The following is a 57671-nucleotide window of genomic DNA, read 5'->3' as shown; positions in this document are numbered from 1 at the left end:
CCAACCGCTAATTTGTAATAAAACACGTAGAATTATCGGCTTAGAAGCGCTTGCTCGGCTTAACCACCCTTCTAAAGGTTTAGTTTTCCCTGACAGTTTTATTATGGAACTAGAGCACAATGCTTTAATTAAACATTTAACTTATGAACAACTCGATCAAGTATTACAACAAATAGCCAGTTGGCGAGACAAAGGTTTAGCCTTAAGCGTTTCGCTAAACATATCTGCGACCCTGTTAGTTGAAAAGAATTTACCTGATATGATTTTTGAGCTGTTAACCTGTTATAACCTGCCCGCTGACAAACTGGTATTGGAAATTACCGAATCCAGTGTTATAGAGCAACAAGCCGATATGTTAGAGGTGTTGTCACGTTTATCCATGCGTGGAATAAAACTTTCAATAGACGACTTTGGTACAGGTTATTCATCCGTTGAGCGCTTAATCGACCTCCCCTTCTGTGAAATGAAAATTGACAAACAATTTGTCCAAAATGCCGTAACGGATGAAGGGCAACGCGCGACCTTAGAATCTATGGTCAATATGGCTAAACGCTTAGGCATGACTGTTGTACTAGAGGGAGTTGAAACCCTTGAACACTGGAATATGGCTTGTCACTTGAGCGGCGATATTTTGCAAGGTTATTACATAGCCAAACCTATGCCAGCTGACAAATTAAGTGATTGGGTGGAAAAATGGCAAAAGGCAACAGCTTAATTCAACCTGTTAAAGTGCGGTTTTGTATCCGAAAGTGTTCAGCTCCAAATAAGGTTAAATAATAGTTTGGGATTTGCTCCCCATGAATTGCCCATCAACAGATGCCAAAAAGGCCGCTTGCGCGACCTTTTTAGACGTTATATTCGACACAACTGCCGAATTAACTATTAAGCATTACGATTACGGAAACGCTCAATTAATGCATTGGTTGAGCTATCACCATTTAACTCAATTGAGCTGTCTTCTAATTTAGCTAAAACGTCGTTACCCAACACTTTACCTAATTCAACACCCCATTGGTCAAATGAGTTAATGCCCCAAATAATACCTTGTACAAATACTTTGTGTTCGTACATAGCAATTAACTGACCTAAAGCTTTAGGGGTTAATTTTTCCATCAAAATAGTATTAGTTGGTTTGTTACCTTCAAACACTTTTTGTGGTGCTACTTTTTCAATTTCTTCGTCAGTTAAACCTTTACCAGCGAACTCAGCTTTAACTTGCTCAACAGTCTTACCTTGCATTAATGCTTGGGTTTGACCAAAACAGTTAGAAGCTAACATAGCGTGGTGATTGGTCATTTCGTGCTGAGAATGCAATGGCATAATAAAGTCAGCAGGAATTAACACTGTACCTTGGTGAATTAACTGGTGGAAAGCGTGTTGACCATTTGTACCTTCACCACCCCAAATTACAGGGCCAGTAGCATAGTCTAAGTAATCACCAGTTGGTGTAGCAGACTTACCGTTAGACTCCATATCTAACTGTTGTACATATGCTGGGAAACCACGTAAATAGTGATCATATGGCAATAATACATGGCTTTGTGCACCAAAGAAGTTGATGTACCAAACACCTAACACACCTAATAACGCAGGTACGTTTTCTTCTAAAGGAGCAGTTAAGAAATGTTGATCCATTTCATAAGCACCGTCTAACAACTCTTCAAAGTTGTCGAAACCTAGTGCTAATGCAATTGGTAAACCTATTGCTGACCATAATGAGTAACGGCCGCCAACCCAATCCCACATTGGGAAGATGTTGTCTGCGTCCATACCAAATTCAGTTGCAGCTTTAATGTTTGAAGAAACACACATAAAGTGTTTAGCGATATCTTCAAATTTACCGCCATTTTCTAAGAACCAAGCTTTAGCTGTTTCAGTATTTTTTAATGTTTCTTGCGTACCAAACGACTTAGAAGACATTAATACTAAAGTGGTTTCAATTGGCAATGTCGCTAAAACGTCATGGATGTGAGAACCGTCTACGTTAGCAACAAAGTGAACTTTAAGGCCATCAACACGATAAGGCTTTAACGCCTCAGTCATAATTTTAGGACCTAAGAAAGAACCACCAATACCAATAGCTAATACGTCAGTAAATTGCTTACCTGTGTAACCAGTACGCGTACCATTGTGAACTTCGTTCACGAATGCTTTCATTTTAGCTAAAGTCGCTTGTACTTCTGGCATTACATCTACACCGTCACACAATACAGGCTTGCCTGATTTGTTACGTAATGCAGTGTGTAATACAGCACGGTCTTCTGAAGTATTAATACGTGCGCCAGCAAACATGCCGTCACGTTTTTCTTCAACTTGCGCTTCACGCGCTAAGTCTAATAACAATGCTTTGGTTTCTTCAGTAATACGGTTTTTTGAGTAATCTAACTCTATGCCACAAGCTTGAGCTGAAAACTTAGCAAAACGCTCAGAATCTTGTGCAAACAAGTCGCGCATATGAAGGTTTTTAGCTTGCTCGAAATGAGCTTGCAAAGCTTGATAGCTTTTTAACTGTGTAAATAAAGCCATAATCTTGTTCTTTATAATCTTTTATGTGAATGCGTAAAACAAACAAGGCGGTGAAATACCGCCTTGTAACTTAAAAATATGCGGCTAATTAAAGCTTAGCGCGTAACATATCTTCTAGTTTGTTTTGGTCGATAGCAAAGTTACGGATACCTTCAGCTAACTTCTCAGTAGCCATTGCATCTTGATTATGCTCCCAACGGAATTGATCTTCAGTCATACGAGCTGGACGCTCTTTGATTTCACCGTTGTAAGATAATTTAACCGGTAACTCACCTTCAACTGCTTCTAACTCTTCTAATAAGTTAGGACCAATTGTTAAACGGTCACAGCCAGCTAATTCAGTAATTTCGTCGATGTTACGGAAGCTTGCGCCCATAACAACAGTTTCATAACCGTGCTCTTTGTAGTAGTTGTAAATGCTAGTTACAGAAACAACACCTGGATCTTCGCTTGGTGCATAGCTGTCTTTACCTTCAGCTTTTTTGTACCAGTCTAAGATACGGCCAACAAATGGAGAGATTAAGAAAGCGCCAGCTTCAGCACATGCACGTGCTTGAGCGAAGCTGAATAATAGAGTTAAGTTACAGTTAATGCCTTCTTGCTCTAAAACTTCAGCAGCTTGAATACCTTCCCAAGTAGAAGCTAATTTAATTAATACACGCTCGTTAGCAATGCCAGCGTCGTTGTATAATTTCATTAATTTACGAGCTTTAGCAAGTGAACCTTCTTTGTCGAAAGATAAACGTGCGTCAACTTCTGTAGAAATACGGCCAGGGACGATTTTTAAGATTTCTAAACCGATGTTTACTGCTAACTTGTCGCCAGCATCAATGATTTGTTGCTCAACATCGTTAGATTGTGCTTTAGCCCACTCAATTGCGTCAGCAATTAAAGTGTCATACTCAGGAATTTGAGCAGCTTTTAATAAAAGGCTTGGGTTAGTTGTTGCGTCTTGAGGCTTGAACTTTTTAATTGCCTCAATATCACCAGTATCAGCAACAACTGTAGTTAATTTACGTAGGTTTTCCAGCTTAGTAGTCATGTATAGCTATCCTATAATTTCAGTTGGTCTAACAAAATTTTTTAAAATTATTGCGTGCATTATACAGGAATTGGTGTATTCGTGCATTCATCATTAATGCCACACGCCATTCACAAAATGTATGACGGATATTAGCAAAGTCGTATTAATATGACTATATTTATGCTAACGTCAATTTAATTTGTTTAAGTAACAACTATAACGTCAATTAAGTTACACTTATGTTAATCTTTTTATTTGCATTTTTTGTTAGGTAGCCACTTTATGGTTATGCGCAGTAGTTTTTACGCAAAAAAGAAAGTCATGATTGTTGACGATTGTGAGCCTATTCGCTCGGCCGTCAAAGGTATGTTACAAAAAATTGGCTTTGTCCATATAACCTCGGCTGCTAACGGCAATCAAGCTCTGCAAATAGCAACTGACACTCGTTTCGACTTTATATTGGCAGATTTTAACTTAGGTGAAGGCAAAGACGGTTATCAGTTATTTGAAGAGTTAAAACACAAAAAACTCCTCGCCCCTCATACTTGTTTCTTTATGATTTCCGCCGAAAATCGCCGGCCTTATGTACATGGATTAGTTGAGCTACAGCCTGATGACTTTTTACTCAAGCCTTTTACCTATAAAGGGTTAGAGATGCGTTTTTCACGTGCGCTCGCGAAAAAAGTTGCGCTCAATAAAGTATATAAAGCAATTAACGACGATGAAACTGATTTAGCAGTCGAAGAATGTAATACCTTAATAAAAGAAGACCCTGCCAGCGCATTAGTCGCATTACGAATGAAAGGTGAGTTGTTACTGAAACAAGACAAACCGGATAAAGCGTTAAAACTATACAACAATGTATTAAAAAAGCGTGAGGCTAGCTGGGCTTTATTGGGCAAAGCCATTGCCACGTTAAAAAGCGGCGACTTGGTTGATGCTGAATCTCAACTTTTTGAGTTGCTCGATCGCGACGACACTAGATTAGAGGCGTACGATTGGTTGGGCAGACTAAATATAGTGCGTGAAGATACTGTAACAGCTTTTGAGATGTTAATGGAAGCGGGTAAAATTTCGCCACGCAACTTATTTAGGCAGCGCGCCATAGCCAACCTAGCAATTGCAAATGGCGAAACCGAAGAAGCAGTACGAGCCTATTCACGTATTTTAAAAGACAGTCGATTTTCAGTATTTGATACACCAGAAAATTATCTAAATTTCGCCCGTTGTTTGCTCGATTTAAGTAACGACTCAAACAAACTTGAAATTGCTAAACAAATAACTAAATGTACCGATCTACTCAAGGATATAGACAAGCGCTTTTATTCTGAAGCAGTCAGAGCGCAAGAGCTGGTAATAAAAGCTCGTGTACAAGTGCTTAAGGGCAATATGGAAGATGCTCGTAATAATCTTGAAGAAAGTGAAAAACACGACTCCCCCTACGACACAGTAGACGACCGCTTAGACAAAGCGAAAGCTTATTTCTCAACCGGTAATTTATCGCGCAGTGATGAAATTATGGAAACGCTACATGAGGTTGCTGGCCATGATGACCTTATTTCAACCACGCTACAGGTTTTGATTAACAAAGAAAAAGCCAGCCATGAAGAATTACGTGAACGTATTCGAGCATTAAATAACGAAGGTTTAGCTTTATATCAAAAAGCTATGTATCCGCAGTCGGTTGAATGTTTTGTTGAAGCCTACCAATATATGCCAAACAACGCGAGTTTGGCACTAAACTTAGTACAAGCAATTACTAAGGTTGGCACCTTCTTAACCCAAGGGAAAAACCCCAAAGAAATGAAGTCTATGTGCCAAAATTGCGTGAATATCATTGAGCAATCAGACTTATCTGAAAACAATATGCGACGATATCACGCTATCAAAGACGAGCTTGTAGCGCTACTTAGCGCCAAAGATATAGCTTAATCCTATTACAGCCAATAACACTATATACGGATACATAACTGTTGGTTTTAGCGAGTTACATAAATAAGCTTTAACTAACCCAAAAACACCGGGGCGCTGCTTTTGCCATTCAGTATTAAAAGCAGGTTCTGAAGTTGCATTTGTCTCAGACATTTTTTCAATCTCTAACAAACGTACTTCAAAGCGTGATTGAAAGGTTTTCCAAATACCATCTTGCAACCACAAGATAGCAACAACAGACAGCAGTAAACACAGTTGCATATTCGTGATTAAACCAACAAAGGTTAAAATCACAGCTAACAGTTTTATCGCCAGCGAGCCAAACTCATATTTATCATATGCTTGTTGTAATGTTTGCCATTCAATATAGTTTTGCGGTGTTTTATCCATTTAAATTTCCAAACTTTTTATAAAACTTAATTTCTATTTAACAATTTTTCTTAGAGCAAATAAGCAACAGGCCACAGCGATTGACGTTGTTAATTTTAGGGTAAAATTTTTTCTTAGAACAAGGCAAATTTGTGCGTCAATAGCTTGTCTATTGCAAACAAATTTAACGCAGTTATAAGGCAAAATAGCCGCTAAAATGCGATATGACGGCCGCCGTCTAGTTTCAGCTGCCTTCCCGTCATATAGTTACTTTTGAGTATAAAAATCACAGCCTCAACAATTTCTTGCGCGCCTGGCTCTATGCCTAGCACTGATTTCTTCAATGTTTTTGCTCTATATGCGTCATCATCGTCTTGATTAAACATTAAAAGCGATGGTGCAATGGTATTTACTTTAACCTTAGGTGCAAATTTTTTCGCAAACGACAAAGTTAAATTATCTAGCGCAGCTTTACTTGCACAATAAGCGATATGCTTGTCACTACCCTTCTCTACCGTGTAGTCAGTAATATGGATAATATCTGCAATTTCTTTACAAGCAGACAATTTTTCAGCAAGAGATAAATTAATCAAATAAGGTGCTTCAACATGAATTTGCATCATGTACTTTAACAGCTGGGCATCGACTCGGCCCTGTTCGGCACACCAGTCACTGGCATTGTGCACAATAGCTCGCACGCTAGCCACATTGACTTGCACCCAAGCAATAAAATCATCAACGCCTTGGGTAGATGAAAAATCAGCTTGTACGCAACTAATACCTTTTTCTTGAAGTTGCGTAACACCAACTCGTTCACTTCTATATGTCGCGACAACATTAAAATCTGAAGCTTGTAAATGCAAAGCGAGTGCTAATCCCACTCTTTGTGCTGCGCCTGTAATAATTACTGCGTTTTCTATCACTTTTTACCTCTATCATGCACTAAGCTTTCAGTGCCATATTATATACCCAAGCTACTTGAAAATGCGTGATTTCAGCAAGAGATAAAAAGCATTTAGACAAGGCATTGATTGAAGGTAATGGTTATCCCTTTTCAAAATCAATAACGCCGTATAAATGCTTTTTAACCTTGCCCTTTGGGAGCTTCACAGCGTTTCTATTACTGCGTTATGTTAATTTGAAAGGTACCTTACATTCCTTCATTAACATGCCTTGTACTAAAAACGCTGTGATAGCTCTGAAACATGCATCTTCAAATAGCTTGGGTATAATTAATCTGCTATTATTCGCGCCCCAAAATCAGCTTGTTTAAATGCCAACGGTGAGGTCTTTATGTCTGTTAATCAATTTGATCCAAAACAAACCACTACGTTAGATACCCCTAAAAAGGTTTTAGCGGATCAGTCTAATGCAAGCGTTAATCTTGCAAAAGATACCACAGGCAATAAAAAAGTGGGCTTTGTTAGCCTTGGTTGCCCAAAAAACTTAGTTGATTCTGAACGTATTTTAACCCAACTTCGCACCGAAGGTTATGAAGTGGTGCCAAGTTATCACGATGCAGGCATAGTCATTGTAAATACCTGTGGTTTTATCGACTCAGCTGTACAAGAGTCACTTGATACCATTGGTGAAGCTTTACAAGAAAATGGCAAGGTGTTGGTAACTGGCTGTTTAGGTGCAAAAGAAGACGAAATAAAAGAAGTTTACCCAAATGTATTGGGGATCACTGGCCCACACGCATACGAAAATGTAATGGAACAAGTGCATACCCATTTACCAAAACCAGGCCAAGTACCCTTTGCCGCACAAGTGCCAGATACGGGCGTTAAATTAACCCCAAAACATTATGCGTATTTAAAAATATCTGAAGGCTGTAATCACAGATGTAGCTTCTGCATTATTCCGTCGATGCGTGGTGATTTAGACTCGCGCGCTATTGGTGAAGTTTTAAGCGAAGCGCAAAGGCTTAAAGCTGCAGGCGTGAAAGAGTTGTTAGTCATTTCGCAAGATACCTCAGCCTATGGCGTAGACCGCAAAAACAAAACAGAGTTTTTCGACGGCATGCCAATTAAGAGTAATTTTAAAACCTTATGCCAACAGTTAAGCAAAATGGGCATTTGGGTACGTTTGCATTATGTGTATCCATACCCGCATGTTGATGAAATTGTGCCATTAATGGCGCAAGGTGCTTTGTTGCCTTATTTAGACATTCCATTCCAGCATGCCAGCAAACGTATTTTAAAATTAATGAAGCGCCCAGGTAATGTAGATAAAACCTTAGAGCGTATTCAAAAATGGCGTGAGCTTTGCCCTGAATTAGTTATTCGTTCTACCTTTATTGTTGGATTTCCGGGTGAAACCGAAGAAGAATTTGAAGAGTTATTAGACTTTTTACAAGCGGCTAAATTAGACAGAGTTGGTTGTTTTAAATACTCACCTGTCGAAGGTGCAACTGCGAATGATTTACCCGATCATGTACCTGAAGATGTTAAAGAAGAACGTTTCCACCGTTTTATGCAATTACAGCAACAAATCAGTGAAGAACGTTTAGCCACCCGTGTTGGCAAAACTTACCAAATTTTAATTGATGAAGTAGACGAAGAAGGCGCAATTGGCCGTTGTTTTGCCGATGCACCAGAAATTGACGGCGTGGTTTATTTAAATGACGAAACCCAACATAAACCGGGTGATCTTGTTGAAGCCAAAATTATCGCCTCTGATGAATACGATTTATGGGCGGAATCAATTTAAAAACATTGGAGCGCGAATAGCATTGTTCGCGCTTTGACTTAAGTGGCAGAGAATCGGCTACTTGCTTGGAATATTTTTCACAAAAACGCTTCAAGTCTGTCCCTAGATCGCTCACAAAAGATATCCCTCTCTTTTGAAGTTTTGCTCAAAACATTTCCAATCAATTAGCCTTGCTAATGCGCTGCTGGAGCACAAGTTCTTTTTCAGCCTCCGATAAAAAAGACTGACAAAGCATACTCCATGCTGATTTTTTGAAATGCACGCTCAAACCGCAACTTCAGGTTAAAAATATTGAAGCAATAACTTAGAGCAAAACCTCTTTTTCAGGGATGAAAAAGCGGAGCGTACATGGACGTATTCACAGCGTTTTTGCGAAAGTTATGGTTCAATGTTTTTGCATGATGCACGGAATTACCCGCGAAGCCTTTGCAGAAAATTATGCTTCAAGTGTGCTTGAACGCAACATACTCTAAGAGTACACATCAAAAATCACTCAGAAATAGCAGCTTTAAAAGCCTCAGCTAATAACGCCCCACGCCATCCCAAAGTTACATCAGGCTCAACATCACGGCTCCACTCAGTAACCTGCCAATGATAACCAATAAACTGGTTAATCAAACGCTTAGGCGCCAGTAACTCAACGCTAATTTGATGCTGCTCAGCAACATCAGCCGCAACCTTTTTAAGTTTGCCGTATATTTTTTTATAGCCCGAAATTTCCGCCACTCGTTTAATTTTTGCAGGGCACGCTTCTTCAGATACAGCTTTACCAGCTTCAATACAAGCTAACATGGCTTTGCCATGGCGTTTAATTTCCATTGGATGAATCCCCGGAATATTAAACATACTTTTAAAACTACCCGGTCTGCGCTGGCATAAAGTAACAATACTGCGCTCGTGTACTACAAAATTGAGCGCTAAGTTTTTTTCAACCGCATAATTAAAACGCCATTCAATCAACTTAGCCAAAATAGCCAATTCACGAGGAGTTAACTCCCAAGCACTTTTAACATCACGCCAAGCAAGTGTAGGATCAACCTCTTGAGTACGTTTACTAATTAAGCCTGTTACCTCTTGCTCAACATAATCAAGCATATTGATATCCACTAGCTTTTGCATTTGGATGTCAAAAATGGGCAGTAAATAGCGTACATCGTCAGCAGCATAATCAAGTTGTTGCTGGCTTAGTGGGCGTTTTAACCAGTTAGTACGGGCATGACCTTTATCTAATTCAACACCTTGATATTGAGCGACCATAGCCCCTAAACCAATAGATGCATTATCACTGATAAATGCATGGGCTATTTGAGTGTCAAAAAAAGCGGTTGGTGTTGCCTTTAATCCAACTTTTAATACCTCGATATCTTCACCGCATGAATGAATAACTTTAATCACATCAGGCGATTCAACCAATTGTTTAAGTGGCGACAAATCATCAAGTGCTAGTGGATCAATTAAATATACATTGTCTCGGTCAGCTATCTGTACTAATCCCAAAGCAGGATAAAAGGTGCGCTCTCGAACAAACTCAGTATCAAGTGCAATAACAGGTTGTTGCAGCAAGTTGCTGCAACATAGTTCTAATTCGGTTTGGCTGGTAATAAACTGCACTGGTTATGGATATCCTTGTGTTTAATTCGCTTTTAACGCTTTTTTCAATGCATCTAATAAATTGGGCGGAATTTTATTAAAAGTTAAAGTTTGTGCTTGCGCATCAAATTCAACTTTTTCACCTAATAATTCGCGATCAAACGAAATACTCATGCCACCACCTTGGCCGAAAAATTTCTGCATACCTTTAGTTGCTGAAGCATATACAGGGCATTCTTCGCTAAAATCATCCGCTTGAGCAGCTGAATCATAAAAGCCGGCAATACCAGTTTTTTCTTCAATTTCTTGCGACAGGTTTTTCACTTGCATAAATTCGCCGCTTTGCGCGGCCATTTTCATTGCTTCAACCGAAACATCACGAATCGCTTGGCTTTTTTCATTGTCAGTCGAGTTATCTTCAATAAATTTCTCAACACTTTCAACGAGCTTTTGCGTCGCATCTTTAGCATTCATTTTTTCTTCAATAGCAAATGCTTCTGCCATAAAGTCGCCAATTTTGCGCCCTACTCGACCTTTAATATAACCAATTGAGCGTGGTGAATCTGGGTTAATTGACAACTCACTTAAATCAATTTGCAAAGCCAGCGAGATATTCGCAATATCCAAATATTGTGAGCGCTGTGGGTTTATTGCTTCACTTAACTGTACCGACTCTTTCACCCCTAACATAGTGGCGAGAATATATTGAGTGGCTAAATGCTGGTAATGCGCAATCACTAAGATAGTTTCTGCGGGTAAAGTTTCAGGCGTTAACCCTTCTAACATACGCTCTGCAACATTATCAGCAATTTGTTGCATATCTTCGCCTGCTTTAATTTGCGCAAATACAGCTGAATCAGCAGCGAAACTACAATATTGTTTTTGACCTTTTTTAGTAAACGACTGATGAATTTCGCCAGCTAAAAAATCGGCATTGTCGCCGCCTACTTGCGTACAAGTATCCAATTGAAGAGAGAGTTTGTCGTCTTTTAAGCGATAACGATTAAAGTATAAAGTTGCTTTGGTAACTGCCATAAATGCTCGTTGTTTGTAATTTTTACCAGTTTACTGCGGCATAATTTTATACCAGTGGTATAATTGCGCCGTCTGCCGATTTTGGCATTGTATCATGGGTTACCCCGCAGTTAAGAGATTTTCAAATTTTATGGCGCAAACTAGCAAATTTTCAGATCAAGATTTAGACCGAGTTGTATCAGCATTAAAAATAGCTTTATCAGCACAAAAAGCTCCGGCTAACTTATCTTTAGTGGCACTCGGTACTTTAGTTAGTGAAGTAATTGATAATAATTTTCCACAAGACAAACAAAAAGCCATAGCTGAAAACTTTGCCAAAGCACTGCAGGATTCAATTAAGGACTAATTGATTAATGTTTTTAAACAATCAGAATCAACAGAGATCCCATTTATATTCTTGGGGTAACTGGTTTAGTTTAACCAATATGTTGGTTGGACTATTTTTATTTACCATCTATTGGTTTGCTGATCCTATGCCGCAGAGCATTATTGGCAAACTCTATATGTTGATGTATTCAATAGGCCACGCCGGTTTTCTATTTTTTCTTGGTTATTTGATATTTGTTTTTCCAATTACCGCGTTAAACAAACCCAATATAGCCAAACCTTGGGCATCTTTTGTCGCGGCGTTAGGCATCACCTTTTTGTTTATAGATGCACTGATTTATTCAGCTTACGGCTATCACCTTAACTTTTTATCGCTCGACTACATTCAAAACGACTTTCAACTGCTGACCCAAAGCCTACCAACTGGCTTTAAAGTAGCGATATTTTTGGTGTTTATCGCAGTTTTTGCTGTTGAGTTGGTTTTAGCCAACGCGCTATGGCGCAATTTAGATAAGTATCGCCAAATACTGCTTAAAATTAAGTTATTACCTGTAGTGGTAACTTGTTTTGTTATTGGCCATATCGCGCATATTTGGGCCGATTTAAGCTTATATAAACCGATAACTCGACAAGATAATCAACTGCCGCTATCGCATCCAATGACGGCTAAAACCATGTTAAGCCAGTCGGGTTTGTTTGATATCGACGAATACCAAACCAAAAAACAACTGACTTTCGACTTATCGAGCTACAAAGTAGATATCCCTAACTTTCAATTTAGCTGTTTTAGTCCAACAACTAATTTCACAGTAACATTGTTAGAAAGTGAAAAGTTAACGGTTGAAGAGATCAGTCAATATATTCAACAATTAGATACAGGTTTTGCCGCCAGCCAACATTGGTCACCTCTGACTAGCCAAGATAGTTTGTTTGAAATTATTAGTGGTATGCCAGCCATTTACCAAGACCAGTTTAACCAAATGCCCAATGTATTGGATTCAGCGTTATTATCTACCGGGGTAAATAGCCAGTTTATTAATTTACCGTCGGATACACGCAAATGGTCAAGCAACTTTGAATCAGCCAATCGGGTTAGTAGTTTTACCGCACAGTTTTCATATTACAAGGTAAACAAAGAATCTGAACTTGCCGCGATTGCCAGCAAAGCCAAACAGCAAATTATTATTGTACAGGCTGGTGAAAGCCATGAATATGGTGCAATGCTGGTTAAAGGTGAATTAGTTCAGTTACCTACAATCACCTCAAATTTTGATGTATTACCGACTCTACTCGAAGGCTGGTTAGGCTGTTCTTTCCAACAAAGTTACGGCAAATTTGGCCAAAATGTATTTTCAGTTCCACGTCAAAATAATTGGTTAGTCAGTGCTGATAACGAACATATTTACGTTTGGCACCAAGATGTTTTAACTAAAATTGATAGCGACGCCAATATGCAAAGTGTGCAAATGGTTAGTCAACAAATTGCGCAACCACCAGTGAATGCCACGCTTGCACGTGCGATTCAATTTTTAAAACGCAACTTGGTTGAGAAATAACCAACAATTTAAATAACTTATTTAAATTTAGTGCCGACTATTGCAATCAAATGACATTTGATTAATATGGTCGGCCTCGGTCGGATTGTAGCGCAGCCTGGTAGCGCACTGTCATGGGGTGTCAGGGGTCGGAGGTTCGAATCCTCTCAATCCGACCAATTAACTTTTTGTTTATATTTTTTTCCCTAACCCTCTCGCTGAACAAATATTTGAGTGCCATAAATCCGCCATAATATACAGCCTTTACCACCTATAATTTCAACGCTAGCTTTTTATAATCAAGCCTATTATTATTTGAAAAAATAGTAATGAAAATTACTGGTTAAAGCTGGTTTTTTCAACTTTAAGAAGTAATTAGCTACCGAAATCATGAGCAATTGGGAACTTATTCGTGTCCATACGCCATATGTTCTAAAGCTTTTCTAAGTAATAACCCCATCCTATCCCATACCTAATTTAGCGGTTTGTTAATTTGCACTTAAAAATGATCCACCATTTGCACCCCAGAGAATGACTTTTCTAAAGACAAAACGTGTAATAAAGTATAACTATCAGCCAGCCTTTCCTCTGCTCAGTTTTGAACACTACAAGAGCCACGATAAATTTCTGCAGTCAGATAAAAAAGAAAGGAAAGCAAAGTTTGTTAACTTGTCTAAAGTTTAGGTAGAGGAAAATGAGTCAATTTAAACTCCCAAACTCGTTCAGATACACAAAAGAGCTACTAATCACTTATAGAGAAGAGGCGCTCAAAAACGCAGGTCGATTGATTGCAGAAGCCGAAATATTGAATCAAAATGGGCATATAGAACGCACATATTTTCTGGCAGTAGCAGCAATTGAAGAAATAGGTAAAGCCGCTATCATCCATCAATCACTTGGCAGAAACCTTAAAGATTCAGCTGTCACCTATAAAATAAAAAGCACTCTTGAAAATCATGCTGAGAAAATAAATATGGCATTTTATTCAACTATAGTTACTCACACTAATATTCAGGACGAGATAAATGGCTTTATCAAACTCATGATAGATTTATCAAGTGGAAGAGAGCCTTCTATGTACACCGATTTAAACTATGAAAGTTTAAATATCCAGTCACCACACAAAGTGATTAAAAGCACGACAGCAAAAGATTGCCTCCACTTATCAAACCACTGCTATACCTCAACCAAGAATCATATATCTACAACTGAACCTACCTGCTACTCCAATTCTGAAGATGCTTTCTTCAGCTTGAAAAAGAGTAAAGTTGAAAGGATGTTTAATGACGAAAATTATTGGTGGTATATAATCGATCAGTTTAAGAGTGGAAACCAAGATATTTCAAAATTTCAATGGATTACCAAAACAATTTCGTAGCAAAAAATAATGTGTATACAAGATCAAAAATTCAAACTGATACATAGCTAAACCGTGAATTACAAATGGATGAAGTTCAAAGATAGATATCTAATGGTGTTAGGTTTTATTAAGGGGTAAATATGAGTGTTGATTGGCAAGATAAATACATCACAGATCAAGGATTCCTTTTTACAGAGTTAATAAATGACGATTTTTTTCAACCATTTCGGCTACTGTTTCAAGCAAAGCATTATGTATCAAGCATTAAATTAATGTTGATTGCTATCGACTCCATTGGTTTCATCGAGTTTGGAGAAAGCGACCGAAGTACCCCACCCCCATTTATAAAATGGTTAGACAAATATGCCAAATTAAGTTCTATTGGTGTTACCAGTCGTGAGCTTTGGGAGCATAGAAACTCACTGCTTCATATGAGTAATTTGGACTCACGCCAAGTAAAAAAAGGTAGTGTAGCTCGTTTGGTTTCGTATGTTGGTGTACTACCACCAAACGTTCAATTAAATAAAGAAGAAGCTAAATATTACGATCTCAACGCTTTGATTCATGAATTTGGCCAAGCTTGCAATCGCTGGATTCAAACCTATTCTGACGATCCAAAGAAATTTAGCTCATTTGTTGAGCGTTATGACTTAGTGGTGTCTGATGCTCGAATGCTGCATATTGCAATTGAACCTAAACGCCATTTTAAATGATTATGCGTAGCATTACCTTGACGCTATCAAATAGCTCCTTGATTCGAACTAATCTCAAATGTATGCCTAGGGGTTGCTTATATGAAATTTTATGAATATGCATATAAAGTCTATCAATACGAAAACCAGCATATAACTAGCAAACTCAAAATTGCTCTCGCTTGGCTTGATTCTCTTGGGATTTCATACTCGAAAACTCGAATAGGTGATTACACTAGAAAAATTGAAGAATTTGAGAGAATATTTGACTCGAATTGCAGTGAAGAGCAAATAAAATTTGAACTTCAAAACGTCCTAAACGCTCACCAAGAATTGACAGAGATAATTCGGATTTATAGTGGTTTAACGAATGTCGATAGTGAAGAATATTTAGCTCAATTAAAGAAAGCAACAAGTGGGCAAGCATTCCGTAACTCGGCAAAAAGCGACCAATCAAGAGATTTTCTCTTCGAACTCACTGTTGCTTCAAGGTTTATCCAGGGTGGGTTTCACGTAACCTTAAATCACACAGCAGACATTGTTGCTAACAAAGCTAATTATCCAACCCTGTACGTAGAATGTAAAAGAATTAAATCCCCAGCCAAATTAGAAGTCAACATTAAAAAAGCTAGTGAGCAATTACGGAAAAGGTTGCTCAACGGCGGAAAATCAAGTTCGCGCGGTATGATTGCGATAAATGTAAATGATGTGATTAACCCACAGAATGATTTTGTAATTGTCGACAATGTCGAGTTATTCCAAAAAGCACACTCTTACAATTTAGATCTATTTGTTCGAGAAAATGAGAGCAAATTTAATGCCAAAAAATTAGACAAATGCTTGGGTGTTATGATTGAGCAAACAATGCAAGCATATATTGTGAATAGAGACCCCAACGCGACAGTAAATTGCAGGGGTGTAAAATTCTACCAATATTCAACCAAAAAATCAGATCTGCAGTTCATAGACGAGCTATCCAAAAGTCTAGCCAACCAAAACAGTTTCTCCTAACACTTATTTTGAAAACAAGTGGGTGATAACCATCTAACTTATCATATGCTCAATATTGATTCCCCCTTTCGAAAAGCAATCAACCGCACCAATATACAGTGGTTTCGATTTTGACCCTCTTACCTAAAGTATTGATTTTTATAATTATTAAATTTAACAAAAATTGTGCTTTTAATATCCTAAAACAAAGAACGATAGACAGCTATCTTATTGATTTCATTGTTTTATCTGTTTTTTTGGGAGATAACATGGGGTGTCAGGGGTCGGAGGTTCGAATCCTCTCAATCCGACCAATTAATTTTTCGCTTTCAAAAAACACAGTAACAACGCAGGTAGCGTAGTTAAACTGATTAACGTTGAAAACGCGATACCGCTTAACACAATAATCCCTACTCCTCGATATAACTCAGAACCTTCACCCGGAATTAATACCAAAGGGGCTAAGCCGCATAAAGTGGTTACTGTCGACATCACTATAGGTTTTAAACGCGTTTGTACCGCAGACGTTACCGCTTGTTTAATGTCTGTCATGCCAGCCTCAATATTGCGTCGGCTTTGGTCGACTATCAATATTGGGTTATTCACTACAGTACCGAGCAAGATTAGAAAACCTAACATAGTGATCATGTCAAATGGTTGATGCATACCTAAGCTGTTTGCAGCAACTAAACCTAACAAACCACCTGCCATACCTAAAGGCACTGTCGCTAAAATAAACAAGGGATATCCCCAATGTTTAAAAATAGCCACTAACAGCAAATAACACAGTGCTATCGCAATCACAAAATTGCTCGATAACGCTTGTTTAGTTTTGTCTAATTGATCGGCAGCGCCACCAATACTGACATTGACGCCCTGTTTTAAATCCCCTTGATTGCGCAATTTTGTCAGTAGTTCGTTTCTAACAATCTGCTCTGCTGTTTCAAGGGCCACATCGCGTGGAGGGATAATATACACAGTCACAGTACGTTTACCGTCAATTCGGCGTAAACTGTCGCTATCGGCTTTTTCTACTATGTCCGCCAATGAATTCAGAGGTACTAGCCCGTTATTGGTTAAAATCGGCGCTTGCGCAAGTTGTGACAACTGTTGTTTATTACCGGCTGATGAAAATAAAAATACATCTACTTTGTCATCATCCAATATCAATTCATCAACATACGCACCGTCACTTAATGCGGCAATGGTGTAACCTAATTCATTAGCGCTCATACCAACTTCAGCGAGCCGTTGCCAGCGCGGTTGAATTTCAATTAATGGTTGATCTAACGTCAGGGACGACGGCTGTGAATTTACTTGTGGTGAATCAAATAATTCATTGGCTAAAGTATAAATAGCATTGGCCGCTTGATATAAATCCGCTTGATTAGCGCCACTAATATCCAATGCTACCGCTCTGGTGCCACCGTCATTACTGCTGATAATTGAACCCCTTGATGAAAAAGCACGCATGCCAGGGTAAGTTTTAAACTTAGCCGTTATTGCTTTCATCATAGCGTCAATATGCTCAGCATTGACTGGCTCACTTAAAAACCATATACGGCCAACATTGATGGAAATAGAGTAATATTTAAGTGGTGGGATATCAGTTTCACCCCGTTCAAATGCCGCAGGGTCTGCATTTAAATGCTGGTTAAAATATGGGATAAGCTCATCACCTATTTTTTCCATGTGGCTGAGATTGTAGCCAGGCGGCGCAATCATCATAGAAAAGGCTTTTGGCTCTTCCCCTTCTGGTAAATATTCCGCTTTTGGCATTAATAACCAGGCACCACCCAAGACTAAAACGACAGAAGCAATCAATACACTGACACGTGATTTGGGCTTGTCCAATAGCTTGGTAAAAACGCTTGGTAGACGCATTTGCTGATCGTCTGAGGATTGTTGGCATGCAAATTTGGCGCTGGCAGCAGGCACAACAAATATTGCTACTAACATTGACGCTATAATGGCCGCTGAAATGGCAATGGCAACATCTGAATATAATTGGCCAGCCTCTTGTTGAATAAATAAGATAGGCGCAAATACCAAGACTGTCGTTAAGGTAGACGCCAACACTGCAGGCCATACTTCTTGCACACCGGTAATAGCTGAAGTTATCTTGTCTAGACCACGTTTTCTCGCTTGGTTGATATTTTCTAAAACAACTATGGTGTTATCCACAGTCATACCTATGGCAAAAGCAACACCCGCCAAAGAGATTACGTTAATAGTTCGGTTAAAAAACAATAAACCTAAAAATGCAGCTATGGTACATATAGGTACACCCAAAACGCCGATAAGGGTTGAGCGTGGGCTTTTTAAAAACCAAAACATCACTAAGGTTGCCAATAACGCACCTAAACCCAAATTAACCCAAACGTTTTTAATTGAGCCTTGCACGTAACGAACATCGTCACTTAATAAAGTTAGTTGCAAACCATTATCTTGTAAAAGCTCGGTATTTATCCGTGCGACTACATCGAGCATTTGCTCTTTTATCGCCATAACATTCGAGCCACTTTCGCGCTGTACCATTAAGAGTAATGTTCTTTCACCCTCGTTATAACCTATGCTTCGCACTTCGTAGTGATCTAAGTTCACCTCAGCAACGTCTTTTAACTTAATTGTGCTATTTTGTCGCTGCGCAATCACTAACTCTTCTAGTGCTTTGGCTGAATCAAATCTGCCGACCATACGCAATAAGTAGCGACGTTTACCACTATCGATATCACCAGCTGAAGCGTCTCTGTTTCTAGCGCGAATTGCATCTCGAACATCTGTCAGCTTGAGACCCCTCGCAACCAACTTTTGTTGATCTATCAGAATTTGTACTTGCCGTAACGCTCCACCGCGAATAGCAATTTGTGACACCCCAGCTACACGCTCCATTTCAGGACGCACCACATCTTCGGCAAAGTCCCTGAGCATATCTATGTCTAAATTTAATGGGTTGCCCGCTTGTGGTTTTAAATTAAAAAACATAAAGGCGTTACTTGAAAACGAACTGCTGTATAGCACAGGTTGGTCGACATTTTCCGGATAATTCGGCACTTGCGACAATGCATTACTCACTTTAATCAGAGCTTCGTTGATATCTACCCCAAAAGGAAACTCAAGCTCAATTTGCGCCTGGCCTGTATTAGCAAAACTCGACATGCGCTTCATATTAGGGATGACGCGTAAGTAACGCTCTTGCTCAATCAATATCTCTTTTTCGACGTCTTGCGGTGTAGCGCCCGGCCATTGAGTGACAACAGATATGGTGCGCACTTCTAAGTCAGGGATCATCTGTACTGGTATTTTAAACGCGGCAACAATGCCTAAGATACAAGCAATCAGAACAGTAACAGCAACTAAAATTGAATGTTTAACAGCGCCAGCTAACATTATTCTAGCCCCGCCACTTTAGAAGGTTTTATTTGAATTGCTTGTTGGTCTTTGAGCATTTCATTGCCTTGTGTGATGACATTATCCGTTGCTGATAGACCACTTAGAATTTCAATGTACTCACCAATGCGTTCACCAATAACAACCGACTTACGTACAGCTTTATTATCACTTGCAATAAATACGCTATAACCACCATCTGGGTGGCGTAATAATGCGTCAGAAGGAATGGTTAGAACATTTTGTTGAACATTTTTAAGTGGGATTGCCACACGCGCTGACAAACCGACTTGCACTTCAGCTTGTTGTGTAAGTTCCACCCGTAACAAAAAGCTGCGATTTTGGCTATCGACTAGCGGCACTTTGGCAAAAACTTTACCGGAAATTTTTGTCGAATGATTGTTATCAAGTTCAAGCATGACAGTTTTATCTTTGTCGATTCGGCCAAAGTATTCTTGTGGTACGGCCAAATCTAGCCATAACTTTTGTAAATTTACTAGCTCAAAGGTTTGTTGACCGCGGTTAACCCATTCACCTACGTCTAATTTTCGGCTGACTATTACTCCGGCAAATGGTGCAACAAGTTGGTGGCGGTTAACTAATTCCTGTTGGTATTGGTAGTTGGCAGTTATTTTAGCTAAATGAGCTTGGGTGACAGCCTCGTGAGTCACTCTCTGTTCCAGCTCGGTTTGTGGTAATAATTGTTGCTGTGATAACGACTTTGCTTCCGCTAAGCGCCTTTTCGCTTCATTAAACTCGACTTGAGCTTGTTGTAATTCAGCTTTAATAGCCTGCAACTGCGCTTGTGCAAGTTTATCGTCTAATGCTAATAACACTTGGCCTTTAGTTACAAAATCCCCTGTTTCTACGTGCAATTGCGTAACAACTCCATCAATTAAACTCGACAAATTTGCATGCTCAGCAGAATTTATTGTGCCGGTTAATTCAAGGCTTCGGCTATTTTCTTGCTGACTTACAGGTGCAATTACTACATTAGCCGGTGGATTTGCCAGTGTTTGCCAAGAAAATAACAACAAGAATAAAGTGATACAGTTTAACTTTTGCATAAAGCAGCCTATTTATTGCACTTGGGTGCAGGTAATTATTTTATAAAGGGTTTTCTAGAGCCTGATATCTTAACTAATTTCCAAACAAGTTAAAAGCAAATGACAATCATTATCAACAAGAAAATAAGGTAAATTTTAGGCATAAAAAAAGCCTCTTTCGAGGCTTTTTTAAATAAGATATTTGCAGTAGCTGACTATTCGTCTAAGAAGCTGCGTAATTGCTCAGAGCGCGAAGGATGACGTAATTTACGTAATGCCTTAGCTTCAATCTGACGAATACGCTCACGAGTTACGTCAAATTGCTTACCAACCTCTTCTAACGTGTGGTCAGTATTCATATCAATACCAAAACGCATACGTAATACTTTAGATTCACGCGCGGTTAAACCAGCTAGAACGTCACGTGTCGCTGCTTGTAAGTTTTCTGAAGTTGCAGCATCAACTGGAGAGCTGATGGTGTTATCTTCAATAAAATCACCTAAGTGCGAATCTTCATCATCACCAATTGGTGTCTCCATAGAGATAGGCTCTTTGGCAATTTTCATCACTTTACGGATTTTATCTTCCGGCATCTGCATTTGTTCAGCCAACTCTTCAGGTGTTGGCTCACGACCTTTTTCTTGCAACATTTGACGAGAAATACGATTCAATTTATTAATCGTTTCAATCATATGTACAGGAATACGTATGGTACGTGCTTGGTCAGCAATTGAACGCGTGATCGCCTGACGGATCCACCAAGTTGCATAAGTTGAAAACTTATAACCACGACGGTATTCAAACTTATCTACCGCTTTCATCAAACCTATATTACCTTCTTGGATTAAATCCAAGAACTGTAAACCACGGTTAGTGTATTTTTTCGCAATTGAAATTACCAAACGTAAGTTGGCTTCAACCATTTCTTTTTTCGCACGGCGCGCTTTCGCTTCACCGATAGACATACGACGGTTGATGTCTTTAATGCTAACAACACTGAGTTTAGTTTCTTCTTCAATTTGCTTAAGCTTTTGAATACAACGTAAAATTTCGTCTTTATATTCGTCAAGCTTAACTGAATAATCTTTGTTTGCCGCAATTGCATTGTCTAACCAAGCTGTAGATGTTTCATCACCTGCAAATGCACGTGTGAATTCTTTTTTCGGCATTTTTGAATATTCAACCGCGTGTTTCATGATGATACGTTCTTGTGTACGAACTTTATCCATCATGCCACGCATATGGCCAACCAATTTATCAAACTGTTTTGGCACTAAGCGGAATAACTTAAAGATATTGCTTAATTCTTCAATTTGCGCACGTGTATCAGGGTGGCTGCGGCCTTTTTCATCCACAACTTTCATGACGTTTTCGTATGCTACACGTAATTCATTGAATTTTTCGCGCGCTAATTCAGGATCAATACCTGTATCTTCTTCTGCATCATCATCGTCGTCATCATCTTCATCGTCTAACTCGTCTTGCGACAATTCAGAACCAACGTGAGTAGCAGTTGGAGCCATAACATCATCAGGCTCATTTGGATCAATAAATCCAGATACGATATCAGTTAAACGGATTTCTTCCGCTTCGACTTTGTCGTATTGATCTAACAAATAGGTGATGGCTTCTGGAAATTCTGCAACTGAGCATTGAACTTGGTTGATGCCTTCTTCAATACGCTTAGCAATGTCAATTTCGCCTTCACGCGTTAAAAGCTCAACCGTACCCATTTCACGCATATACATACGTACTGGGTCTGTCGTTCGACCAATCTCGCTTTCTACTGAAGCTAAAGCTTGAGCCGCTGCTTCTGCAGCCTCTTCGTCTGTAGCATTTGTTTCTTCTGACATCAATAATGCATCGGCATCAGGCGCAGATTCGAAAACCTGAATACCCATGTCGTTGATCATACTAATGATGTCTTCAATCTGGTCTGAATCGACTATCTCTTGTGGTAGATGGTCGTTAACTTCGGCATAAGTTAAATAGCCCTGCTCTTTACCTTTAGCAACGAGCAACTTAAGTTGTGACTGACGGTTTTGCTCCATACAGACTTCCGATTACCTATGAAATGAAAATAAAATAACTGTGCAGTGAACTCGTCATTATAGCAGAGTTTTACACCGAATACATAAATTGAAATTGATAACTACTATATTTAGTCAAGATTTTAGTACACTGATGGCTCACTTAGCTTTCAATAACTGTAAATATTCTTGCTTTTCAGCAGGTGTAATCAAATTCATCTTAGCTTTTGTTTGTAATTCAGCTTTTCGCCTATTAACAAACATAGCTAATATTTTTTCAATTGCATCTAAAAATACCACTTCTGTGTTTGCTTCATCGACATGATGTTCCCAAGCTAACAACTGAGAGAGTATTTTTTCTTGTTTAGTTCCACGCCAATCTTCGAGCATGGAAGCAGCGCTAGCATTAGGATGCTGGCGATAGTAGCGTATTAATAACACTAAAAATTCGACACCTGGCTCGTCCATAGCCGCGAGTAATTCTAATTGGCCATCTTGTAAATGCGCCAGATGATCTAATAGATGGGGGCAAGATAACAATAATGCAACCGCCATTCTAACAGGGGTGATTTTTTTACTGCTTGCAGCATTTTGTTGTGCAAGCTTTGCTTTGGCTTGACCGACTCTATCCACCTTCTGTGTCGGCAACTCTCGCTTTAACTTAACCGCCAATGTTGAGTTAATTGAATGTTTGTATTCACTCTCCGGCATACTATCAATTAACGGCTGCGCTAATTGGCTTAATTTAGAACGAGCAAAATCCCCTTCAGTTTCACCAATTTTTTCGTAAAGTTGCTGGTAGAAAAAAGCAACTAGGTCTTGTGCTTGATCAACTTGTTGCTCAAAAGCCGCTTTTCCGTGCGCTTTAACATACGAATCAGGATCTTCACCGTCTGGCAAAAACATAAATTTAATTCGAATGCCATCAACTAAACTGGGTAATGCATTTTCTAATGTGCGCCACGCGGCGGCTCTACCGGCATTATCACCGTCATAACAACAAACAATTTCACTGGTTGTTCTAAGCATCAGCTTAATTTGGTCTTCGGTTGTTGAAGTACCTAAGGATGCAACCGCATAAGTAATGCCAGCTTGAAACAAAGCGACTACATCCATATAACCTTCAACCACAATTAAACGGTCGATTGAGCGATTAGCATTACGTGCTTGATATAAACCGTATAATTCGCGGCCTTTATGGAAAATACGCGTTTCTGGCGAGTTTAAATATTTAGGTTTAGCATCACCTAAAACTCGCCCACCAAAACCTATGCATTTGCCACGCCTATCTAAAATAGGAAACATTAAACGCCCACGAAATCTATCGTATAAACGTTTGTTTTCTTCTTTTTCAATCAGCATGCCGATATCGCGTAATTGCTCGGCTGCTTGACGGCTTTTGCCGACCGCTTTTAACAAACCATCCCACTCGTCTGGTGAATAGCCAATTTGAAAATGTTCAATAGTTTGTTGGTTTAAGCCGCGCTGATTTATGTAGTCCAATACAGCTGGTGAATTCGCATCGTTATTGAGTTTGTATTGATAAAACTCAATAGCTTGGGCCATTAATTCATAATCTTGTTTGGCATGTACATTATGAAACTGATTATCTTGACCACCTTCCCTTGGTACAGCTAAACCATGCTGGCCTGCAAGTTCTTCAATTGCATCAACAAATTCTAGGTTGTCATATTCCATTAAAAATGAAATAACATTGCCTTTAGCACCACAACCAAAACAATAATAAAACTGTTTATCTGGTGCGACTGAAAAAGAAGGTGTTTTTTCGTTATGGAAAGGACAACAAGCAGAATAGTTTTTGCCGGCTTTTTTTAAACGCACACGCGAGTCTATTACCTCTACAATATCTGTACGGGCAATTAGATCGTCAATAAAACTTTTGGGTATGCGTCCGGCCATTTATTCTTATGCGTGTAAAACAACAAAACCGCACAATTGTGCGGTTTTGTTAAAAAGAGATCAAGCTGAAAGTTAAGCGTTTAATTTTGCTTTAACAAGTTGGCTGACAACAGCCATATCTGCTCGGCCTTGCACTTGTGGACGAATTAGGTTCATCACCTTACCCATGTCCTGCATGCCTTGAGCACCACTTTCTGACACTGCATTCGCAATTAAATCGGCAACTTCTTGCTCGCTTAATGCTGCAGGTAAAAAAGTTTCTAATACTTTAATTTCTGCTTCTTCGATATCTGCAAGGTCGGCACGGCCACCTTGTGTATACTGTTCAACTGAGTCTTTACGCTGTTTGACCATTTTAGTAAGCACAGCTAAAACCTCATCATCATTTAAGGTTTTTTGGCCGTCAACTTCTAATTGTTTAATGGCAGACAACGCAAGCCTAATAGTACCAAGGCGAACCTTGTCTTTGGCTTTCATTGCCTCTTTCATGGCGTTTTTCAGCTGTTCAGTAAGAGTCATGAGTTTATCTAATCTCTTAGTATAACTTTACACGACGAGCGTTTTCACGCGAAACTTTCTTAGCGTGACGCTTAACAGCAGCTGCTTTTTTACGCTTACGCTCAGAAGTTGGCTTCTCGTAAAATTCGCGGCTACGTACGTCTGCTAAAATACCCGCTTTTTCACATGAACGCTTGAAACGACGTAAAGCTACGTCAAACGGCTCGTTTTCTCTTACCTTAACAATTGGCATTAAATATCACCTCAGGATAATTTGATATTGACCGCTTCGAACAATTATTAAGCGGTTCTACTAAAAAATGGTGCCGAATTGTAATCCAATTATTCAATGAAAGTAAAGTTATTGAACACAAAAACTGGTTAAATAAATTCAAGATGGCTAAAATGCGCGCCAACAAGCAGTTATTGAGGTAAAAAATGCGCGTTTTAGGCATAGAAACATCATGTGATGAAACTGGTATAGCAGTTTACGACGACCAACAAGGTTTGTTAAGCCATCAATTATATAGCCAAGTAAAATTGCACGCAGACTATGGCGGTGTAGTCCCCGAGTTAGCCTCGCGCGATCATATTCGTAAAATAGTGCCATTAATTGAGAAAACTTTAGCTGAAGCAAATTCAACCAAAGAAGATATAGACGGCATAGCTTTTACTTCAGGTCCAGGTTTAATTGGGGCTTTGTTAGTCGGCTCCACCGTTGCTCGCGGCCTAGCATTTGCTTGGAATAAACCTGTTATTGGTGTGCATCATATGGAAGGCCACCTGCTCGCCCCTATGCTTGAAGAAACCCAAGCTGAATATCCATTTGTTGCTTTATTAGTATCAGGCGGACATTCATTAATGGTTGAAGTAAAAGGCATAGGCGAATATACCTTATTAGGTGAAAGTATTGATGATGCTGTCGGTGAAGCTTTCGATAAAACCGCCAAGATTATGGGCTTAGATTATCCAGGTGGCCCGCGTTTAGCTAAACTAGCTGAGCAAGGCCAAGCTGGAGTGTATAAATTTCCACGACCTATGACTGACAGACCCGGTTTAGATTTTTCATTTTCAGGGTTAAAAACCTTTGCGGCAAATACCCTGCGTGATTCAGATAAATCAGAGCAAACCTTAGCCAATATCGCATACGCGTTTCAAGAAGCAGCGGTAGATACCCTAGTAATAAAATGCAAACGCGCATTAAAACAAACCGGTCACAAGCGTTTAGTAATAGCTGGCGGTGTTAGTGCGAATGTATTTTTACGCGAGCAACTAGAAGAATTAATGAAAAAACTGCGCGGCAAAGTGTATTACCCACGCTTAGAATTTTGTACCGATAATGGCGCGATGATCGCTTACGCTGGTTGCCAACGCTTAAAAGCAGGTCAAGCAGGCAGCAATATAGAAATTAAACCACGCTGGCCGTTAACTGAGCTTTCAGCGCTAAATTAAAAGCTCTCAGCCATTACAACACCATATTAACTTATTAACCGAGGCCATTCAGTGTCACAACCAACATTCGATTCAATCAGTTTACGCACTGAGTTGCTAGAAAACTTAGCGTCTTTGCAATATCACAGCATGACAGATATCCAAGCGCAAAGTTTACCGGCTATTATTCAAGGTAAAGATGTCATTGCCCAAGGCAAAACCGGCTCTGGTAAAACCGCCGCATTTGGTTTAGGTTTATTAAACAAACTGAATGTAAAACAATTTCGAATTCAATCTTTAATATTGTGCCCTACTCGTGAATTGGCCGAACAAGTATCCGCTGAGCTACGTAAACTCGCCCGCGCTATTCACAATATTAAAATTTTAACCCTATGCGGTGGTGTGCCTATTGGCCGACAAATAGATTCTTTATACCATGGTGCCCATATCATTGTAGGTACACCAGGGCGTATTGAAGACCACCTTAACCGCCAAACTCTAGATTTAAGTTTTGTTGATACTTTTGTCTTAGACGAAGCAGACAGAATGTTAGAAATGGGCTTTCAATCAGCAATTGATGCTGTGGTTGAACAGATACCTAAAGAGCGTCAAACCTTATTATTCAGCGCAACCTTTCCAGAAAAAATAGAAGCGATAAGCGCCAGCATAATGCACAAGCCAATTATGGTGAAAGTGGAATCTAATCACGACCAAAGCAGCATTAGCCAACACTTTTTTCATGTAAACAATAATGAAGATAGGCTCGCCGCATTAAGTTTATTGTTGTTGCAACATCAACCGCAATCAAGTGTAGTGTTTTGTAATACCAAAGCTGAAACCTTAACCGTATGCCAGAAACTGAATAATCAAGGCTTTAGTGCACTTGCATTAAATGGTGATTTAGAACAAAAAGAACGCGACCAAACTTTGGTTCAGTTTGCCAATAAAAGTGCTAGCATTTTGGTCGCAACCGACGTGGCCGCCCGCGGTTTAGATGTTGACAATTTGGATGCTGTATTTAACTACCAAATGGCACACGATATTGAAGTGCATGTGCACAGAGTTGGCCGCACAGGGCGCGCTGGTAACAAAGGGTTAGCTTTTTCATTTTTTACCAACAAAGATCAGTACAAAATAGAGCTGTTAAATGATTTGCTCGGCAGAGAGATTCGTGATGAAGCTCTACCTCGTGCTAGTGTTTTGCAACGAGAAATCCCCCCACCGACCATGGCAACCATACAAATTGATAGTGGTAAAAAACAAAAAATTCGCGCCGGTGATATTTTAGGTGCGCTGACACGCGATAAAGATTTACAAGGTGACGACATAGGTAAAATTCAATTATTTGATAATTGGGCATATGTCGCAGTAAATCGTGAAAAACGCAAACTAGCTTTGAGCAAAATCAGTAATGGTAAGTTAAAAGGTAAATCGGTGAGAGCGCGTTTACTGCGTGGTTAAGCCGAATAGTCAATCCAACTTTTGACTTCGCTATATAATTCTTTCATTTCAATCGGTTTAGCTAGATAACTATCAAAGCCACTTATTCGATAGTTATCTACGTCTTCTTTCATCACATTGGCGGTTAGTGCAACTACCGAGATTTGAGGTAATTTTTGTTTAATTAACTTACAAGCTTGTATCCCATCCATTACCGGCATTTGAATGTCCATAAGGATCAAGTCTGGCTGAAAGTCCAAAGTCATAGCAACTGCGTCAGAGCCATTATTAGCAATTTGAACATTTGCCCCCGTCGGCTCCATCATGGTTTTAATAATAATTTGATTTATTTCGTTATCTTCAGCAATTAAGATTTTTTTACCTAACAAATTAGGCACCACAATATCGCCTTGGCGTTGCTTTATCTCAGCTACTTTGGCTTTTTTAAGCGGAAGGGCAACTTTAAAACAGCTACCTTTCCCCAACTCACTTTCAACTGAAATGCTTCCATCCATTAAATCAACTAATGACTTGGTGATAGCCATACCAAGACCAGTGCCGCCATAATTCCGTGTTGTTGAATTATCAGCTTGAACAAAACGAGAAAATAGCTGCTCAATTGCCTCGTTTGACATACCAATACCAGTGTCACTCACACTAAAAAACAAGCTAGAATCTTCATTTGATAAACTGGAGGAAACCTTAATTGTTACCTGACCGTCTTTAGTAAACTTAACCGCATTAGAGACCAAATTTAACAAAACCTGCTTTACCCTGACTGGATCGCCCTGCCAACCGTCGATAAAACCATCTTCAATATCCAATACTAATTTAATATTTTTGTCTGCGACAATAGGCGTTACATCCGACATAACCACTTGAATTGAGCGTTCAAAATAAAAAGGAATATCTTCCAGTGTCAATTTACCCGCTTCAACTTTAGAGTAATCAAGGATGTCGTTAATAATGGTTAACAGGGTTTTGCAAGAGAATAGCGCGCGGTCAACAACTTGATTTGAGCTAGAATTCAATGACTCTTGTTTTAGAATTTGTAATGACCCATATATTCCGTTGAGCGGAGTCCTTATTTCATGGCTCATATTGGCTAAAAATTCGCTTTTAGCTTTGCTCGCTTTATCTGCCCGTTCCTTAGCTTCTAACAACTCTTGTTTTTGTTTGTTTCGCTCGGAAATATCGCGAATAAATGCCACAAAGTGCTCTGGACTGTCGTTTTCTTTCCCTCGATAACTAACAGTAACTTCAATTGGAAATTCTTCACCATCTTTTTTTATGTGCTTTGTTTCCAAACATATAACTTTCTTTTCCCTTAGGTCTGCCACAAATGCAAAAAACATCTCTTCAGTAAAAATTGGGTCAATATCCCATAACAACATACCTGTCATTTCACTTACATCCATATAATGTAACGAGGCAGCGTATTCATTTACTTTTAAAAATCGCCCTGTTTGACAATCGACCCACTCAACAGCAAATTGAGCATGATTTATTGCAGACATTAAGTTTTGATGCAAGGAATCTAATTTTTCATCAAAAAATTTAATATTGGTTGTATGCTCACCGCTCATCGATTGCTCTAATTTGTATTGTTTTAATTAGTAACAATATAGCAAACTAAAGTTTATATTGCTTAGGTTTGCTTATGGTACAATTCTGCATCTGAACGACTATCGATTTTGATCTCAAATTAAGATTTATCCGTGGACAAATTACTCGAACCTATTAATAGTTTTTTACATTGCGCAACTCCAGATTCTTGGGTGAAAGCTGCAAAACAATCTGAAAACTTAACTATGTTATTAACAGATCATATGATCTGTGAACTCAAGGCCGCTCAGACCGCAATGTGGTTAATTCGCAAATACGCTGTTGATAAAGAAAGTGGCGATGCTTTGCTGGCGTGGTTGCATCCATACGAAGATTTTATCTACCGTAAAAAGGGTTCGCTCGAAACAATAAAAGATAGCAACAAACTGAGTAAGAACATACAAGCACGTGCTGATGCCAAATACGGCCAAGATTTAATTGATAAAATGGTGCTGTTAATTAAAGAAGAACTTCATCACTTTTATCAAGTACTTGAGATTATGCAAGCGCACGGCATTGAATATAACAATATTACTGCCGGTCGCTACGCCAAAGGATTGATTCGCCACGTAAAAACTCATGAACCTGAAACCTTAATCGACAAACTTATTTGTGGTGCCTACATAGAAGCGCGCTCGTGTGAACGTTTCGCTAAATTAGCACCGCACGTAGATGATGAGTTGGGTAAATTTTATATCTCTTTGTTGCGCTCAGAGGCACGTCACTACCAAGACTATTTAACCTTAGCCGAAGAAATCGCTGGAACGGACATTAGCGAGCGCATTGCATTTTTTGGTGAAAAAGAAGCTGAGCTTATTTCAACACCAGATAATGAGTTTAGATTTCATAGTGGTGTGCCAGCTTAAATTTTACCTGAGCTCACGCCGCTAATTTGGCGGTTAACGTCTGTTAACAGCCAATTACAATTTACAACAGATTACCTTGCTTTCCAGAGCTAAGCTTAACTGTATAAGTTAACAACAATAAGGAAGGTAATTATGAACACTAACAAATTTACAATTGGCGCAGCATCTCTCGCGGCGATAACGGCCTTAGCAGGCTGTGACAACGACTTCGATTACCATATCGATGAAGACCAACATCATGTAAGAGTGTATATAGATGATGAACAACTAGCGTGTGACTCATCAAGTGCAATGAGCTTAGCTCAAAGCGCTTTTGTTTTAGCTGAACAAGACATTGAGATGCACTGTAGTCAAAAAGGTCATGATGGTTTTAGTTACACTGAAAGCTGTGGGTCAGATACTGGCAGTATCAATATTTTTACCATTCATATGGGCGACTTAGCCGAAGCTGAAAACCTAGGTTTTGCGCGATTAGCTACTTTAGACAACCCGCAGTTTGACGACATGTGTGAATATAAGGTCATTTCTGATCACAAAAAATATCATTTGTTAGACCAAGTTAAAGACGCAATAAACGTTTGGGAAGCGTTAGATTCAGATCACTACGAATTTAAGTTTGACCAAAGTTTTGCAGACTGCCCAAATGTAACCGCTCCGCCAACTATGCGTATAACAGTTGAAGACGATGTTATTACCCAAGTGTACAACATGGATACGCAAGAGTTTGTTAATGATATTTCGGGCTTTAAAACCGTCAGCGAATTGTTAGCCGAATTTAAGTTACAAATATGGATGTCGGCTAAATCTGCAGGGTTGTCATCATCAGAGCCATATAAAATGCCAAGTTATAGCGATGATGGTGTGCCTTTAAGCTATTATTTTGACCAAGGCACGAATGTCTGTGATGCGCCGAATACCAGCATTACAGACTTTACCAATTTAGCCAGCTCGTAAATTATTGTGCAGCGCTCATTTGTTTGAGCGCTTCTGGCAATATGAGTTGATTATATTCATGCAACTTCTGATTAATCAGCCCTTCTAAGCGGAGCTTTTCTTCTGGGTTGCCTAAATTGCCATCTAGCTCTTTTACTAAGGCTTCAATTTCAGCTTGTTTATCGGCTAATGCTTGCTGATTGTCAGGTGTAATGGCTTGGGCGTTATTTTGCCCTGCAACTTTTACCCTGTCTTTTTCTGCTGGCTGAGCTTGAGTTTTTTGCGGCGCTGCTATCAGTGAGCTGCTTGATTCTGCTGGGATATTTGATTTGGGTTGAGATTCGCTCGTTTGACGATTTTTATCTAGTACATTCATTACCAACACGGCACCGACACATATAACAATTGCGCCAACTACATTGATAACTTTTTGTTTAGCGGTCATTCGACCAATTTGTGTGTGTTTTTCTGAACTAGACATAGTCGCTTCGGCTTTTCTGAGTCATTACCCTATTGTGCGCCGAAGCTTAATCAATGATTAAAACAAATTCAACGGCTGTTTTGTCTAAACCACTTGGTAATAACGGCTTTGTAACCAGCTTTAACCGGCTCTGCATGATGTAAGGTATTACCGTTACCGACCAAATCATCATTCAAACTATTCCAAATCACCATCATGCCTTGTTTTGGCTGAAAGGCTTTATTGATGCGAATAAAACGCGTTGAGCCACCTTGTTCAACATCATTTAAATAAATCATAGCAGTGTAAGTACGCTGACCCATTTTGCCGCCATGCTGTTTAATTTCTTTACCTTCAAAATAATCAGTGTGCGCTTTAAACTGCTGACCAATTTCATAATATTGACCTTGAGTGACTTCCGCAAAACCACCTGCGATATTCATCAACTTATAAATACGCTCGTCTACTGTATGAATTAGCGGATTATCAATTGCCCCCAAATCACAAGTGCGACTGGTTCTAAACTCAGCATCACTGGTGTACGAAGCTAACTCTGACGGTCTGAGTTTAGATTTAATTAACTCAATAATTTGCTGACATTCGTCTGCCGATAAAAACTGCTCGCAGGTGTACATTTCAATTTTATCAGACTCAAGCTTTTGCAAATTCGCATTGCTTTGCATCTGTTTGGCTAAATGCTCTTGGGTGTTTTTAATCCGTTGTTTGATTTGGGCAAACTGTTGTTTTTGACCCGCACTAGGTACAATAACCTGGCTGTTGTTTGCAGTACTTTGCACAGCAATAAACTGCTGTAGAATAGTAGTGCGATCAAAACCGTTATTGACTAAAATTTGATATAGTTCGTCCGGGTCACAACCCCGTACAATATTTTCGCGTAGCCAATTTTGCCACGATAAATTAAAAGTTGCCGCCATGTTATTATTCTCTTTATATTGTAGTGCTTGTGTGAAACTTTATATCATTACCTGTTTAAATTAAAGCCACTTTTGTCCTTAGAAAAACCAGTATTTTTATGTCTAAACTCACTTATTTATCTCACTACCCTCTACCATTACAACAACAGATCACAGACTTACTTGATACAAACCAGTTGGCTGACTACATACGCAGAAAGTATCCAAAAACACATCAGGTAAACAGCGATAGTCAGTTACGTGAGTATGCTATGGCGATAAAAAATCATTTTTTGAAACAATCATCCCCTTTAGCACAAGTAAAATACGACAACAAAATTCACGTTGTGAACAACGCTTTGGGTTTGCACACGTACAGCAACCGAGTTCAAGGCAATAAAATTAAAGCGAAAAATGAAATAAAAATATCCGCGACATTTAAAAACGTACCAGAAGCATTTTTAAATATGATAGTGGTGCATGAATTAGCGCATTTAAAAGAAAAAGAACACAACAAAGCTTTTTATAAACTTTGTGAATATATGCAGCCCGCCTACCACCAACTAGAATTCGACATGCGTGTTTATTTAACCGAACTTGAAATTAATGGCGCGGTTTATTAATCGCTATATTTTCAGGGGGTAAAACGGTTACTTGCTTGGAATATTTTTCACAACATAATCACGAAGTCCAGCGCTTAGCGAAGCTAATGCGTAACAAAAGCATATCGAGAACTAATTTTATAAAGCCTCCCTGTCATGGATGACAGGGCGGAGCCTATATGGACATATTCACGGCGACTTTAGAAAATTATGCTTGGAGTGTAGTTGCAGCGCTACATTCCTGAAAATATTGAAGCAATAACTTAGAGCAGAACGTCTTTTTCATGACTCCCATCCTAGCGATACCCATGCGTAACAAAGCATACTCGATAGCTAATTTTATAAAGCCTCCCTGTCATGGATGACAGGGCGGAGCCTATATGGACATATTCACGGCGACTTTAGAAAATTATGCTTCGAGTGTGGTTGCAGTGCTACATTCCTGAAAATATTGAAGCAATAACTTAGAGCAAAACTTCTTTTTCAGGGATGAAAAAGCAGAGCGCCCACGGATGGGTTCACAGCGTTTTTGCGAAAGTTATGCTTCAATGTTTTGCATAAAACACCAAAGCAACTACAACTTAGCCACTATCATCATATTTCGTGGCGTAGTTTGATAAGGGCAAAAATAATTAACCTCAACCTGATAACCACTCTGCTCTAAAAACAAAGCTTTATCCAACACCAACCACAATTCCAATGCCCGCTGAAACGCATGGCGCACATACTCAAGCTGCTGAGTAAATTTCTGCTTAATCGCGGCTCGTTGCAAATAATCAGCAAAATCCAAATCAGCAGGTAAAGTGAACCCTTGGTGCTCAGCACCCCAAGTTACAAAATCAACAAACTCACCGGTAAACCAAGATTTTTTAACCGAAGGCAAAGACTGATAACTCGCATCTCCAGTAATATCCGCTCGAATCAACTGATAAGCCAAACGCCATAAAACTTCGGTTTGACGCAAATTAGCCACTCGCTGACCCGCAGTAACTTGTGCTTGCACGGCCAATTTTAAAATTGATTTAGCGATATGCAGCGAACTCTGTTTTCCCTGCTGCGACAACGCAGGATAAACTTCATCACCAATTAAATGGTAACAACAAGGTGCAACATGCATATACTCAACTTGTGCCTCAACCGCTTGTTTTAATAAAGTAACATGCAAATCACCACAAGCATGCAATGCAACCACATGCTGCTGTGGTTTTAGCCACACAGCGCGCTGCTTTAATACATCCGCATGAATAAAATCCTGTTTAATATCGTAGGTTTTGGCGAGATTTGTGCCCTGCTCACATAAACCTTGTTGCCACTCAACACTGGTCACGGCCACATCATGTTGAAAACTTAACAAACGGCCTAAATGACCTTTGCCCGCGCACCACTCAAGTAACGGATATTTAGGTTTAATTTGCGCGGATAACTGTTGAACTTGGGTAATTTTACGACCATGAATACCATTAAGTAACCAAAATGGCACTGGCTTTTGCCAATCATCCACTAGTTGGTTGTGGACAAAATCTACTTGCTCTAATGCATCGGCTAACTCAGGAAAAAAACGTTGGGCTATTTGCTGACAAACCTCATCATGTTCAAGCTCGGTTTGTTCAGCGAGTGTTTGCAAATATTCAGTTAATTCAGGATTGTCCCACGGGAAATCGCTGCATTGAAAAGGCACAAAATTCCAATACGCTTGATACTGCGTTAAGGCGGCGTCTAATTTTTCAAAATGTACCGACAAGCTAGTACTAGTTTCTAGATTATTCATTAATTGCCAGCACTTTGAGTTTTATCTTTTGCTATCAACACATAGGCTTTAACAAAATCGGGTAAATGTTTATTTGCAGCATGATAATCCTTCCAACCTTTATATTGGCCTGCTAATAAATCGAGTTGAAACAAATTATCGTCAAATGCACCACCTTCATCAGCCAAAATAACTAAACGACTAATTAACTGGCCATTTTGTTGGTATTGCAACAGCAAGAGTTTACCCAAGCCTAAATCAGCGACATTACCGGCTACTGTCACTTGCGGCAAAATTTCAATTTTGCTTTCTGGCTCTAAGCCATAGCCCATCACACCTGGTACTTGTTTAAAATACCAATAACGCGCTTGCTGATTTTTATTTAAAGCATAGTCGTAAGCTATGCCATTGTTGCGTGCAACATTGTAATAAGCATAAGTTTGAGCGCTAGTTTCAACCACAGCTGTTCCTTGCAACAAAGTATCGTGTAAACCTTGCTCAGTTAAATAAATAAGCGGTTTAGCTAAGTTTTTCTGCTCTAAAATACCTGTCATCACTTGCTGGCGGGTATATTGATAACGCGTTAATTGTTTACCTAGCCTATCGGCTTGTTCTAAGGATAAATGCTGCTCGTCAAATGGGATATCATACAAAGCATGCTGATAATCACCTTGGCGTTGATACTTAGCATCAACCAACTTGGTGTAATACTTAGTCAGTAAAATGGAATCATCAGGAATACGCGAGAGTAAATTCTTTTTTGCCTGATTTGTGGTTGTCTCAATCACCTGTTTTGCTTTGGTTAAATCAGGCTGCCAAGCATGTAATTGAAAGTTTTGTTGAATAAACGAATTATTGTGTAATGAACTTTGTTTTTTCGCTCGAACGTCTTTTCTGTATGTATCACAAATAAATTTGAGCGTTTGTTTCACCTCTGCCAAAGCAAAAGCGAGTCCATCAACTTTCCCACCATGAATAGCTTTTTCATCATAAGTTTGACCGCGCTGAAGATAAGCCAAAGTATTTTCAGAAACCTCACATAACTCTGAACCTTTAAACTCAGATAACTGTCCTAACTCCACAGTTTTAGCAGCAATAATAGGGCTAGAGAAAAAGCATGTACAAACAAAAGACAAAACTAAATATCGGGCTGGCACAAAATTCATTAAACGGCTCACAAATCAATAACTCGCAATTATTGTAAAGGTTATTTAATCAAGCATAAACTTTTGAGTTTATTTAAAAGTCAGTAGATAATGGCTTTCACCAAAAGCAGTTGGCATCCCCGCGTTATATTCAGCCAACGGCTATGCAAATAAGGAATTTGATAACAAGATGACTGATCAACAACCGAAAAAACGTAGCGCAATTGGCCGAGTTTTCTCCGCGCTGTGGAATACCATTAATTTCACCCGAAAATTTTTACTTAACTTGATATTTTTTGGTGTGCTTGCCGCCATTATAGTTGCCGCTGGCCAAGACAAAAATACAGTTAAAATTGCCAACCAAAGCGCATTAGTGCTGAATTTATCTGGCGTTATTGTTGAACAAAAACAAGCTGTCGACCCAGTGGATGCTTTTATGGCAGAAAGTTTGGGTGACGATTCAACTCCGCAAGAAATTCTCCTTGCTGACGTGCTAGAGGTTCTGCACAACGCAAGCCGTGACGACAGAATTCAAGCCATTGTTTTAGACCTAAAATATCTAGCGGGCGGTGGTTTAAACAAACTTGAAGCCATAGGCAACAAACTAGAAGAGTTTAAACAAAGTGGCAAAAAGGTTATCGCAATTGGTGACTATTACACTAAAAATCAATATTTCTTAGCCAGTTATGCCGATGAAGTCCTGCTACACCCTATGGGTTTTGTTCAGCTTGACGGTTATAGCATGTACAACAGTTACTTCAAGTCAGCATTAGAAAAACTCAAAGTCTCAACTTATATTTTCCGTGTTGGTTCGTATAAATCAGCGGTTGAGCCGTTTATGCGTAACGATATGAGTGAAGAAGCGAAAACCGCCAACCAAGCCTGGTTGGACGAGCTTTGGCATATATATAAAGATGGCGTGGCTAGCCGCCGTGGTTTAACAGCGGATGCGTTTGATGAAAAAATGGCTGATTTTGAAACTAAGTTCGCCAAAGCAAATTATGATATGGCGCAATATAGTGTCGACAATAACTGGGTTGATCAACTGGTTACGCGTGAAGAAATCGATCAGAAATTAGCAGAAATTGTTGGCTGGACGGATAACAAACGCAGCTACAACAAAGTATCTTTCAAAGAATATTTATCTTTAGTTAAACCTGCGCATGCTTTCCCACAACCTGATGGCGACAAAGTTGCGATAGTTGTGGCGAAAGGCACAATTTTAGATGGACATAAAAAAGCCGGTGAAATTGGTGGCGACAGTACAGCAAAATTGCTTGAACGTGCACGTTTAGATGATTCGGTAAAAGCGGTTGTATTACGCATAGACAGCCCTGGCGGCAGTGCCTTTGCATCAGAAGTGATTCGCCGTGAAATTGATTTACTGCGAGAAGCCAACAAACCTGTGGTTGCCTCTATGAGTTCAGTTGCTGCATCTGGTGGTTATTGGATTGCCGCAAGCGCGGATGAAATTTGGGCGCATCCAAGTACAGTGACAGGATCTATTGGTGTATTTGGTTTATATATGACACTAGAAAAAAGCTTAGAGCATATTGGCATTCATACTGACGGCGTATCTACTACTGAATGGCCTGTGTTAAATCCGGCTGTACCGTTAGAGAAAAGCAGCCAAAATATACTGCAAAAAAGCACAGAGCGCGTTTATCAAAGATTTTTACATATAGTGTCTAAACACAGAGATATGACGCTAGCTGAAGCAGATAAAGTAGCGCAAGGACGTATTTGGATTGGTAGCCAAGCGCTTGAGTTAGGTTTAGTTGATAACTTAGGTAATTTAGATGATGCCATCGCATCTGCTGCTACATTAGCTGGCATTGAAGATTACAAAACCCAATTAATTGAAATTGAGCTGACACCACAGCAGCAAATGCTTAAAGAGTTGCTAGGCCAAGTGAGCAGCTGGATTGACGAGCCAACTGAACAATCACCTTATGTTTTACAACCTGAAATACTCAAAACCTTGAAGGAAATAAAACAGATTGCGCAGTGGAATGATCCAAATGGCGTTTACGCATTTTGTGAAAGCTGTCGTTTTTAAAGTATGCGCTATAGCTCGCTAGCTAAAGTATTTTGCATAGGTTTGTGTTTAATCAAATCTATGCTTGCTAGCGCCGCAGAAGAAAGCAATACGAACAATTTACCCAACAAAAAATTAATCATCTCCACTATCGAAAACCACCCACTCGTACCATTCGCAACTTCAATAATGCGTCAGGCTTACAAAAAACTTGGATATGATATTGAAGTTTGGTCACTGCCTGCGGCTAGAGCTTTATATATGTCGAGCAATGGCAAAGTAGATGCTGAGCTTGGGCGTGTTGGTGGTTTAGAACAAAAACATCCAAACTTAATTCAAATTCAACCTGCGATCGTCAGTTTTAAAGCTTCGTTAATATCCAACAATAATAATATTAGCCTCTTGCCTTCCGCTAAAGATCCAACTGCTACCATTGTATTGATGAGAGGTATGCCTTATGCAGATCAACTAGTTAGGGAGCGACGAAAAATTGAAGTTAATACAATAGAGCAAGTAATCAAGATATTGGACAGTCGTAGAGCTCACTATGCGTTGATTGACAGCAACTATTTAAATGATCCCCGCTACCAATACAAATTGGCCGCTTTCAACTCGATTGACATAGATGAGACAAAACAAGCAATTCATCACTATGTGCATAACAAAAACACTGGCCTTGTGAAGGCGTTGGAAGGGGTTTTAACTGATATGCAAAAACAAGGTTTGTTGGGCAATTAAACCTGAGCTGATGACATACAAAAAAGGCCGCTTACGCGACCTTCTTTAAAAACTAATTGATCTAAACAGCTTTACATTAAAGCGTCTTGATCAGCACCTTCTTTTTCAATCACAGTTGGGATCATATCTTCACGGCTAATACCTAGTTTCAATGCCGCTACACTTGCAACGAAGATTGAAGAATAAGTACCAATGAACACACCAAATAATAGTGCAGTTGCGAAACCATGAATTAAAGCACCACCTTTGAAAAACAGTGCAAGCAATACCAATACAGTGGTTAATGAAGTAATAGTTGTACGGCTTAATGTTTGGGTAAGTGATTCGTTGATAATTTCCGAAACATCGTCAATACGTAATTTACGGAAGTTTTCACGAATACGGTCAAACACAACAATAGTATCGTTAAGCGAGTAACCGATAACCGCAAGTACCGCAGCTAATACAGTTAAGTCAAACTCTATGCCTAATATAGAGAATAAACCAACTGTGATAGTTACGTCGTGCGCTAACGCCAATACTGAGCCCAGTGCAAAGCGCCATTCAAAACGAAATGCTACGTAAATTAAGATACAGATAAGCGCAACTAACATAGCTAAGCCGCCCTGCTCTTTTAATTCTTCACCAACACTTGGGCCAACGAACTCGATTCTACGCATTTCAGCTTCACCAGATGAAGTGGTAGATACCACTTCTAATACTTGATTACTCAAGGTTTCTGGTTTTACATCATTACGTGGTGCTAAACGAATTAACACATCTGAGCTAGTACCAAAGTGCTGTACAACTGCATCACCAAAACCGTTAGCATCTAATTGGCCACGAATTTCGGTTAAATCAGCTGCTTTGTCGTAACCCACTTCAATTAGTGTACCGCCAGTAAAATCTAAACCGAATTTAAGGCCGTTAATTGATAATGACGCAATTGAACCTAAAATCATTACAGCTGAAAAGAATATCGCCAATTTAGCTTGCGACATAAAGTTGATGGTGTTTTTAAATCTAAACCACATATGCCTGCTCCTTAAATTGACAACTTATTCACTTTGCGACCACCAACAGATGCATTAACAACTGCACGGGTAACCACAATAGCGGTAAACATTGAAGTGATAATACCAATTGCTAGAGTTACAGCGAAACCTTTAATCGGGCCTGTACCAACAGCAAATAAAATTACCGCAGCAATAAAGGTGGTAATGTTGGCATCAGCAATGGTTGAAAATGCACTGTCGTAACCTTGGTGAATAGCTTGTTGCGGGCCTCGGCCATCAATAATTTCTTCACGTATCCGCTCGAATATCAGCACGTTGGCGTCAACCGCCATACCTACGGTTAAAACTATACCTGCCATACCCGGCAAAGTTAATGTAGCACCCGGAATAAGCGACATTACACCTACGATTAAGACCAAGTTAAGCGCTAATGCAATATTGGCAACAACACCAAAACCACGGTAGTACAAAATCATAAAGGCTAATACTAAGCAGAAACCCCAGATGATAGCTGTCATACCTAAGTCGATATTTTCTTGACCTAAGCTTGGACCAACTGTGCGCTCTTCAACAATTTGAATTGGCGCAATCAAAGCACCTGCGCGTAACAATAATGCTAGGTTTTGTGCTTCGTTCGGGCTATCAATACCAGTAATTCGGAAACTACGAGCTAAACGCGCTTGAATAGTTGCAACGTTAATAACTTCTTTAATTGCTTCAAACTCTAATGAACCATCAGGCTTTTTACGACCTGTTGCTTTGTATTCAACAAATAACGTCGCCATAGGTTTACCAATATTGTCTTTGGTAAAGTGCGACATCTTGTTACCACCTTGACCATCTAAGTCGATATTAACTTGTGGTCTTTGGTATTCGTCAAAACTCGAGTTTGCACCAGTAATATGATTACCAGTTAAGATAACGTCTTTCTTAAGCACAACAGGTTGACCTGTGCGTCTGTCGTAAAATACCTCAGAGCCTGGTGGCACACGACCTGTTGCCGCAGAAGCTGCATCCGCATCTTCATCCACTTTTCTAAATTCTAGTGTTGCTGTTGCACCTAAAATTTCTTTCGCTCGCGCTGTGTCTTGCACACCCGGTAATTCAACTACAATACGCTCAGCACCTTGGCGCATCACCAAAGGTTCAGCTACACCTAATTGATTTACACGGTTACGGATAATGGTGATGTTTTGCTGCAGTGCGTATTCTTTAACTTCTTTAACACGCGCTTCAGACATAGTCGCAAGCAAAGTATTATCTTCGCTACGGCTTTCATCTATGGTTAACTCAGCAAAAGTATCAGATAAATGATCAAGCGCAGCGGCCATTTCATCTTCTTTACGGAAAGTTACTTTAACGCCATTACCGTATTCAGTTAGTCTGTGATAACGAATACGTTGTTCGCGCAACTCAGCTCTGAAGTCGGCTAACATTTCTTCTTGTTTTTTCTGTAAAGCGACACTCATGTCAACTTCCATCAAGAAATGCACACCACCACGTAAATCTAAGCCGAGCTTCATTGGGTTACCACCCACATCTTCCAACCATTTAGGTTGAGCTGGCATAATATTTAACGCAACAATAAAGTCAGTACCAAGAACTTGCATAGAAACATCACGCGCTTCTAATTGGTCTTCAGTGTCTTTAAAACGAACTTGAATTTGGTTGTTTTCAATTTTGATAGATTGAAAAGGAATTTGGTTTTGTTCGAGTGCTTGTTTTACTTGTTCTAATTGCGAAATTTCAACGTCACCACCACGGGTTGCGGAAATTTGCAATGCAGGATCTTCCCCGTACATATTAGGAAGTGCATACAAAAAACCTGCGGATACTATTACTAGTATCAGCAGGTATTTCCATAAAGGATATTTATTTAACACAATCCGTCCCTATTAGATTGATTTAATTGTGCCTTTAGGCAACACAGCTGTTACAGAACCTTTTTGTACCGCAACGTCTACACCGTCTGCCAAAGTCACTAAAATAAAGTCTTTTTCTTCACTCACTTTACTTACGCGGCCAACTAAACCACCTTGAGTTAAAATTTCATCACCTTTGCTGATAGAAGCAATTAACGATTTGTGCTCTTTCATGCGTTTTGCTTGTGGGCGATAAAGCATGAAGTAAAAAATCAAACCAAAAACAACTAACATGATAACCATTTGCATGCCGCCACCTTGAGCTGGAGCTGCACCATTGGCATATGCATTTGCAATTAAAAAGTCCATAACATTCCCCTATATTCTAATAAAAATAAATTAATCTTGATTGTCTAATGGCGGCACTGGTAAACCACGTGCAGCGTAAAATTCTTCAACAAATTGTTCTAGCTCACCAGCGGCTATAGCGTCGCGTAATTGCTCCATTAGTCTTTGGTAGTAGCGCAAGTTATGAATTGTGTTTAAACGTGCTCCGAGTATCTCGTTGCATTTGTCTAAGTGATGTAAATATGCTCTAGAATAATTTTTACAAGTGTAGCAGTCACATTTTTCATCTAATGGACCTGTATCTGTCTTGTGTTTTGCGTTTCTAAGCTTAACCACACCATCACTAACAAAGATGTGACCGTTACGCGCATTACGAGTTGGCATTACACAGTCAAACATATCAATACCACGGCGAACCGCTTCTACTATGTCTTCTGGTTTACCTACACCCATTAAATAACGTGGTTTGTTGGTTGGCATTTTGTCGGTTAAGTTATTTAAGATATTAATCATATCTTCTTTTGGCTCACCGACTGATAAACCACCTATGGCATAACCGTCAAAACCTATTTCTTCTAAACCATTTAAGCTTTCTTCACGCAAATGTGGATACATACCACCTTGTACTATGCCAAATAAAGCTGAAGGGTTACCTTCGTGCGCATCTTTAGAACGTTTTGCCCAACGCAAAGACAACTCCATAGAAGTACGCGCTTGCTCTTCAGTTGCTGGATATGGGGTACATTCGTCAAATATCATTACGATATCTGAGCCCAATTCACGCTGAACTTGCATGGCTTTTTCTGGCGTTAATTCAATACGTTCACCATTAATTGGCGAGCGGAAAATAACACCTTGTTCAGTAATTTTACGCAATTCACCTAAGCTAAATACTTGGAAACCACCAGAGTCAGTTAAGATAGGTTTTTGCCAATTCATAAAATCGTGCAAGTCACCATGCATACGGATAATTTCAGTACCCGGTCTTAACATTAAGTGAAAAGTATTACCCAAACAAATATGTGCGCCAATGGCTTCTAATTCGTCAGGTGACATGCCTTTTACCGTACCGTAAGTACCAACAGGCATAAATGCAGGGGTTTCAACCACACCGCGTTCAAAATGCAAACGACCGCGTCTTGCTTGACCGTCTTCTGCCATTTTTTCAAACTTCATAAAATCAGACATATATTCTTTACCAATGTCAGTGTTTATTGCTTATTTGTGCGTTTGTTTAGTTAAAAACATTGAATCGCCATAACTGAAAAAACGATACTTTTGTTCAACCGCAGTTTGATAAGCTTGTTTTATATGTTGTTGCCCAGCAAACGCTGACACCAACATAATTAAAGTAGATTCGGGTAGATGAAAGTTGGTAAACATTGCATCAACCACTTGGAACTCGTAACCTGGATAAATAAAGATGCTAGTATCACCTTGATATGGTGCAATTAGCGCATCATCAGCAAACTGAGCTGCACTTTCTAAGCTGCGTACCGATGTTGTACCAACTGCAATCACGCGACCACCACGCGCTTTACAAGCGAAAATGGCATCCACTACATGTTGCGGTACATCTATGTACTCAGCATGCATTTGATGATCTTTAACATCATCTACGCGTATAGATTGAAAAGTACCGGCACCTACGTGCAAAGTCACATATTCAACTTGCACACCTTTATCGGCAATTTTTGCCAGCAATTCTTCATCAAAATGCAAACCTGCTGTTGGCGCTGCTACTGCACCTGGCACTTCACCATATACGGTTTGATATCTGTCTTTATCTGTTTGCTCGTCCGCCCTATCGATATAAGGCGGTAGCGGCATATGGCCGTATTGTTCTAATAGTTCTAGTACAGGCTCATCATTCAAAACTTGTAAAACGAATAAATCATTTTGGCGTTCAAGCATTTGGGCACGAATGTGCTCTTCCAACACCACTTCCGTACCTGGTTTTAACGCTTTATTGGCACGTACATGCGCTAGAATTTTATTGCCATCTAACATGCGCTCAACCAGCACTTCTATTTTGCCACCAGAAACTTTTTGGCCTAATAAACGCGCAGGAATAACTTTGGTGTTGTTGAAAATAATAAGGTCTTTATCTGTTACCAAATCTATCATTTGGTTAAAGACTTTGTGATTTATCTCACCGCTATTGCCGTCGACCACCAATAAACGCGACTGACTACGTTTTTCAGCCGGGTAGCGGGCTATCAGTTCATCGGGTAGATCAAAAGAAAAATCGGAAACTCGCATGCTAACATCAATTCGTTTTTTAGAGCGCGATAGTCTATTGCTTGCGGGGGTTAATAGCAAGTTTTGCGGGTGTTTGTGGCGAATGTTTTGTATTTAGTGGTGATTTTCATTGCCGCACTGTCATGGGATGTCAGGGGTCGGAAACTGCGCTGTTGGCGCTTGAGTTTAATCTGAGCAGTGTGTTTGGTTAGCGGCGCTGCTGTGTTCGAGGTAAAGAAGCGGCCACTTGCTTGGAATATTTTTCACAAAAACGCTTCAAGTCCGTCCGTGGATCGCTCACAAAAGATATCCCTCTCTTTTGAAGTTTTGCTCAAAACATTTCCAATCAATTGGCCTTGGTGGTGTTATCGCTGGTGTGCTCATTAGCACCGCCCTATCAACAAGCAACTAAAAATCAAAAACATTAAAGTAATAACTTAGCGAAAACCTCTTTTTCGGGCAGCGATAAACAAGCCAGATAAAGCATACTCGCATGCTAACTTTCTGAAACTTCTTTATCAGAGGTGATAAAGCAGAGCGCCCAGGGATTGGGTTTACAGCGAGTTTGATTAATGCCGCTTCCATCTTCCTCATCAAATTACTAATTTTCCAAAATGAATGGAGCAATAGCTTCTTGGATAATTTTGCACCGGTCAAGCTGATAAAATGTACTAAAATTACATATGAAAGTTAAAAACCTGTAAAATTTTGTAATTATTGCTGTTAAAAGGCTTTTTTTGAAATTTTTATGAAATTTTATGTTGTAAAATTACAAATCAACGATATAATACACCCATCTTTGAAAAACACGGTTTAACCAGTTTTTCTTGACATCCCTTTGTTAGTGCTTGAGTGCCTTTATTAGGCCAATTTTATTGCCCAGTCCCCCAACTGGGCTTTTTTTTTGCCTAAATTTTGGCAAAAGCGTCCATATCAAGCTAACCGCTAATTCCTTAAAGTATTAAATCAATTAACTAATTACAGATGAGTTACGGGCGCACAATCCACAATACTCTTGCGGATATCAGCTCTGGTGAGATCAAACCCATTTGTTGGCTTGAGACACTTTCACTATTCATGCCTTGCAACCAAAACGCACTGTGGTTTTGTTCTATCTGGTAAATTTGTTTAATGATATTGCCGTAATGCGGGTGATTAACTCGAACAATATCACCGACTTTTAATTTGTGGTGACGAAATTGGGTATAGAAAAGAATATAAGAATTGGCGGGAATAACAGGCAACATGCTGTTGCCTGTTACTTTATTAATTTGTAAGCCAAGAGCTGATAAAACTGATAACAATGAAATTTAGCCCTTCACTTAAATTAGTATCTAAGCGTCTAGTTTAGGATAAACAACTTGTTGTGCCGGTGGGTACGGGCATTCAGCTGTAAAAGTTGCAACACCTTTACTTTGCCAAAAGATTTCAGCAAATTGATTAACTTTATCCAACAAATCTAAAGTCGCTGCTTTATCAATATGTTGTTTCGCTTTAGACGCAGCAAGATTAATGCTGTGTACCAGCTCATGCACATGTGGAAATTGGTCGATTTGAGGTTGTTTAATGTAGTCACCCCAAATAACGCGTACTTCTTCTTTTACCTTAACGCCGTGCTCTTCTTTTTGCATAACTAAACGAACAAATTGCGCTTGCTCGTTAGCAGTTAAACTGTCTTTGGCATTTAACTCTTCCAACAGATCAACCATGCGGATCATAGTTAATACCGCGATTTGCGCAGTCGACGGATCGTAAATTTTACAAGGGATATCGCAATGTGCTGAAACTGACTCGAAAGCATTTTTTGCATCAAGCTTGTTTAATAAATTGTGTAACATAGTGCTTCCTATTTCTGATTATTTTTAATTGCTCGGTTCAAACCTACTTTTAACAAAACAACCGCCAATGCAATTGGTGCTAACCAAAGTAAATGAACTAAATCAGCATATGCAGATGCATGGTCGTGACCTGGATGCGCAAACGCACTAGCTGGTAGCAATAAGCTTGCGCCAACAAGTGTTTTTAAGACTAAGTTTTTCATTTGATTCCTCTATATATTTTAATGAAATCGTGATTCTGGTTGAGTTACCGCCAAATACTGAGTCATTAATCTATCACTGCAGCTTTGGCATATTGGGAAATCTTGGGTAAATTCTAGTAACGCGGTTAAAGTAATTTTGGTTGCTCTAAACGCTATGAGTTTGTGGTCGTCATCTAAACCCTCTTGTTCAATCAAATGCATCATGGATTGATGGGGTATTAACAAACAGCGCTGAGCTTCTACTACATTGCCAGTTTTTACATGTAGCGCGGATAAGTTGTGATAACCACATATCCAACCTTGAATTGCTTCAACTTGTTTAGGATTCTCTAATAACATGGCATCGAGCTGTTCAATTGCCCCTTCGTAATAACCTTGAGCTTGTTGCCAAGCTTGCTGATTAAAACAGTCATTCCCTTTGGTCATTAATTGTTGCCAATTCATAGTTATTCCCCAAACTTGCAATAGTACAAAGTTAAACACAAATACAAATCATTATCAACTCCAATTAAAAAGAAGAATGAAAACGCATATAAAAAGGCCTTTCTATTAACCCTAATTGGCTATATATTAAATTTAACGGCAAATTTCAGAGGTACAAAAAAGTGGCAAAATACTTTCGTCTATTTTTAAGTATCTTATTGCTCAGCTGTGTTGTTGTTGAAACTGTACCTTCACAAGCCAGCTTCACGGGTGAACTAGAGCTTTCATTTAGTGGCAGTACAGTGCCAACCTGTGACAATAGCGACAGCGATTCTTTTGGCATACTGCCAAATTTGGCCAAACTCAACTTTGCTCTCACCCACAAAACACAATTACCCGATTTATACACCTTTAGCCATAAACTCACTTATCAACGCCCAAGTATTCGCTCCCCACCTGCTATTAGCTTTACCGCATAAACAATTTTTTATTAATTTGATTTAAGAGGTACTTGCTATGCGAGCAATCCAATTACATGCATTAACCAATGTAGAACACTTAGTTCAACCTGAAGACTTTGATGAGTTATCGGTTAACTCTCCTGCTTTAGCCATTTTTACCGATTTCAAAAAACACAAACCTTTAATGATCGACAGTCAAACCACGGCACTCTCGGCTGAACAAGAGATGTTGCGCACACATGTAAAAATGAAGTTAGTTGTCGATGCAAAACGCGAATTAGTTGGGGTGATTAGTTTTGAAGATATCTGTAAACAAAACATTGTAAAAATGGCCGCCAATGGTTATCAACAAAGTGAAATCTTGGTCACTGATTTAATGCGCCATAGAAGCGAATTAAAAGTACTAGATTTTAATGATATCGCGCACGCTCGAATAGGTGATGTAATTGAAACTTTGAAACAAAACGGTGTGCAGCACTGTTTAGTGGTCGACAGCCAACAACATCATATTCGCGGTTTAATCTCCGCCAGTGATATTGCGCGCAAACTAAAATTAAATATTTCTATTCAATACCCACCTTCTTTTGTCGACATTTTTAATGCGATAAAAAACCATTAAACCTTAAAACCCTATTCAAATACGTCTGCTAAAACAAGCAGACGTATTTTTTGCAAAGTTGACTTAATCACGCTTGATAATGATAATACTTATCAATATCAATTTATAAAAATGCAACCTCATGAACGCCTCCCGCATCTTAGTTGTCGAAGACGATAAAAACTTAAATCAACAATTGTCCGAATTAATGCTGCAAGCCGGTTATCAAGTAGACAACTGTTACGACGGTGAACAAGGTTTAATCAACGCAACAACACAAACGCCAGATCTAGTTTTGTTAGATGTAATGCTGCCAAAAAGAGACGGCTTTTCAGTGCTCAGCATGTTGCGCAAAACTAGCCAAGTACCAGTAATTATGCTGTCGGCTAAAGATGCCGAGCAAGAAAGGATAACAGGGTTAATTCAAGGTGCAGATGATTATGTACCTAAACCCTTCAACCGAACTGAGTTAATGTTACGCATTGAAGCTTTATTACGCCGTACCTCAATGCACAATATCGCAACAACCAATACACATATACAAATCGATGGCTTAACTATCGATAACCAGCAACAAAGTGTGCAAGTGCAACAAACACGAGTAGAGCTGACGCCCATTCAATTTAAGATATTAGCCGAGCTGTGCCAACAACAAGGCCAAGTGTTGTCTAAAGCGTATTTATCCCAACGCGTATTGCGTAAAACTTTGGGCGCACACGATCGCAGTTTAGATATGCATGTTAGCCGTATTCGCCGCAAACTCACTGAAGCCGGTTGGTCTGGAGAGCGCATAGAAACAGTCCACGGCAAAGGTTATTGTTTAGCATGAATAAACGACTTTTCTGGAAATTATGCCTAACCATAGCAACTGGTGTAGTTGCCTTCTTTTACCTAATGAACATAGTTACAGCGCGCACAGAAGAAGGTATGAGTATGCTTGCGCAGGAGCACCGCCAACAACTAAATGATTGGGGAAAAAGAGCAGAAGAATTGTATTATGCAGGCGATCAACAAGCGTTAAATCTATGGTTAGAAAACCTCACGCAACAAGAAAATACTTGGGTATCCATTGTAGAATATGAGTTTACTCGAGTAGCAGGCGGTAAAATAGCAGAAGTATACACAGACAGGTTTTATCTAGGTCGCAGTGTCGAGTGGAAAATTCATTTATATTTTAATTACAATCCAGTGATGGATATTCCATTTGCAAAAGGACAAGTTAGTTTCTTAATTAAACTGCCGACACGTATGCGCCCGGGTTCATTTTGGCCAACCACGCGAATTTTATTAGAAATCATTATTCCAATGTTGTTATTGAGCATTTTGTCGTGGATTTTATACCATCATATTGTCAACCCACTAAAACAACTTGAAAAAGCCACCCGCGAATTTGCCAAAGGTAATTTTGACGTAAGAGTTGGTCAAAGCATAGGTAAACGCAATGATGAAATTGCCCAACTAGCAGATACTTTTGATCGTATGGCACTCAGAATTGGCGATTTGATCAAAAGTCAGCGGCAACTTATCGCAGATTTATCACATGAACTTAGAACACCACTGACGCGACTAGATATAGCTGTGGTCAGCTTGCAAGAGCAACATAATCAGGCTGAAAATTTACAGCGGGTTGAACGTGAATCGAAACAAATTCGCAAATTGGTAGATGATACCCTCACCCTTGCTTGGCTTGAAAACGAACAACCACAACTGCAACAAGAAACGCTCGACTTAGTTGATTTAATTGATGTGATAGTTGACGATGCAAAATTTGAATTTAGCCATAAAAACTTAAATGTCACTTTGCCGAATAGCGCACTGCTGCATCATTCAAATCACAGAGCCATTGGTCAATCACTCGAGAATATCTTGCGCAACGCACTTAGATATACGCCAGTAGATAAAACCGTCGAACTCAAACTCAGCGAGTACCCTGAGCAGTATCTTATTACAGTTGCAGACCAAGGACCCGGCGTACCTGAAAATATGTTGGAGCTGATCTTTCAGCCATTTTTCAGGGTAGACAAAGCCCGTATGGCTGACTCTGATAGTTTTGGATTAGGCTTAGCTTTGGCTCGCCGCCAGTTACAAGCGGTTGGCGGTCGTATTAGTGCAAGCAACCAAGCCACAGGTGGACTGTTAATGCAAATCACTTTGCCTAAATAACAACTTATTGGCAAATGTAACTATTGTAAAAGTGCTGTCTTTTTAATTGCAAATAGGAATAATTCTCATTAGTAAATTTAAAGCAGAAAACAATTCTACGAGTGAGATGCATTACATGAAAAAGACAATATTAACGAGCGCGGTTTTGGCAGCAATTACTGCAGTACCGGCATTGGCTGACGAAAACACTGAAGAAAAATTAAAAACAGAAACAATTGCGATTGTTGGTAAAACGACCAATACAGAAATCACGTCAGCCCAAATTGAAAATTACCAAGCAACCGATTTAGAAGATATATTTCGCCATATACCTTCGGTTACAATCGGTGGTTCACTTGGAATAGCGCAAAAAATGTATATACGCGGTGTTGAAGATACCTTGTTGAACATTACTGTAGATGGAGCGCCTCAAACCAGTTCGTTATTCCACCATACAGGTCGACTCTCGATTGAGCCTGAATTACTTAAAAGTGTAGAAGTGCAAGCTGGTGCGGGTGAAGCAACTGCTGGTTTTGGTTCGATTGGTGGTGCTGTTAGGTTTAAAACCAAAAATGCCGATGACTTACTTGATGAAGGCAAAACATTTGGCGGTATTATCAAAGCGGGTTACTTTTCCAATGGCGGCCATAAAAGCAGCATTACTTTATATGGCAAAGCTGCTGATAAAATTGGTTTATTAGCTTCGTTTGTTGATGTCCATAAAGACAACATTGAAGATGGTGATGGGAATCAAATTGCAGGCACCCAAACAGATCAAACTTTAGGTTTTATAAAACTTGACGCTGAAATAGCAGACAATCAAGTAATTACAGCAAGTTATGAAAGCAGAAAAGAAGACGGCGCTTTTCCTAAACAAACCAACTGGACACCAACTGAAAGCTCAAGCTTCACCCAAACTTGGTCAAATCGAGAAACAGCTGTTCTCAACTATACAGGTGAAATAAATGACTTGTTTAACATTGAAGCGACTTTATACAACACTGATTCAGAACTAAAACGCGAGTTATATACATGGACAGGTTCAATAGAATCTACTGGTTTTGATATTCGCAATACTTCATACATAGGTTCACATGCTATCACTTATGGTGCTGAACAACGCCAAGATAAGTTATTAGCCCAATCATATTCTGATTCATTCGGTGGTATCTACAAAGAAAAAGGTAATATCGCAGGTTTTTACATCCAAGATCACTGGCAAATATTAGACAATTTGCTCTTGAGTTTTGGTGTCCGCCATGACGATTACGAGTTAGATCACACTGGGCAAAACGCTGTGTGGGAAAAAGTAGACGGCGTTTGGGTTACAAAATCGGATGAAAACGGTAATCCAGTCACGACTGAAGCTAAATACTCTAGTCCAAAACAAGACGGTCTTAGTAAGAACTTCGGATTTGAGTACAATTTAACCAGTAATCTAACCCTATCAGCTGGATACGCAGAAGCGCTTAGAGGCCGACAAACCACTGACACTTTTATTGTAGGTGAGCTCTCTGGGTTCAATAATGATTTAAAACCTGAGCAAGTAGAAAATAGAGAAGTGGGCTTAGAATACAATAACGGTAGCTTATTGTTAGAAGTATCAGCTTACAACAGTCAAATAAACGATGTGTTATTTGATAAGTTTAAAGGTGGTACTTATTACGAAAATATCGGTCAACTAGAGTCAACTGGTTTTGAATTAGTTGCGGGTTATCAAGCCGACTCATATGAAATTGTCGTCAGCTACAACAGTAATGACGTTGAGCTTAACAATGCTGAATTTTTATGGCCAGATGCCAATTCAGAATCTGGTTCAAGTATTGTTGTTCTCGATGGTGTCGACATTGAAGCATACGAATTTGGCCACTTAGGTAATCAAGGTGGCGACATATTTAATGTTAACTTTGCGATTAAGCCAACCGAACAATTGGATATTGGTTGGAATTTTAATTATGTGCGTGCTTTAAATAATATAAATGTGTTCTACCGCTCTATCGAGTTGGGCTGGACGGACGCACTAGACCAAGTAAACAAACCTGAGTACAAGGTACATGATATGTATGTCAAGTACCAAGCTTTGGACAATTTAACGCTTGATTTGAGTATCCAAAACATTTTCGATGAAACTTACCGCAGTCATGGAAGCGTGGCAGATTTTAGCCATATAGCTGGTTATGAGGGCGTAGTCGGTCTAAATGAACCTGGGCGAGATATTCGATTGTCAGCGTCATTTAAGTTTTAACCTAGGTCGTAGCACCCTAAACAACAAGCAGCATTAGCCCCAAACCTAATGCTGCTTGTTCATTCAATAAATCGCCTAGCCCACGGTTGTAAAATAATGAGTTTGCCCAAACAAAAATCCAAAACATTGGACGTATCCTTGCGTGTATTCACAGCATTAGTTGCTGGTTTTGTCTTCGCCAATCAATCTGCCAGTTTAATTGCTTATTACCTGCCCTCTGCCAATACAGTCGACAACATAGTCGCGGGTAAGATGCTGAGTTTTATTGTCTGGGCGTTGGTCGTTATTTACGTGTTTGCAGCTAAATCGGCCAAACAAACATTTGTTTTGCTTTTATTAGTTTGTGCTGTGGCACTAGCGTGGATGAGCCATCTAGAACTGGTATTTAAATCATGAAAAATAGTTTTCGCCAGTCGATGAACTGGCTGCACACATGGAGCGGTTTTGTTTTTGCTTGGTTGCTGTATTTTATTTTTGTCACCGGCACTCTCGGCTATTTTGAAGATGAGATAGACCGTTGGCTAAAACCAGAAATGACGCCAGTTGCACAACAAATAGATAACCGAGAGATTTTAATTAACGCCGAGCAACACCTTACACAAGTCGCAGATAATTCACCAAGCTGGTATATCAGCTACCCTGCAAATCGCTCACCCTTTGTTAATATTTCCTGGTTACAACTAGCAGATCCTGCCAACAATATAGATAAAGAATGGCGCGAGAAAAATATTGACCTAAATACCAATCAAGTTGTGGATGTGCGTGACACTGCCGGGGGCATGACACTATATCGCTTGCACTACAACTTGCACTATATCCCAAGCACAATTGCTTACATCATAGTGAGTTTAGCAACTATGTTTATGTTAATTGGTTTAATTACTGGGGTGATTATTCACAAGAAAATCTTTATCGAATTTTTTACCTTTCGAGCCAACAAAGGATTGCGCTCTTGGTTAGATATTCACAATATTATGAGTGTACTGCCGCTGCCATTTCATTTAATGATCACCTACAGTGGCTTACTTTTGCTGATGTCAGTTTCTATGATTGGGGTAATTAACAGCAACTTTGGCGCAGGTAAAGACGACAGCAAAAAGTTTTATAAATTAGCCACAGCTGAACATAGCGAGCAACAACAAACACTGATTAAACCACAAGATTTATCCGCTGATACAGTATTGCTAGACGCTCAAGCTCGCTATCCAACACAAAATATCAGTTATATAGGTGTACTTAAACGTACAACTGACGATGTTCACTACGAAGTTTGGTTTGATAATCATCAAGGAATCGAGCTGGTATCACATTTAACTTACCACCAACACGAGGGGCAAATTGTTGTCGACATTTCTGGCGAAAAAGTTGGTGAAGCGGCACAAATTTACGACTTATTAGAGCACCTGCACGAAGGTTTATTTGCTGATATTTATTTGCGCTGGTTGTATTTTTTATCCGGTTTAATGGGCTGCGCCATGATAGCAACCGGCTGTATTATTTGGCTAAACAAACGGCTGAAAAACGCTAACCCAAACAAACTGTTTGACCGCACATACACCTTAGCAAGATTAAATATTGCTGTGGTAGTCGGCTTGCCAATTGCTTTAGCCGTGTTCTTTTATAGTAACCGTCTACTGCCTATAGAAATGGCCAATCGAGCGCAATGGGAAATGCATAGTTTATTTATCAGTTTGGGGCTGGGGTTAATTATCTGTTTATTCCACCCAAATAAACACCTGTGGCGCAATAGTTTGTGGTTGTGTGCCTTGAGCTTTTTAATACTGCCACTGGTTAATTTTTTGACTACAGGCCATAACCTCTTCAGCAGTTTTCTACAGCAAGACTGGCAGATGCTAGCTTTTGATTTAACTATGTTGGCTACAGGTGCAGCAAGTGCTTGGGCTGCCTTGGCCCTAGGTCAAAAAGCAAACCTTAGCCAAACAGGAGTAAATTCGTGATCTTTGTCGAAATCATACTAATTACGGCAGGTTTTGTTTGTTTAGCTCTGTCACTTTCACGCCACTATGAACAAATATTTAATAAAAAGCACAGATTAAGCCAAAAGCGCATGTTCCAATTGCGATATGCAGGATGTAGTTGGCTAGCTTTAAGTTTATATCTGACTATCTCTGTTGAAGGCATAGCACTTGGCATTACCTATTGGTCAGGACTGGCGACTCTAGTCAGTTTAGTAATTGCGATGTTACTAACTTACATAGCCAAAGATTAACCGACTATACTCAATGATGTTGGATCTATAATTTTACTGTGTAACTGCTTAAATTTTTACCTAGGTCTAAATTTAAGTCCATTTTAGGACAGCTAAAATATGCAGAACTTTCGTATTGAAACTGACAGTATGGGGCAGTTAGAAGTGCCTGCACAGGCACTGTATTCAGCACAAACGCAGCGGGCAATTAATAATTTTCCAGTTAGTGGCACACCTATGCCTAAAGCGTTTATCAAAGCTTTAATCCTCGTAAAATACGCAGCTGCCAAAGCAAATGATAAATTAGCTCTATTACCAGAAAAAATGGCTGACGCTATCTGTCAGGCAGCAGATAATTTACTAGCAAGTAACTTCCACCAACACTTCCCTGTTGATGTGTTTCAAACAGGCTCTGGCACCAGCTCAAATATGAATGCGAATGAGGTACTGGCTACATTAGCAAATAAAATATACCCATCTAAAATTGACGCAAACGACCATATTAACTTTGGCCAAAGTAGCAACGATATTATTCCAACCTGCATTCATGTCAGTGCCGCGATGGAACTTACTAACAAGCTATTACCGGCCTTAGTCTATTTACGTGATGTTACGCGCGACAAAGCTCGACAAGTTGATAACTACGTTAAAACTGGCCGCACGCATTTAATGGATGCTATGCCGGTACGTATGAGCCAAAGTTTGTTTACATGGGCTGAGCAAATAGATGCAAATATCCGTCGTTTACAAGATGTTCAACCACAATTACACACTTTGGCTCAAGGTGGTACAGCTGTTGGTACAGGAATTAATACAGCACCTAAGTTTGCAGAACTATTTGCACTGGCACTAAGTGAAAAAATTGGCATTAAATTCCAGCCAGCGAGCAATTTTTTTACTCATATTAGTAGCCAGGATATTGTTGTAAGCTTGTCTGGGCAATTAAAAACTACTGCGGTTTCAATTATGAAAATAGCCAATGATTTGCGCTGGATGAATTCTGGTCCACTGGCCGGGTTAGGTGAAATTGAACTGGAGGAACTGCAACCGGGTTCGTCAATCATGCCGGGTAAAGTCAACCCAGTCATTCCAGAGTCAGCTTGTATGGTAGCCGCTCAAGTTATTGGCAACGACACGAGTATAACAATAGCAGGTCAGTCGGGTAATTTTGAGTTAAATGTAATGTTGCCTGTGATAGCAAAAAATCTATTAGAAAGTATCGAACTGCTAGCAAACATCAGCCAATTGCTCGCTGATAAAGCGATTAAAACTTTTGTTGTCAAAGAGGAGAAATTAACAGAAGTACTGTCACGTAACCCAATTTTGGTAACAGCGCTAAACCCGATTATCGGTTATGCAAAAGCAGCTGAAATTGCTAAATTGGCATACAAACAAGGTCGACCCATCATTGAGGTTGCACAAGAGCATACCGATCTTACAATTGAACAACTTGAGCGTTTGTTAGACCCTACAGCACTTACCCAAGGCGGCGTAAAAAGTTAAATAAAAAGTTCGCTCTTCAACCACTGAATAACAGGATTCAGATGTAGTAAAAAGTAGAGCGAACTTTTACAAAATGTTTTTAGAAGTTATAACTAACTGTTACGCTGCCATTGGCTGGTGCTGCGTAATAACCTATGGTATGTAAACTCGTGATGTATTTTTCATCAGTAATATTGTTTATGTTCGCTTTAGCTGACAAAGCGTCGGTAATTTGCCATTGGACAAATCCATTTAACAACAAATAGCTGTCTTGAGAAACATTGTAGTCAACATTGCTTACTTCAGACTGCCAACGACCACCTAAACCCAAGGTTAATTTTGACAACAAAGTATAATCAACACTAAAGTTCACTGAGTCTCTTGGTGCCCAAGTGTTGGCATCATTGCCTTGCATATCTTCAACATCTATTTTGGCATAACCAATAGAAACATTAAGGTCGTCTGTTACTTTACCAACTAACTCAAGTTCAACACCCTTAGATTCTACGTCAACACCGTAGTACCAATATTGGAAGTTTTCATCAGTACCACCATACGCGGCTAAATTGTTTTGCTCGGCGATGAAATAAGCCGCTGTAAATAATAGTCTGTCGTCAAACAGTTCTATTTTTACCCCAGTCTCATAATTTTCACCTTTAGTTGGTGCTAAGAACTGACGGTCTATACTGTATTGTTCTTGCGGTTGGTACACATCTGAATAACTAATATAAGTTCTTACATCATCGGTAATTGCATAAGTTAACGCTGCGTATGGACTGATTTCACTCTCATCATTGTCTATTTCAGCACCACTATTGTTACCTGAACGCTCATAAGCAATGGCGTTAAAACCAACTACAGTAAATAGATTTTCAGTAAAACTGATTTTTGCTGAACCATAAAAACGATATAAAGTTTGGTCAATTTCCGAATAAACGAATTGATCACCCCACTCCGGCTCTGGTATAGCATCCAAAGCGTATGGAAAAGCTGGTGTTGGGCCTAACGCTGGTGTTGTAGCCGAGTCAAAAGCATACTGATGTAATACATCGGTACTTTTTGCAGCGCTCACACCTAAGTTAAATTCATGATCTAAGCCAAACATATCAACCACACCACGCAACTTAAGTTCCACTAGGTCTGATTCAAGCTTTCCACCAAAACGACCCGGCCAGCCTTGCAAGCCTAAACCAGTATCTTTATTGATAGCACCGTAGGCGTAGAACAATTTGTCGTCTTCGGTAGAATTACGTTTGTTATAACTTGCTTGCAACTGCCAGCTATTGGCAAATATGTAGTTCAATTCAACAAATGCTTGTTCTATTGTTGTATCCCAATAGGTCCACTCTTGCGTAGTAGAATCACTGGTATCCCACTCTGCTTGAGTACCGTCATCATAGTTAAACACTAAACCGCCCCAAGTATTGCCATCAGTATTGGCATCTTGATAAGAATAACCAGCGGCAATAGTTGCATAATCACTGATTTGTCCATCAACTACAGCATAAATAAACTGACGGTCATTCTCTAAACCATTTAAATATGATTCTTTATCTTCAACAGCGGCAACAAAACGGCCAGCCCATTTGTCATCATCAGTTAAGACAACTGAAACATCAGCTTGGGCACGCATAAAGTTATATGAGCCAGCAGACACAGACACTTCACCTGATGTCTCATTCTTAGGTCTTTTACGCACATAGTTAATTGTGCCTGATGCATTACCAAC

General features: G+C 39.5%; 51 protein-coding genes and 1 tRNA gene (1 of these 52 cut by a window edge). 25 read left to right on the top strand and 27 right to left on the bottom strand.

All coding sequences use genetic code 11. The features are described 5' to 3' along the window. A protein-coding gene (locus tag WSC_RS0110035; RefSeq protein ID WP_016955787.1) for an EAL domain-containing response regulator crosses the window boundary here: on the top strand, positions 1-715 show its 3' portion. It extends 482 nt beyond the left edge of the window; 715 of the gene's 1197 nt are visible here — the last part of the coding sequence; its start codon lies beyond the left edge, outside the window; it ends in the stop codon at positions 713-715. A gap of 167 nt (positions 716-882) precedes the next feature. Here the strand turns inward: WSC_RS0110035 and pgi are convergent, their stop codons facing one another. Further along, complete coding sequence (pgi, locus tag WSC_RS0110030) at positions 883-2526, bottom strand: glucose-6-phosphate isomerase (RefSeq protein ID WP_016955786.1); 1644 nt, start codon at positions 2524-2526, stop codon at positions 883-885. An 88-nt stretch (positions 2527-2614) separates the two neighbouring features. Continuing rightward, a complete protein-coding gene (tal, locus tag WSC_RS0110025) occupies positions 2615-3568 on the bottom strand; it encodes a transaldolase (protein WP_016955785.1) in 954 nt (317 codons plus the stop codon). A 264-nt stretch (positions 3569-3832) separates the two neighbouring features. Between tal and WSC_RS0110020 the strand changes: the two genes are divergently transcribed. Then, entirely contained in the window at positions 3833-5482 is a 1650-nt protein-coding gene (locus WSC_RS0110020; protein ID WP_016955784.1) for a tetratricopeptide repeat-containing response regulator, read from the top strand. Here WSC_RS0110020 and WSC_RS22425 read toward each other — a convergent pair. Further along, a complete protein-coding gene (locus WSC_RS22425) occupies positions 5456-5872 on the bottom strand; it encodes a hypothetical protein (protein WP_016955783.1) in 417 nt (138 codons plus the stop codon). The two genes, WSC_RS0110020 and WSC_RS22425, sit on opposite strands and share 27 nt — an antisense overlap. Positions 5873-6063: 191 nt before the next feature. Next, positions 6064-6771, bottom strand: a complete 708-nt coding sequence (gene folM / locus WSC_RS0110010; RefSeq protein ID WP_026016784.1) for a dihydromonapterin reductase — start codon at positions 6769-6771, stop codon at positions 6064-6066. 373 nt (positions 6772-7144) lie between these two features. Here folM and rimO point away from each other — a divergent pair, with 373 nt between their 5' ends. Continuing rightward, positions 7145-8563 (top strand): 30S ribosomal protein S12 methylthiotransferase RimO, encoded by a 1419-nt coding sequence (gene rimO, locus WSC_RS0110005; protein WP_016955781.1) that lies wholly within the window; start codon positions 7145-7147, stop codon positions 8561-8563. A gap of 489 nt (positions 8564-9052) precedes the next feature. On the opposite strand, the gene rnd is transcribed toward rimO, so the two are convergent. Both rnd and WSC_RS0109995 read right to left on the bottom strand, forming a co-directional pair. Beyond that, a complete protein-coding gene (rnd, locus tag WSC_RS0110000) occupies positions 9053-10174 on the bottom strand; it encodes a ribonuclease D (protein ID WP_016955780.1) in 1122 nt (373 codons plus the stop codon). A 21-nt stretch (positions 10175-10195) separates the two neighbouring features. Next, the gene (locus WSC_RS0109995; protein ID WP_016955779.1) at positions 10196-11188 is read right to left on the bottom strand and encodes a nucleoid-associated protein; all 993 of its coding nucleotides are present in this window, start codon (positions 11186-11188) and stop codon (positions 10196-10198) included. Positions 11189-11318: 130 nt separating this feature from the next. Here WSC_RS0109995 and WSC_RS0109990 point away from each other — a divergent pair, with 130 nt between their 5' ends. From WSC_RS0109990 to WSC_RS0109960, 6 genes are all read left to right on the top strand, one after another. Continuing rightward, positions 11319-11534, top strand: a complete 216-nt coding sequence (locus WSC_RS0109990; RefSeq protein WP_026016783.1) for a DUF1414 domain-containing protein — start codon at positions 11319-11321, stop codon at positions 11532-11534. Between the two features lie 7 nt (positions 11535-11541). Beyond that, complete coding sequence (locus tag WSC_RS0109985) at positions 11542-13071, top strand: DUF3413 domain-containing protein (RefSeq protein WP_016955777.1); 1530 nt, start codon at positions 11542-11544, stop codon at positions 13069-13071. An 81-nt stretch (positions 13072-13152) separates the two neighbouring features. Then, a tRNA-Pro gene (locus WSC_RS0109980) sits at positions 13153-13229 on the top strand. A gap of 515 nt (positions 13230-13744) precedes the next feature. Then, entirely contained in the window at positions 13745-14428 is a 684-nt protein-coding gene (locus WSC_RS0109970; RefSeq protein WP_016955775.1) for an AbiV family abortive infection protein, read from the top strand. 122 nt (positions 14429-14550) lie between these two features. Continuing rightward, positions 14551-15123, top strand: a complete 573-nt coding sequence (locus tag WSC_RS0109965) for a hypothetical protein (RefSeq protein WP_016955774.1) — start codon at positions 14551-14553, stop codon at positions 15121-15123. An 81-nt stretch (positions 15124-15204) separates the two neighbouring features. Next, positions 15205-16113 (top strand): hypothetical protein, encoded by a 909-nt coding sequence (locus WSC_RS0109960; protein WP_016955773.1) that lies wholly within the window; start codon positions 15205-15207, stop codon positions 16111-16113. Positions 16114-16407: 294 nt separating this feature from the next. Here WSC_RS0109960 and WSC_RS0109955 read toward each other — a convergent pair whose 3' ends face one another. The 6 genes from WSC_RS0109955 to rpsU all read right to left on the bottom strand — a co-directional run bounded on the left by WSC_RS0109955 (position 16408) and on the right by rpsU (position 25229). Further along, positions 16408-19482: an efflux RND transporter permease subunit gene (locus WSC_RS0109955; RefSeq protein WP_016955772.1), complete on the bottom strand. Its 3075-nt coding sequence runs from the start codon at positions 19480-19482 to the stop codon at positions 16408-16410. Continuing rightward, a complete protein-coding gene (locus WSC_RS0109950) occupies positions 19482-20549 on the bottom strand; it encodes an efflux RND transporter periplasmic adaptor subunit (RefSeq protein ID WP_016955771.1) in 1068 nt (355 codons plus the stop codon). The genes WSC_RS0109955 and WSC_RS0109950 overlap by 1 nt, the downstream gene beginning before the upstream one ends. Positions 20550-20743: 194 nt before the next feature. Beyond that, on the bottom strand, positions 20744-22579 hold the full coding sequence (rpoD, locus tag WSC_RS0109945; RefSeq protein WP_016955770.1) for an RNA polymerase sigma factor RpoD: 1836 nt from the start codon (positions 22577-22579) through the stop codon (positions 20744-20746). A 138-nt stretch (positions 22580-22717) separates the two neighbouring features. After that, entirely contained in the window at positions 22718-24478 is a 1761-nt protein-coding gene (gene dnaG / locus WSC_RS0109940) for a DNA primase (protein WP_016955769.1), read from the bottom strand. Positions 24479-24550: 72 nt separating this feature from the next. Then, on the bottom strand, positions 24551-24997 hold the full coding sequence (locus tag WSC_RS0109935; RefSeq protein WP_026016782.1) for a GatB/YqeY domain-containing protein: 447 nt from the start codon (positions 24995-24997) through the stop codon (positions 24551-24553). Between the two features lie 16 nt (positions 24998-25013). Continuing rightward, positions 25014-25229 (bottom strand): 30S ribosomal protein S21, encoded by a 216-nt coding sequence (gene rpsU / locus WSC_RS0109930; protein ID WP_016955767.1) that lies wholly within the window; start codon positions 25227-25229, stop codon positions 25014-25016. 185 nt (positions 25230-25414) lie between these two features. Here rpsU and tsaD point away from each other — a divergent pair, with 185 nt between their 5' ends. Both tsaD and dbpA read left to right on the top strand, forming a co-directional pair. Then, positions 25415-26428 (top strand): tRNA (adenosine(37)-N6)-threonylcarbamoyltransferase complex transferase subunit TsaD, encoded by a 1014-nt coding sequence (tsaD, locus tag WSC_RS0109925; RefSeq protein WP_016955766.1) that lies wholly within the window; start codon positions 25415-25417, stop codon positions 26426-26428. A gap of 51 nt (positions 26429-26479) precedes the next feature. Further along, positions 26480-27868 (top strand): ATP-dependent RNA helicase DbpA, encoded by a 1389-nt coding sequence (dbpA, locus tag WSC_RS0109920; RefSeq protein ID WP_016955765.1) that lies wholly within the window; start codon positions 26480-26482, stop codon positions 27866-27868. Here the strand turns inward: dbpA and WSC_RS22420 are convergent. Then, on the bottom strand, positions 27865-29433 hold the full coding sequence (locus tag WSC_RS22420) for a PAS domain-containing hybrid sensor histidine kinase/response regulator (RefSeq protein ID WP_016955764.1): 1569 nt from the start codon (positions 29431-29433) through the stop codon (positions 27865-27867). The genes dbpA and WSC_RS22420 overlap by 4 nt on opposite strands. Before the next feature lie 132 nt (positions 29434-29565). Here WSC_RS22420 and miaE point away from each other — a divergent pair, with 132 nt between their 5' ends. Together miaE and WSC_RS0109905 are read left to right on the top strand one after the other, a co-directional pair. Then, complete coding sequence (miaE, locus tag WSC_RS0109910; RefSeq protein WP_016955763.1) at positions 29566-30318, top strand: tRNA isopentenyl-2-thiomethyl-A-37 hydroxylase MiaE; 753 nt, start codon at positions 29566-29568, stop codon at positions 30316-30318. Positions 30319-30450: 132 nt separating this feature from the next. Next, positions 30451-31272, top strand: a complete 822-nt coding sequence (locus WSC_RS0109905; protein ID WP_016955762.1) for a DUF6174 domain-containing protein — start codon at positions 30451-30453, stop codon at positions 31270-31272. A 1-nt stretch (position 31273) separates the two neighbouring features. Here WSC_RS0109905 and WSC_RS0109900 read toward each other — a convergent pair whose 3' ends face one another. Beyond that, positions 31274-31732: a hypothetical protein gene (locus WSC_RS0109900; protein WP_016955761.1), complete on the bottom strand. Its 459-nt coding sequence runs from the start codon at positions 31730-31732 to the stop codon at positions 31274-31276. Between the two features lie 68 nt (positions 31733-31800). After that, positions 31801-32646, bottom strand: coding sequence for a prolyl hydroxylase family protein (locus tag WSC_RS25135; protein WP_016955760.1), 846 nt, complete (start codon positions 32644-32646; stop codon positions 31801-31803). Positions 32647-32744: 98 nt separating this feature from the next. Here WSC_RS25135 and WSC_RS0109890 point away from each other — a divergent pair, with 98 nt between their 5' ends. After that, positions 32745-33248, top strand: coding sequence for a YgjP-like metallopeptidase domain-containing protein (locus tag WSC_RS0109890; protein ID WP_016955759.1), 504 nt, complete (start codon positions 32745-32747; stop codon positions 33246-33248). 553 nt (positions 33249-33801) lie between these two features. Here WSC_RS0109890 and WSC_RS0109885 read toward each other — a convergent pair. Next, positions 33802-34995, bottom strand: coding sequence for a methyltransferase (locus tag WSC_RS0109885; protein ID WP_016955758.1), 1194 nt, complete (start codon positions 34993-34995; stop codon positions 33802-33804). After that, positions 34995-36140, bottom strand: coding sequence for an MltA domain-containing protein (locus WSC_RS0109880; protein ID WP_016955757.1), 1146 nt, complete (start codon positions 36138-36140; stop codon positions 34995-34997). Before WSC_RS0109880 ends, WSC_RS0109885 begins: the two co-directional genes overlap by 1 nt. 169 nt (positions 36141-36309) lie before the next feature. Here WSC_RS0109880 and sppA point away from each other — a divergent pair, with 169 nt between their 5' ends. Then, positions 36310-38178: a signal peptide peptidase SppA gene (gene sppA, locus WSC_RS0109875; RefSeq protein WP_016955756.1), complete on the top strand. Its 1869-nt coding sequence runs from the start codon at positions 36310-36312 to the stop codon at positions 38176-38178. 3 nt (positions 38179-38181) lie between these two features. Then, positions 38182-38895, top strand: a complete 714-nt coding sequence (locus WSC_RS0109870) for a transporter substrate-binding domain-containing protein (RefSeq protein WP_016955755.1) — start codon at positions 38182-38184, stop codon at positions 38893-38895. Between the two features lie 71 nt (positions 38896-38966). Here WSC_RS0109870 and secF read toward each other — a convergent pair whose 3' ends face one another. The 9 genes from secF to WSC_RS22415 form a co-directional block, all read right to left on the bottom strand. After that, positions 38967-39908 (bottom strand): protein translocase subunit SecF, encoded by a 942-nt coding sequence (gene secF / locus WSC_RS0109865; RefSeq protein WP_016955754.1) that lies wholly within the window; start codon positions 39906-39908, stop codon positions 38967-38969. 11 nt (positions 39909-39919) lie between these two features. Continuing rightward, the gene (gene secD, locus WSC_RS0109860; protein ID WP_026016779.1) at positions 39920-41773 is read right to left on the bottom strand and encodes a protein translocase subunit SecD; all 1854 of its coding nucleotides are present in this window, start codon (positions 41771-41773) and stop codon (positions 39920-39922) included. A 12-nt stretch (positions 41774-41785) separates the two neighbouring features. Further along, the gene (yajC, locus tag WSC_RS0109855) at positions 41786-42121 is read right to left on the bottom strand and encodes a preprotein translocase subunit YajC (RefSeq protein ID WP_016955752.1); all 336 of its coding nucleotides are present in this window, start codon (positions 42119-42121) and stop codon (positions 41786-41788) included. Positions 42122-42151: 30 nt separating this feature from the next. Next, positions 42152-43276: a tRNA guanosine(34) transglycosylase Tgt gene (gene tgt / locus WSC_RS0109850; protein WP_026016778.1), complete on the bottom strand. Its 1125-nt coding sequence runs from the start codon at positions 43274-43276 to the stop codon at positions 42152-42154. Between the two features lie 42 nt (positions 43277-43318). Continuing rightward, positions 43319-44362, bottom strand: coding sequence for a tRNA preQ1(34) S-adenosylmethionine ribosyltransferase-isomerase QueA (gene queA, locus WSC_RS0109845; protein WP_016955750.1), 1044 nt, complete (start codon positions 44360-44362; stop codon positions 43319-43321). Between the two features lie 968 nt (positions 44363-45330). After that, positions 45331-45645, bottom strand: a complete 315-nt coding sequence (locus WSC_RS0109840; RefSeq protein WP_016955749.1) for a S24 family peptidase — start codon at positions 45643-45645, stop codon at positions 45331-45333. Between the two features lie 30 nt (positions 45646-45675). After that, positions 45676-46179, bottom strand: coding sequence for a superoxide dismutase, Ni (gene sodN / locus WSC_RS0109835; RefSeq protein WP_016955748.1), 504 nt, complete (start codon positions 46177-46179; stop codon positions 45676-45678). A gap of 8 nt (positions 46180-46187) precedes the next feature. Further along, positions 46188-46382 carry a hypothetical protein gene (locus WSC_RS0109830; RefSeq protein ID WP_016955747.1) on the bottom strand — a complete coding sequence of 65 codons (195 nt, stop codon included), beginning with the start codon at positions 46380-46382 and terminating at the stop codon, positions 46188-46190. A gap of 18 nt (positions 46383-46400) precedes the next feature. After that, positions 46401-46826: a hypothetical protein gene (locus WSC_RS22415; protein ID WP_016955746.1), complete on the bottom strand. Its 426-nt coding sequence runs from the start codon at positions 46824-46826 to the stop codon at positions 46401-46403. Between the two features lie 161 nt (positions 46827-46987). Here WSC_RS22415 and WSC_RS0109820 point away from each other — a divergent pair, with 161 nt between their 5' ends. The 9 genes from WSC_RS0109820 to WSC_RS0109775 all read left to right on the top strand — a co-directional run bounded on the left by WSC_RS0109820 (position 46988) and on the right by WSC_RS0109775 (position 55963). Then, entirely contained in the window at positions 46988-47284 is a 297-nt protein-coding gene (locus WSC_RS0109820; protein ID WP_016955745.1) for a hypothetical protein, read from the top strand. 37 nt (positions 47285-47321) lie between these two features. Beyond that, positions 47322-47885: a CBS domain-containing protein gene (locus WSC_RS0109815; protein WP_016955744.1), complete on the top strand. Its 564-nt coding sequence runs from the start codon at positions 47322-47324 to the stop codon at positions 47883-47885. A gap of 121 nt (positions 47886-48006) precedes the next feature. Next, on the top strand, positions 48007-48693 hold the full coding sequence (locus WSC_RS0109810) for a response regulator transcription factor (protein ID WP_016955743.1): 687 nt from the start codon (positions 48007-48009) through the stop codon (positions 48691-48693). Beyond that, positions 48690-50027 (top strand): histidine kinase sensor domain-containing protein, encoded by a 1338-nt coding sequence (locus tag WSC_RS0109805; RefSeq protein ID WP_026016776.1) that lies wholly within the window; start codon positions 48690-48692, stop codon positions 50025-50027. The genes WSC_RS0109810 and WSC_RS0109805 overlap by 4 nt, the downstream gene beginning before the upstream one ends. A 115-nt stretch (positions 50028-50142) precedes the next feature. Next, positions 50143-52251, top strand: a complete 2109-nt coding sequence (locus tag WSC_RS0109800) for a TonB-dependent receptor domain-containing protein (protein ID WP_016955741.1) — start codon at positions 50143-50145, stop codon at positions 52249-52251. A gap of 96 nt (positions 52252-52347) precedes the next feature. Continuing rightward, positions 52348-52647 carry a DUF3649 domain-containing protein gene (locus WSC_RS22410; protein WP_157447249.1) on the top strand — a complete coding sequence of 100 codons (300 nt, stop codon included), beginning with the start codon at positions 52348-52350 and terminating at the stop codon, positions 52645-52647. Continuing rightward, positions 52644-54209, top strand: a complete 1566-nt coding sequence (locus WSC_RS0109785) for a PepSY-associated TM helix domain-containing protein (RefSeq protein ID WP_016955738.1) — start codon at positions 52644-52646, stop codon at positions 54207-54209. Before WSC_RS22410 ends, WSC_RS0109785 begins: the two co-directional genes overlap by 4 nt. Next, positions 54206-54481, top strand: a complete 276-nt coding sequence (locus WSC_RS22405) for a DUF3325 domain-containing protein (RefSeq protein WP_016955737.1) — start codon at positions 54206-54208, stop codon at positions 54479-54481. Before WSC_RS0109785 ends, WSC_RS22405 begins: the two co-directional genes overlap by 4 nt. Positions 54482-54580: 99 nt before the next feature. Further along, complete coding sequence (locus WSC_RS0109775; protein ID WP_016955736.1) at positions 54581-55963, top strand: class II fumarate hydratase; 1383 nt, start codon at positions 54581-54583, stop codon at positions 55961-55963. A 79-nt stretch (positions 55964-56042) separates the two neighbouring features. Here WSC_RS0109775 and WSC_RS22400 read toward each other — a convergent pair. Continuing rightward, the coding region (locus WSC_RS22400) for a TonB-dependent siderophore receptor (protein ID WP_237716304.1) at positions 56043-57671 on the bottom strand (1629 nt) is incomplete at its 5' end.

The organism is Catenovulum agarivorans YM01, from assembly GCF_000281085.1.
Taxonomy (GTDB): Bacteria; Pseudomonadota; Gammaproteobacteria; order Enterobacterales; family Alteromonadaceae; genus Catenovulum; species Catenovulum agarivorans.
Note: the sequence above shows the minus strand (reverse complement) of the source record. Positions and strands in the feature narration are given on the sequence as shown.

Bases quoted from the DNA above. Each gene is read 5' to 3' on its own strand.
- pgi (WP_016955786.1), bottom strand. From the start codon at position 2,526: ATGGCTTTATTTACACAGTTAAAAAGCTATCAAGCTTTGCAAGCTCAT.
- tal (WP_016955785.1), bottom strand. From the start codon at position 3,568: ATGACTACTAAGCTGGAAAACCTACGTAAATTAACTACAGTTGTTGCT.
- WSC_RS0110020 (WP_016955784.1), top strand. From the start codon at position 3,833: ATGGTTATGCGCAGTAGTTTTTACGCAAAAAAGAAAGTCATGATTGTT.
- WSC_RS22425 (WP_016955783.1), bottom strand. From the start codon at position 5,872: ATGGATAAAACACCGCAAAACTATATTGAATGGCAAACATTACAACAA.
- rimO (WP_016955781.1), top strand. From the start codon at position 7,145: ATGTCTGTTAATCAATTTGATCCAAAACAAACCACTACGTTAGATACC.
- WSC_RS0109995 (WP_016955779.1), bottom strand. From the start codon at position 11,188: ATGGCAGTTACCAAAGCAACTTTATACTTTAATCGTTATCGCTTAAAA.
- WSC_RS0109990 (WP_026016783.1), top strand. From the start codon at position 11,319: ATGGCGCAAACTAGCAAATTTTCAGATCAAGATTTAGACCGAGTTGTA.
- WSC_RS0109985 (WP_016955777.1), top strand. From the start codon at position 11,542: ATGTTTTTAAACAATCAGAATCAACAGAGATCCCATTTATATTCTTGG.
- WSC_RS0109970 (WP_016955775.1), top strand. From the start codon at position 13,745: ATGAGTCAATTTAAACTCCCAAACTCGTTCAGATACACAAAAGAGCTA.
- WSC_RS0109965 (WP_016955774.1), top strand. From the start codon at position 14,551: ATGAGTGTTGATTGGCAAGATAAATACATCACAGATCAAGGATTCCTT.
- WSC_RS0109960 (WP_016955773.1), top strand. From the start codon at position 15,205: ATGAAATTTTATGAATATGCATATAAAGTCTATCAATACGAAAACCAG.
- WSC_RS0109955 (WP_016955772.1), bottom strand. From the start codon at position 19,482: ATGTTAGCTGGCGCTGTTAAACATTCAATTTTAGTTGCTGTTACTGTT.
- WSC_RS0109950 (WP_016955771.1), bottom strand. From the start codon at position 20,549: ATGCAAAAGTTAAACTGTATCACTTTATTCTTGTTGTTATTTTCTTGG.
- rpoD (WP_016955770.1), bottom strand. From the start codon at position 22,579: ATGGAGCAAAACCGTCAGTCACAACTTAAGTTGCTCGTTGCTAAAGGT.
- dnaG (WP_016955769.1), bottom strand. From the start codon at position 24,478: ATGGCCGGACGCATACCCAAAAGTTTTATTGACGATCTAATTGCCCGT.
- WSC_RS0109935 (WP_026016782.1), bottom strand. From the start codon at position 24,997: ATGACTCTTACTGAACAGCTGAAAAACGCCATGAAAGAGGCAATGAAA.
- rpsU (WP_016955767.1), bottom strand. From the start codon at position 25,229: ATGCCAATTGTTAAGGTAAGAGAAAACGAGCCGTTTGACGTAGCTTTA.
- tsaD (WP_016955766.1), top strand. From the start codon at position 25,415: ATGCGCGTTTTAGGCATAGAAACATCATGTGATGAAACTGGTATAGCA.
- WSC_RS22420 (WP_016955764.1), bottom strand. From the start codon at position 29,433: ATGAGCGGTGAGCATACAACCAATATTAAATTTTTTGATGAAAAATTA.
- WSC_RS0109905 (WP_016955762.1), top strand. From the start codon at position 30,451: ATGAACACTAACAAATTTACAATTGGCGCAGCATCTCTCGCGGCGATA.
- WSC_RS0109900 (WP_016955761.1), bottom strand. From the start codon at position 31,732: ATGTCTAGTTCAGAAAAACACACACAAATTGGTCGAATGACCGCTAAA.
- WSC_RS25135 (WP_016955760.1), bottom strand. From the start codon at position 32,646: ATGGCGGCAACTTTTAATTTATCGTGGCAAAATTGGCTACGCGAAAAT.
- WSC_RS0109890 (WP_016955759.1), top strand. From the start codon at position 32,745: ATGTCTAAACTCACTTATTTATCTCACTACCCTCTACCATTACAACAA.
- WSC_RS0109885 (WP_016955758.1), bottom strand. From the start codon at position 34,995: ATGAATAATCTAGAAACTAGTACTAGCTTGTCGGTACATTTTGAAAAA.
- WSC_RS0109880 (WP_016955757.1), bottom strand. From the start codon at position 36,140: ATGAATTTTGTGCCAGCCCGATATTTAGTTTTGTCTTTTGTTTGTACA.
- sppA (WP_016955756.1), top strand. From the start codon at position 36,310: ATGACTGATCAACAACCGAAAAAACGTAGCGCAATTGGCCGAGTTTTC.
- WSC_RS0109870 (WP_016955755.1), top strand. From the start codon at position 38,182: ATGCGCTATAGCTCGCTAGCTAAAGTATTTTGCATAGGTTTGTGTTTA.
- secF (WP_016955754.1), bottom strand. From the start codon at position 39,908: ATGTGGTTTAGATTTAAAAACACCATCAACTTTATGTCGCAAGCTAAA.
- yajC (WP_016955752.1), bottom strand. From the start codon at position 42,121: ATGGACTTTTTAATTGCAAATGCATATGCCAATGGTGCAGCTCCAGCT.
- tgt (WP_026016778.1), bottom strand. From the start codon at position 43,276: ATGAAGTTTGAAAAAATGGCAGAAGACGGTCAAGCAAGACGCGGTCGT.
- queA (WP_016955750.1), bottom strand. From the start codon at position 44,362: ATGCGAGTTTCCGATTTTTCTTTTGATCTACCCGATGAACTGATAGCC.
- sodN (WP_016955748.1), bottom strand. From the start codon at position 46,179: ATGTTACACAATTTATTAAACAAGCTTGATGCAAAAAATGCTTTCGAG.
- WSC_RS0109830 (WP_016955747.1), bottom strand. From the start codon at position 46,382: ATGAAAAACTTAGTCTTAAAAACACTTGTTGGCGCAAGCTTATTGCTA.
- WSC_RS22415 (WP_016955746.1), bottom strand. From the start codon at position 46,826: ATGAATTGGCAACAATTAATGACCAAAGGGAATGACTGTTTTAATCAG.
- WSC_RS0109815 (WP_016955744.1), top strand. From the start codon at position 47,322: ATGCGAGCAATCCAATTACATGCATTAACCAATGTAGAACACTTAGTT.
- WSC_RS0109810 (WP_016955743.1), top strand. From the start codon at position 48,007: ATGAACGCCTCCCGCATCTTAGTTGTCGAAGACGATAAAAACTTAAAT.
- WSC_RS0109805 (WP_026016776.1), top strand. From the start codon at position 48,690: ATGAATAAACGACTTTTCTGGAAATTATGCCTAACCATAGCAACTGGT.
- WSC_RS0109800 (WP_016955741.1), top strand. From the start codon at position 50,143: ATGAAAAAGACAATATTAACGAGCGCGGTTTTGGCAGCAATTACTGCA.
- WSC_RS22410 (WP_157447249.1), top strand. From the start codon at position 52,348: ATGAGTTTGCCCAAACAAAAATCCAAAACATTGGACGTATCCTTGCGT.
- WSC_RS0109785 (WP_016955738.1), top strand. From the start codon at position 52,644: ATGAAAAATAGTTTTCGCCAGTCGATGAACTGGCTGCACACATGGAGC.
- WSC_RS0109775 (WP_016955736.1), top strand. From the start codon at position 54,581: ATGCAGAACTTTCGTATTGAAACTGACAGTATGGGGCAGTTAGAAGTG.